This window comes from Sporosarcina sp. P7 (assembly GCF_002743425.1).
Classification (GTDB): domain Bacteria; phylum Bacillota; class Bacilli; order Bacillales_A; family Planococcaceae; genus Sporosarcina.
In genome coordinates, this window is the sequence record NZ_PDZF01000004.1 from 1 (window position 1) to 57,671 (window position 57,671).

Below are 57,671 nucleotides of genomic sequence, written 5' to 3' on the forward strand. Positions count from 1 at the left end.
ACGAAATGGTACCGAATCGACTATACTCGATTGCCTGCAAGTGCGTTCGTACATGAGCAAGTCACTTGCTCAGAACCGCCACGTGCACCTGTCGAAGTTGAGCAAGTCCACGTGGCGGAATTGGGCAAGCCAATAACTAAAGAACTTAAAGAATCTTTAAAAATAAAGAATAAAGACCAAGTCGAGATGAATCTCGACGTCGCATGTGTTGTCATTAATTATCTGAATGAGAAAACCGGAAAGCAATTCAAAGCCACCTCAACAGCTACTAAGAAGTTCATCGCTGGCAGAGTGAAAGAAGGCTATACACAACAGGATTTTATACAAGTCATTGATCTCAAAGTATCCCAGTGGAATCATCATCCTGAATACCGTGCTTACTTGCGTCCGTCGACGTTATTCAACCCGACGAACTTTGAAAACTATTTGAATGAACAACCAGCGAAACCTATACAAACTACGAAAAACTACGTGCTGCATTCTACTGAACTGGATTTTAGTCAGGGTGAAGATTTAGGTAATCTAGCGAGCGTAGTGGAAAAATAACTCTTTTTAAAAAAGATCATCATTTTGGATTCTGAATGTTTGACACACCGTCCATAAAAAAGCATGATAAGAGTAAAAGAACGGTAACTATGCTGCCGAATTCACGTGATCAACGAAAGAGGTTTTGAGATGGAAGAACAGAAATACGAATACTTGGCGGATAACCCAAATAGCAAAGTACTGCCGATTATGTTGGCTCTCATCATCGGTGCATTTTTCGCCATTTTGAATGAAACATTATTGAACATCGCACTCATTACACTGATGGATCAGTTTTCCATCACATTACCGACCGTGCAATGGATGGCTACAGGCTTCATGCTTGTCATGGCAGTCGTCATCCCCATCTCGGCCTTACTGATACAATGGTTCACGACGAGGCAATTATTTCTCGGTACGATGACCGTCTTCACGATAGGAACGATCGTGGCTGCGAGTGCTACGACATTTCCGATTCTATTAACAGGTCGACTGATTCAGGCTGTGGGAACAGGATTATTGATGCCAATCATTTTCAACGTTTTCCTACTCATTTATCCACCGCATAGACGTGGTAAGATTATGGGAATCATTGGACTCGTCATTATGTTCGCACCAGCGATTGGGCCCACGTTATCAGGAGTGATCGTGGAATATCTCGGATGGCGCTATTTATTCATCCTCGTCATTCCATTCGCCTTATTTTCTATTGGATTCGGTTATAAATACTTGATCAATATTACAGAAGTCACCAAACCAAAAATTGATTATATTTCATTGGTGTATTCATCGATTGGTTTCGGTTCTCTCGTATATGGATTTAGTTCGGTCGGTGAAAGCGCTGATGGATTTGCGAGTCCACGTGTATTGTTGTTGATCGGTGTCGGTGTGATCGGCATCGCGCTGTTTGCAATGAGGCAACTTAAGTTAAAAGAGCCTGTCATGGATATGCGCGTGTTTCGTTACCCGATGTTCACACACTCGGTCTTCCTGTTCTTGATTATTATTATGGCGATGTTCGCTTCTGAAATTATTTTACCTATTTATATGCAAGGACCACTCGCACTGAGCGCAGCGACAGCCGGTTTGATCTTGCTACCAGGCAGTATCTTGAACGGTATAATGTCACCGTTCATGGGGTCATTATTTGATAAATTCGGACCACGTGTGCTGATGATACCCGCTACGATTGTGCTCAGTGGCACGATGTTCATGATGAGCCGATTGACGCTCGATACACCCATTTGGGTTGTAGTTACGAGTTATATTTTGCTAATGCTCAGTGTATCTGCGATTATGATGCCAGCTGAGACGAATGGATTGAATCAATTACCGAAACGGTTATATCCACACGGCACGGCGGTTATGTCGACGTTACAACCGGTTGCTGGGGCTATTGGTGTTTCGGTATTTATAAGTATTATGAATGCGAGACAATTGCACTTTCTAAAGAAATCTACGACGCCTGACGACGCATTAACTGCTGATTTGGCTCTCGTATCCGGTGTGGAACTTGTGTACTTTATCGCATTCGCTATGTCGCTTGTTGCAGTTGTACTGTCGTTTATCGTGTACCGTGCTACACCGCGGGAAGATGTACAGGAAAGTAATTAATTGAAAATCCTCAATCCTTGTCATAGGGTTGAGGATTTTTATGTCTGCAAGCCTATAAAAGTATTGCAATAAGCTAAACTGGTTGACTTTCAAATCCGAGAATAATACTATGTGTTTATATACCAACTAAATTAATAGGAAAAGGGTGTTATGGAATGACTACTATAAAAGTACAGGCCGTCCACGACGTGAAAAGTCCTGTGGAACAAGATGAGCTTCTATTAAATCCACCGCAAAAACTACTGATTGCGGGTGCAGTACTTGTGGCGGTAGTATTATTCGCTTATTTGCTAGCCACCCAGCATATTTCCCAATCAATGCTTCTCGGCATTGGGTTATTGCTTGGTTTCACTCTCTTTCATGCACGCTTTGGCTTTACGTCTGCATTTCGACGCTTGGCGTCAGTTGGAAATGGCCAAGCGATGCGATCGCATATGCTGATGCTGGCACTAGCGGTAACATTATTTGCACCGATTTTAGCGTATGGCACGACATTTTTTGGCGGTCCGGTCGCCGGCTATGTTTCCCCTGTAGGCGTTAGCCTCATCGTAGGCGCCTTTGTCTTTGGAATTGGCATGCAGCTTGGCGGCGGGTGTGCTTCTGGTACGCTGTATGCGATAGGTGGCGGACGTACTGTGATGTTTGTAACGCTAGCGTTCTTCATCATCGGTACAACAATTGGTGCATACCATTTACCATTCTGGACGGAAGAAATGCCTGCATTCGCTCCGGTTTCATTGGCTACTTCCACTGGTTTAGGATATGGTGGCGCTTGGCTTGTGTCGATTGCGTTATTTGGATTCATTGCGTGGTTGACGTTGATTATCGAGAAAAAGAAAAAAGCGCCGAAAATGGCAGTTCTCCCTACTGAAAGAGGATGGAAACGGATTTTCCGTGGATCTTGGCCATTGTTTGCAGCCGCGATTGTATTAGCGGTGCTAAACGCGTTAACGTTACTGACGCGTGGAACGCCTTGGGGCATTACTTCTGCATTTGCGTTATGGGGCTCTAAAATTGCTTCTGTAATCGGCTTTGATGTAGCGAGCTGGGGGTATTGGCAAGGGGCCAACGCAGCCGCGTTAGAAGCATCCATTTTCACTGATTCTACTACTGTATTAAATCTTGGAGTGATTATTGGTGCATTCATCGCTTCAGCAGCTGGCGGTTTATTCAAATTCACACGCGTGACAGTAGGTAATTTTGCAGCTTCCGTCATAGGCGGTCTGATGATGGGCTATGGCGCACGTCTTGCATTCGGTTGTAATATCGGAGCCTACTTCGGTGGCATTGCCTCATTTAGCTTGCATGGCTATATTTGGGGTATTCTCGCATTAGCCGGAACGTTCTTGGCATTGTATCTGCGTCCTTTGTTTGGATTAACCGTACCGAAATCCAATGATTCTGTGTGCTAAAGAAATTGAAACAATAAAATTCGTAAAAAAGCACCGGGTCCACGAAAACGTGGTTCTGGTGCTTTTTAGTATGTACTCTTCACAACAACATCCGCAAATACTTCTCAAAATTCACTCCTGCCTCTAACGGCGTATCGTCTAACGCTGTATCTTCTATGGCAGCGAGCAAGAATTCTTTGGCAAGCGTGATAGCCTGTTCCATGCCCACGCCGCGAAGTCGGCTACCCATTAGGACCGATGCAAATAAATCGCCAGTGCCTGAATAGCTTTTATTATTGAACGGCACCGTAGTGAAAAGTGTGTCCGTGTCGTTAATATACATATTGCCAATAGTAAATTGCCGACTGGGTGGCTGTATGCCTGTAATGATAATTTCAGCGCCGGTTGCTTGGTGAAGTAGCTTACCTAAATCCTCTACGATCTTCAGGTAATCTTGTTCATCTATGCAGCGGTGCAATGTGTCATAACTATAATCGGTCAACAAACAGCATTCGGTTAGGTTCGGTGTAATAATATCCGCACGCGCGACCAGCACTTTCATTTGTTCAAGAAGTTCTTCGTCAAAATTATCATACGCTATTCCATTATCACCCAGTACCGGATCAACGAGTAGTAGCGTACGTTCCGTATAAAAACTCTCAAGAAATGTGAGGATCTGGCGGATTTGTTCTTTGCCCGTAATATATCCGGTATGAATACCGTCAAAGGAGACATGAAGCTTCTTCCACTCCTCCGTATAGAGCGGCATGGCGGTCGTTAGATCATGACAGTAATAGCTTGGATATCCCGTTTGTGCAGACAAAACCGCAGTAGGCAATGGGCATGCTTGCATGCCCATCACGGAAAGCACAGGAATCGCGGCAGTGAGTGAGCATTTACCGAATGAAGATAAATCTTGAATAATTGCAACTTTTTTCATGGGGATTCCTCCGTAAATCGCTATGTATTATACGTATCATAGCATAAAGAATGCAGTAGATTGTTGTATAAGAACTAGTATGGATTATTTAGTGAGCTATCATTATGTAGGAAAACGAGAGATTTTCAACAAGTGTTTCAAGTAGAATTTTTATCTATAATCATGGGTTATAATTTCTAGTTTGGGGGGTATACATATGACGTAGACCAACCCAACGTGTTGAGTTCCAGAGGTTGCGAGAGAATGAAAAGTTCATGCTATACAAAACTAGAATACAAAAGAAGGTAGTTAATATCTTGGTTCATCATAATGAAGACTATTCTAAGCATTTTTCCGAAAAAAAGTTTTGGGATAAAATTCTTAATTTCGGTAAACAAGCGGGTGTTAAGTTAACGTATGGGACGCTATTACTGTTCTATACTTTTAAAAAACCAACAGTTCCGAAGAAAGTAAAATCTACTATTTTAGGCGCTTTAGGCTATTTCATCCTACCGTTAGACGTTATACCAGATTTCACACCTGTCGTTGGGTATTCCGATGATTTGGCGATCGTCGTGGGGGCTTTGCTAGTGGTGGCTACATATATTGACGCAGAAACAAAACAGCTAGCAAAAATTAAGGTAATTGACTGGTTTGGTGAAAATGTTGTAAAAGATACTGAGTCGTTGGATGATGAAATGGAAAAGAAGTTACAAGATAGGAGAGAGAAGAAGGAGATGAAAAACGAGAATAAGAAAGTTAAGGAAAATATCAAGGCCCTGAAGAAAGGGAATAAAAATGATAGGATCAACACAAACGATTAAGTGCTTTTTGGGCGTTTATTCCCGTAGCTTTATTAGTGTACCGCCCACACATTGAATCCAGTTACATCATCTCAAATTAGTAAATATAGAAAGAATATTAAATTAATTATACGCTTTTCTATGGTATCATGGTTTAATAGTAAATAACTTGCTAGTTAGAAAGTGGTGAAAGCGTGTTAGGGATTGGAAATTCATTTCGGTTATACGGTAATTTCTATTGGAGTATAGAAGGTAATGGGTCGCGATGGAAAGGAGAGGGAAAATAAAAGAATTATTCTATCATACCAACCGACCTTCATTGTAAGCGGTTTCAAGTGTAAGAGTAGTGAAGTGTGAAAATTAGCGATATGGCTATCTAAAAAGGGAGTGTTGGAAAATGAGGAAATTTATCATGATGATTGTACTACTAGCTACATCGGTATTCGTACTGGCTGCTTGTGGTAAAGAAGACGAGAAGACGTCAGGAAGTACTGGCGATCAAGGCTATAAATTAGTTAATGAAGGAAAATTCACTTTCGCCGCAAGTGGAGTGTATAAACCGTTTAGTTTTGAAGAAGACGGTAAACTTACGGGCTTTGATATAGAGATCGGAAATGCGCTTGCGGAGAAAATGGGACTTGAAGCGAACCCCGTGACAAATCCATTCGAAACGATTTTACAAGGTCTAGTGGGAAATAAGTTTGACGCAATTATTGGTTCTATGGCTTATACAAAAGAACGGGCAAAGCAAGCGGACTTCACCGAGCCTTACTATTATTCAGGAGGAATGATTTTCGTTGCAAAGAATAACGACGAAATTACATCTCCGGAAGATTTGGACGGAAAGAAAATTGGCGTAGTGGCTCAGTCTACATATGAAGAGCCTGCAAAAGAATTATCGGATAATATTCAGTATTACAGCAGTGATGTAGTAGCATTAAAAGATTTAACGGTTAAAGGTCGCTTAGATGCAGTCATTACAGCGGATATCGTTGGGTATGAAGCGATCGATAATGGATTTGAAGTCAAAGAGGTCGACAAGCCGATGTGGGTAGAACAACCTTCCATCGCCGTAAATAAAGAAAATCCTGAATTAACAAAAGCGCTGGATGTGGCATTACAAGAAATGATTGACGATGGGACGTATGAGAAAATCTCAGATAAATGGTTCGGTCGCAATTTACTTGATATTGATTTAGAAGGCGTAGAATTATTGGAATAAAGATAACCTCTATCTATTTTTAGAAAGTTGGTGTGCCGGTGCCTGAGTTCTTACTAACATTTTATGACGTATTCAAAAATACGTACAAAGGATTTTTACAAGCAGGTCTATTAACAATCGAAATCACGGCCATTGCAATCGTAATCGGCACGGTGTTAGGTGTCATTTTCGCACTGATGAAGATTTCAAATTCAAAAGTATTGCAGACGATTGCTAATTTGTATATTACGCTAATTCGAGGGACACCGTTAATCGTTCAGATTATGTTTCTATACTTCGGTATCACATCGATCATCGTGTTAGATAACTTTTGGGCAGGTGCGATTGCTTTAGGAGTCCATAACGGTGCATATATTGCGGAAATTTTCCGTGGATCTATACAAGGAATTGACAAAGGTCAACGAGAGGCCAGTCTTGCACTGGGGATGAATAGTTCATTGACAATGAGAAGGATCGTATTCCCGCAAGCTTTACGACGTGCGATTCCACCACTCGGCAACCAATTCATCATTACGTTGAAAGATTCATCTTTAGTCTATGTGATTGGTGTATCTGAATTATTTGGTTTGGCCAATCGAGTAGCCGCATCCAATTTCAAACAATTTGAAACGTTTCTCGTAGTAGGTCTTTATTATCTCATTCTCGTTCTAATTTTCAGTGCTCTATTAAAATGGTATGAGAACAAATTGGATGTGGATAAATAATGGGGGCGGATACGATGATTAAAGCAGAAAATATTCATAAATCATTTGGAGATTTGAACGTGTTGAATGGTATTGATATGGAAGTGCGCCGTGGAGAAGTAGTCGTTCTCATAGGGGTCAGTGGATCGGGAAAAAGTACTTTTTTACGGTGTTTAAATTTTTTGGAATTGACGAACGAAGGCGTTATTACGATTGATGGAAAGCAAGTAAATCAAAAGAAAGACAACTTAGCCAAGATTCGTGCGGAAGTTGGAATGGTATTTCAACACTTTAATTTATTCCCACACAAAACGGTTTTAGAGAATGTAATGGAAGCGCCTTTGATGGTCAAAAAAATGGACAAAGTCCAAGTGAAGAAGATGGCACACGAGATATTGCAAAAGGTTGGATTATCCGAAAAAGCCGGAGTCTATCCGAATAAATTATCAGGTGGTCAAAAACAACGCGTGGCAATCGCTCGAGCACTTGCCATGCAACCAAAAGTATTGTTATTCGACGAACCGACCTCCGCTTTAGACCCCGAACTGGTTGGGGAAGTGTTGCAAGTCATGCAAAACTTAGCAGAGGAAGGAATGACGATGATTGTTGTGACACACGAAATGAAGTTTGCAAAAAACGTGGCAGACCGAGTGATTATGTTAGACGAAGGAGTCATCATTGAGGATTCTGATCCCGATACATTTTTCAATCGTTCAACAAATGAACGTACACTACAATTTCTGGAAATGGTAGACGTATAGGAACGGAAAAAGTTTCCATTCAAAGTGAACAAGAGGTACTAGGTCACCGAACATTTGTAAAGTGTTCTGTGCCCTGGTGCCTCTGTTTTTGGATCCACTATTTTTTCTGCTCCCATCCATTCCGTACATATGGAATTTCCCGGGAAACATTGAAATTCCAACATACAGAAGAAACTCGCTATACTTCACTCCTATCATAGCAATTGAACCGAATTCCCGTCGCACTATACGTGTTTATCTTTTCTTTGTTGTGGTCATACTGTCGATAGAAATGGAATGCACTTTGTCGAGGAGGATTATCGTGGAAAAGAAAAAACATAAACAGAACGAATCTCAAATGGAAGATCGGGAAATTCTAACGACGCGCCAAGGTCATCCTGTACAGGATAATCAAAATATCAGGACAATTGGCGACCGTGGCCCTGCTACGCTTGAGAATTATCATTTCATTGAAAAAATCTCTCATTTTGATCGCGAGGAAATACCTGAACGAGTGGTCCATGCAAGAGGATCGGGTGCGTTTGGCTATTTTGAAACATATGGGAAAGTGGGCAATGAACCCGTTGAAAAGTACACACGTGCCAAAGTGTTTTCGGGTGCTGGAAAAAGAACGCCTCTTGTCGCGCGTTTTTCCACTGTAGCTGGAGCTAAAGATTCGCCTGAGACTGCACGAGATCCACGAGGGTTTGCGGTTAAGATGTATACAGAAGATGGTAACTGGGATTTAGTAGGGAATAATTTGAAAATATTTTTCATTCGAGATGCTATGAAGTTTCCTGATATGATTCACGCATTCAAAGCGGATCCTGCTTCAAATATACCGCATCCACAACGCATGTTTGACTTTGTCTCTAGGTCGCCAGAATCCATTCATATGATCACGTTTTTGTTCTCGCCATGGGGAATTCCCGCAACGTATCGTCACATGCAAGGCTCTGGTGTGAATACATACAAATGGGTTAATGGCAAGGGAGAAGCGGTTCTAGTAAAGTATCATTGGGAGCCAAAGCAAGGCATCCGTAATTTAACGCAGGAAGATGCCGATGCCATTCAGGCAAAAAATGTTGCCCATGCGACGCAAGATTTATCTGAAGCCATTGAACGTAAAGAGTATCCTGAATGGGAGCTTTTCGTGCAAATTATGGAAGATGGATACCACCCAGAACTGGATTTTGATCCGCTTGATGATACAAAGCTTTGGCCCGAAGAACAGTTTCCTTGGTTGCCTGTAGGGAAAATGGTATTGGATCGGAACCCCGATGATTTCCATATGGATATAGAGCAAGCGGCTTTTGGAACTGGAGTGCTTGTAGATGGAATGGATTTTTCAGATGACAAAATGCTTCAAGGCCGTACATTTTCGTATTCCGATACACAACGTTATCGTATTGGTACGAATTATCTCCAGTTACCTGTAAATGCGCCAAAAAAAGAAGTTCGGACAAACCAGCAACGGGGTCAAATGGATAATCGTGACGCCTACGAGTCGGGAGAAAATCCGCATATCAATTATGAACCATCTATGCTCGGTGGATTTCAAGAAGCAAAAGGAGAAAGCCGGCCTCCGCATAGACCTACGTATAATGCAGCGGCGATGAGCGCACCGATTGATCGACCCGATAATTATGGTCAGGCAGGCGAGACGTTCCGACAGTTTGAGAAATGGGAACGAGAGGAATTAATCAAGAACCTTTCAGAAGCGCTAGCCGTGTGTGGTGTACGCATACAAAAAGCGATGATCGACCACTTCACGCAAGCGGATTTTGAATACGGGCGTCTTGTTGAAGAGGGTATTGAACGAAAAATGAAAGAGCTAGAAGGAGTGGCGGCAGAACCTAACGTCCCGGGTCGTGAAGCTGGTCAATCGAAATTTGGCCAAGGCACGCCTGATTCTAAACAGGCTGTGAAAGACGCAGCGGAAAAAGGCCATGAAGCAGAGCCTTATTGATGAACTGGCTAAACCCTTAATTCACTAGATACAGAAAAAATAGCACCTATATAGGCAGCAAACGCTATAGTGGATGTAAAAGCGTTTCTGCCGTATATAGGTGTTTTATAAATGGCCCATCTCCTATCCACTTGTTCGATCACTATGAACCTTTCAATTTTGCTGATTTCGGCTTCAGTTATACGCTGAGCCTCATATCTTAATAACAGAGTAGTTAGAAAGTTTGCTAGAAAAATGATATACTTTATATTACGAAGCATGAGAAAACAAAGCGAATGTAATTCTCAACATAACGGATTGAAATACGATGATCAGATAGAAGCATCACGTACAGCCCATTAAAAAGCTTGGGAGGTGACGATATGAATAATTCCTTTTGGATTCCGTTACTGGTTTCATTTGGAACGATGATATTCCTATATTTACTAGGCTTTGTAGCGAATATAGAAATTCTACTATTTAAACTTTCACTGTCACATACTGAAATTTCCCTGCTTCCTATTGTTGTGGGTATGGTAATGGGGTTTATAAGTGAACGTATAATTAAGTGGAGAGCACGTGCCAATTAACAAGGGGAAGATCTTCTATACAGAGGGGAGCGTACTGCATGAATATCTTTAAAGTAGATGAAGTCACTAGTCTTTATCGGAGGCTGATAGAAGCGTGGAACAAACGTGATGCAAAAGGAATGGCCGAATTATTCACGGGATCTGGAATTCAAATTGGTTTTGATGGAAGTAAGCTGATTGGACGGGAGGAGATCTTATCGCACCTCGCATCGATCTTTGAAAACCATCCCACTGCCCCTTTTGTAACTAAAGTTCAGGATGTTCGTGCAATAGGAACTGATACGGCAATCGTGCAAGCCATTGCAGGTATGATTCCTCCTGGAAAAACAGATATTGAGCCCACACTAAATGCCCAACAAATTCTAGTTGCAGTAAACAAAGATGGCAATTGGCTAATTGAGCTCTTCCAAAATACTCCCGCACAATTTCATGGGAGACCAGAGTTAGTTGAACAAATGACAGATGAGTTAAGGCAATTGATTAAATAGCTATAAAATAAAAGAACCGAGAGATGTACATTTCATACTCTCGGTTCCACTTATGGCGAATAGTAGGTTTCTTTCAATAGTTCTGGATTAAGCATATACCGGTTTTCACGTCCGACCTTCTAGCTTGCTTAGATGGATTCGCAACACTTACCCCTGTAGTACGGTAGGAAGTTTCTCTTTGACAATCCGTTCCCAACCACTGTCCATAAATCCGCGAATGACTGCGTGTGGTTGTTCAAATTCAGTTACTTTATTTGCATCCCAGCCAGCATGTATTAATGTAAGCTCCGTTTCCTCATCGCTCAACTTCTTTAATTCAATGAAAACATGCCAATCTTTACCCCAATCAAAGCCCAAACGGGTAGGTGGATCAAGTTCTGTTACTTTGCAAAGGGAGTCCCCGTATTGCCCTGTATGAAGTACAAATTCTTGACCTTCAATTGGTTGAAGGGAATTTGGCATCCACCACGCCGCCATACCTTCTGACGTAGAAACAGCTTGCCATACTTTTTCTAGCGGTGCAGTAAGTCTAACGGTTTTACGGATATCTTCTAATTTCTCCTGTGAATTCATCATGCATACCTCCCATTTAGTTAACACTTCTAGATGTCATATAGTATACCATCATAAGTGTGATGCCAACAGTTTTCATTTATCCCAAATAAGTCTTGATTTTACGTTGTACTGTGTGTAAACGCTTTACAGAAGATGTTAGGAACATCGCGATGATAAATATAAGGTGCCAGGTCCACCAAACGATGATCAATCGTTACAGGACCCAGTACCTCTTATTCATTGAAATACCTAAGCTACTTGCACATTGGTATGATGAAAAGCTGGATCCGTGGAATGATGTATTGGTTCGCTGGTTGCTTCTGTTAAGTATCGTAGACCAAAGAAAACAACATATATATGAAGATATCTACAAAGAACTGGAGGCGATTGCGATGACTGACAAACATTTGCAAGAGGCATTTACAAGTTGGAATGAAATGAGTTTGGATTCAGACGGACGATTTGCCTATGAAGTTCGCTTAAAACAAGTTCTAGATCAGGAAGCAGCGGTAAATGAAGCGAAGTAGCGAGTAGAGAAGAGAAGGCTAGGAAGGGATAGAAAAGGTAATAGAGAAGGGGAAAATAGGTGAAAAAGAACATATAGCACGTAATCTTCTACTGAAAAAACTAGATGATGAAATCGTGGCTGAAACAACGGAGTTATCGTCAGAGCGCGTACAAGAGTTGAAAGCGGAATTAGAAATGCAATAAAACGCGTTATGATGTGTTGTAAATTGAAAAGACGTCTACTCTTGATCTTTAAAAGGTTGGGTGTAGATCTCTTTTTAGTTTGTATAAATGATTTCAAGTAATTTGAAATTATTCGCGGTATTGGATTTATGTCAATATCCTGGACACAAAAATGGTAAGTCAATGTCAGAAGTACAGTTCATAGAGGTCGTTCCAGAAAAATGTGTAGGTAGGGTGAATCATCTTCCTCTGTCATCCCTGCAATAGGAAGATTTTCATCAAACGCTCCGCACGACAACGTTCTATCCAACGTGCATTCCCAATGACTGGACATGTCAATGAATCAAGGTATGTATGCATGTAGAAAGGGAATGCTGAAAACCTAGGAGCGTGAATAAGATGAATTCTAGTTGTTCAGAAAGTTGGCGGGAAGATCCGACACCAAAAAGTCAGCAAGCTTGCCAAGAGTGTGGGCTATATAACCAAGGTTCTCGTATGGTTTGGGGAGAAGGAAATCCGAAAGCGTCGATCATGATCATTCTTGATAATCCAGGCGCACTAGAAGATCGTGAAGGGAATCGAATGGTTTGCGGAACGCGCCAAACTTTAAGACAGACCTTATCAACTGTGGGTTTAGAGGAAGAGTTGCTGTACGTGACATATATTCTGAAACGACGGCCCCTTCGTAAATATGACAAAGAGAGAGTGCGATCAGTTTGCATTCATCATCTCGAAGCTCAATTAGAACAACAACAACCTTCCCTTGTCGTCTGTTTAGGCAATGTAGCAGTTCAATCATTTTTTCAAAATCCTGAAGTGGATGTCAAAGGCTTGCGTGGAGAATGGCATGAAGTGAGGGGATTTAAAACTGCAGTTGCGTATCATCCCCTTGCAGTAAGACGTCGTCCAAATCTCGCGCCGATGTTTGAGGAAGATTTATCGTTTGTAGCGAGGGCATTTCTTGAGTTGAACAGAGTATAGTGTTTATTTCTAATCGCCAAATACTCTGTCCGTCCCGTTGCCGGCTAATTTCTGTTTGTTCTACTAATTGTTTTACTACTTTACATTGTGTAACTTTTTGGAATTGACGAATGAAGGCGTGATGACAGTCGATAGGGAGAAAATCAATCAGAAAAAGATCACTTAGCAGATGTCTAGTGAAAAATACCTCCCAACATATAAATGGAAAAGATGTCTACTCATGACCCCAGCGCAGGATGGGGAGTAGGCGCCTTTTCAATGTATAGGTAAAAGCTGTATGACACAAATCCTGAAACTTCCGCGATATAAACTGTTTTCATTCACTAATAAATAAGACGGATAGGATGAGTATTGGAAATGACAATTAGGGATATCGCTAATAGTATTCTGAGTAAAAATCGTGTATATTGAATTTACAGTTAATTATGTTTAGGTTCGATCACTTATCCTTGTTGCTTTGTACTCAATAAAATGCATTTATTCACATTATGTTAATTGTATTTTTGTTAGATGTTAGTAATCAAAGTCTTTTGTACTATACTGTTAGACTGAAAGTTATTTCACTTATTATTATGAAGGATATATAAGAATTACAGATGTTTTTTTACATAATTTATCATTAGATAAGGCGGCGATTTATTTGAACGATTTTGGAAAACACTTGCACTTATTACGCAAACAAGCACAGATGTCTTTACGTTATTTAGCGGAGCGCGTGAACCTCAGCTACTCCTTCATTGATTCTTTGGAAAAAGGCATATATATGCCTACACGTGAAGTAGTTTGTACATTGGCAGAAGAACTAGAAACAGATGTAGAGGAACTGCTGGATTTAGCAGGTTATATGCCGAATGAAACCGTGAAAAAAATATATGCTTTTTCGAATGATAGAGATTAATCTAGAATCATTTTGCTTGAAAGTGATCAACTGAACATGCGCATATCGCTTGTGTATGTTGATCTATCGTCGATCACATCCTTTCAAACATTTGTGGAAAGTGCCTATATTTTAAAGTAATCATCATTATATTCAGATAAGCAGGGGTAGGGTATCGCTTTTTTAAAAAAACCCGTTCCCCGATAGTATTCGGTAAACGGGTTCTACTGGTCTTATGGTTTCAAGATGACCTTGATGCATTCATCCTCGTGTTGATAAAATGTATCATATGCCTTCGAAGCGTCTTCAAGCGGCAAGATATGGGTGATGATATCGGTTGGATCGATTTCTCCATTCGTGATTTTGTCGAACAGCATCGGCATATAATGCACTACCGGTGCTTGACCCATTCGCATATTGACATTGCGTTCAAATATGAAACCAAGCGGGAACATATTGTAAAGCGATCCATATACACCCGTCAGCTGAATCGTGCCGAATTTCCGGACAGACTGATAGGCAATTTCGATGGCGCTCAGTGTACCGCCCTGAACTTTCATTTTCTGTCCAACTTTCTCGAGAATGTTTTTCTTCCCATCCATTCCGACGCAGTCAATGACAACGTCTGCACCGCCTTTTGTCAACTCTTTCATTTGTTGCCCAATTCCATCTACTTCATCAAAATTAAATATTTCCACGTTATTCGTATTCTTCGCGTGCTGCAGTCGGTAGGGGACATGATCGATTGCGATGACCCGTTCCGCCCCTTTCATCCAGGCGAATTTCTGCGTCAATAATCCGACAGGCCCGGAGCCTAGGACAATAACGGTGTCTCCCTTTTTTACACCTGCATGCTCCACACTCCAGTAAGCTGTTGGAAGAATATCGGATAGAAACAACAAGGATTCATCCGGCAGTTCACAGCTTTCAGGAATGACAAACGGAATGAAGTTTCCGTATGGTACGCGTAAATACTCGGCTTGACCGCCTGGATAATTCCCGTAGCGCTCGGTAAAACCGAAATAACCGCCTGTGTCCACTTCGGGGTTCGGGTTCGAATTGTCACACTGGCTTTCTAATTCATGCTGACAAAAGAAACATTCGCCGCATGAGACATTAAAGGGGATGATGACACGGTCGCCTTTCTTTACTTTCGTCACTTCGGCTCCAGTTTCTACGACAATACCCATAGGCTCATGCCCAATTACGTAGTCTTTATGAGCCGGCAATGCCCCCGTATAAATATGCAAATCCGACCCGCAAATGGCTGTAGAAGTAATTTTGACGATGATATCATCCGGCTTTTCAATACGTGGGGCGTCTACCTTTTTCACTTTAATATCTTTCGCGCCTTGATACGTAACCGCTCTCATCATATGCAATCCTCTCCTTTTTTTAAACTTACCCATTTTTAAAATACTTAATCATCTTTGGTTACGATTACACTTCTGACTCATTCGTTGGTATTGTAGAATGACGTCTATACTTCCTAGTGTAGTTGTACGCCAAACGTCCCAAAAGCGGCGTGTCGGCTTTGGAGGTAGTTGAGTGTTGGTGAATAAGGTACCTGCGGAGAACCAATCGAGAATGTGTCAACACGGGTGACTTTTTTAAGTACTTGTAATTGTGGGTATATTTGGTATAATTCGATATTGAAAAGTTTGTTTATTACGAGATATAAAGGAAAGTCTAATGTTCCTTCAAGTCACCATAATTTGGCTGTTGTCAGAAGAGTAACTAGTAGTAGTGGGAAAATTGTTTTGATTTTTCCACGTACTTTTTTATTCGCTCTGTATTAGGTCTTTAGAATCGAGTCCTTACTCCCGTTAAATTAAACTTACATCACTTTTTCACAATATGAATACGCGGAGTGGAGGCATAGCAATTGTTAAAAAAATTTAGAGGCATACAAGCACAATTTATCATTACTTCAGCTATTGGAATTGTAATTACTTTATTGCTGGTCGGTGGGATCATCAGCTATCAAATTACGAGGCAAGCAAAAACAGATTTTCTGGATAATTCAAAAGAACAAATGAAAGTCGTCGAGAAGTCCATAGACATTTTTTATAGTCAAATAGATCGGGACATTCAAATGATGGTACAGAATCCATTAGTAAAGCAAATAGATGCTTCAATTACAACCTACAAGGACAATCCTCAAGAGGTACAAATGACGCCATCTAAAAATGGCGGAATAGAACAACAGATTTATGATGTGTTTAAGTTGTATGGAGAAACCCATCCAGAGACGCTGTATGTATATCTTGCAACTAAAGATGGAGCCTATTTGCAGTGGCCTGAAACAAAGGTAAACGAACAGTATGATCCAAGAAATAGAGGATGGTATCAAGCAGCTGAAGAAGGCAATGGAAAGATCGCCAGGACTGCTCCCTATTTAGACTCAATTGCAAATGCCATGGTGACTAGTAATGTGCGCACTTTAACGGATCAGAATGGCGCAGTATTGGGGACGTTGGGAATTGATGTTCAGCAGTCCGTTGTAAGTGACATGTTAAATGAAATGAAACAAGGTAATACAGGGTTTTCCATGATTGTACATGATACAGGAATTATTATGGCGGATGGAAATAATCCTGAAAATAACTTCAAAAGCATAGATGAAGTGGACATTGAAGGGTTAAAAGAGATTTCATCAAAAGAAATGGAACCTTTCTATGCAACTATTAAAGATAAGAAATACTTGGTTTCTCCGTATAAAGTGGCGAATACAGATTGGATTTTAGCTTCATTTATGTCAGAGGAAGAATTGACAGCCGGGGCAAAAGAGATGATTAAAACAATTATATTCATTTCCTTGATAGTACTCGTTTTGATCCTAGTATTGAATACACTTAGTGCAAGATACATTACTACACCGATTATTAAGTCGGCGCAAAGTTTACAAACGATTGCGCACGGCGACTTTACTGAAGAAATTGACGCGAAATACTTGGCTAGAAAAGATGAGATTGGGACGATTTCGACAAGTATTCATGATATGAAAAATTCACTTAGGCATTTGGTTGAAGAGGTCATCCTTGTATCAAATGATGTGACGGGCGAAAGTGAAGAACTTACACAATATGCGGATGAGGTAACAGCAGGCAGTCAGCAAATCGCGACCACAATGATCGAGTTGACCAACGGAGCAGAGGTTCAGGCGGATTCATCTTCAGCACTGAACGAACAGGTGAGTCAGTTTACTAAAGAAATTACAAAAGTCGCGGAGAAAGGGGAAGACGTAAAAAATCAATCGAACGTCATGCTCAAGATGACGGATAACGGAAATGAAAACATGGAAGAATCCATTCGAAAAATGAATCAGATCAATGAAAAGATGGAACGTTCACTCTTCACGGTAAAAGGATTAACTAACAAGACGAACGAAATTACTAAGCTGGTTAAAGTGATCGAAGAAATTGCGCAACAAACGAATTTACTGGCATTGAACGCAGCAATCGAGGCGGCACGTGCGGGGGAACAAGGAAAAGGATTTGCAGTTGTAGCCAATGAAGTTAGAAAACTTGCAGAACAGGTCGGTAATTCTATTTCCGAAATTACCACAATCGTCACGGACATTCAAACGGAATCCAATCATGTCGCCAGATCACTGGATGAAGGGTATGGCCTAGTGAATGAAGGATCGAGCCAAATCCAAACTACTGGGGATACATTTAAGGTTCTTCGAGAAACTATTCGATCGGTAGGTACTCAAATTGAAGGCATGTCCTCCACTCTATATCAAGTGTTAGACAACACGAGGTCTATTAATGATTCGATTGAAAATATAGCAGCTGCTTCAGAAGAATCAGTGGCAGGTGTTGAGCAGGTATCGGCAACTGCACAACAATCCAGTAGTTCTATGAATGAAGTATCCGGCAGTGCAAGGTCCCTGGAAGAAAGTGCGGCGAGTCTAAATGAACTGATTAAGCAGTTCAAAATAAGTTAAACTGAGTTAAGTAGAGAATAATTGCATGCCTGGCGCTCGTCCTAATTTTCATCAAAAGTAACCATTTCGCATTGAGGTTAAGGTGACCGCTCTTTTGAAAAAATTACTATAGCCCATACGCTCTTCCAACTGTTGACAGTTATAATGGACTGGATGTTCACGCATCCAGTCTTTTTAGTTTATCATTCGTTCGAATTAGCAAATTCCTTGACCTTCAAGTACACCTTAATGTTTATTTATGCTGATTAAATAATTTGCTGCGAAGTATAGGTTAACTAATGATATGATTTGGTTTTATGAAGGATGTATTGAAGCGTGTGAGACTGCTATAGAAACGTATTTTTGAGATTCTATTCAGCTGATCGTCTTCCATGCACATACTGATCTAGAATTTCATTCAGATGCATCTACGAATCCAGTGTCTGCAAAGCTGTCCTGTAAGTTTGTGCCTGCTCAGAAAGGCGAACAAGTCGGAACCTATTTCTTCGCCAAACGAATTGTCGATCAGAAACTGGCTGAGCGACTGCTAGAATTTCTTACCACGTCTGATCCTGGATGATACGCCGGAGCTGGAGAAGGTTGATAGTTATTCTGCCGATGGAAAATCGATCGTGCTCCTAACATGGAGGCTGTATCATAAAGAATCCATGAATTCACATATCGTAAAAGCGTTCGTCGAGTTTATGAAAAAGGAATTCAATACGTAAAACGGGCTGCCGCTCGGGACGGAAATCGTCTCAAGGGCAGCTCGTTTTTATGGTTCAGTCTTCACTTTGGCAGTCTTGGCGGGGAAGCATTGGACTGGCTGATCTTCAGGTCTTCTGCCACTGCCCTCGATGAGCTGAACTTCTCATACGATCTTCTCATCATGGTACGGGTTATATTATCCAGCGCACTGTCCAATGAATTCGAAAAGAGCAGTTCGAGAATTTCCTTCACTTTCCCCAAAATAATCTCCGCCAGATCGTCAAACCCGATGACTGCTTCACTCGTGATGACTAGGCGCTCCATCAGATTTTCCAGCTGGCGCACATTGCTAGGCCATGAATAATGGTACAGAACGGTTAACCATTCTTCAGAAATGATGGTTGTTGAATGATATTTTCCATTGAATTTGCTTAGGAAACTATAGATCAGTGGAATACGATCTTCTCTTCATTCGCGTTACAACGGTATCTGAATATCGATCACATTGAGCCTGTAGTATAAATTTTCCCGGAACATTTTATTTTTCACCATTTGTAGCAAGTCCCGATTGGTCACCGCTTTTCATGCTCTTTGTTTTCAGGCATTTTAATCACCTTTCTGCTGTTTGATCTGAGTCAATTTTGAAAATACCGCATATTTTTTGAGTCAATTCCGACTCGAATTTGAATGAATTGTAACAACATTATGAAGATAAAACGACAGAGACCTTATTCCTATTGATATTTTAATAGTTGGCATAATAATTGCATTAATAATTGGGGAGATTTTGTGATGAGGCATAAATGAGGTAATTCCCTAATTGCTTCGTACCAAATCGCTGTATATAAAGTAGTGATTAGGAGGTATGAACTGGGTAGAACAGCCGAGGCTAGTGATATTACAATTATTGGAGGCGGTCCGGTCGGTTTATTTACAGCGTTTTATGCAGGACTTCGGCAACTGTCCGTAAAAGTCATTGAGAGCCTGCCATAGCTTGCAGCACTGTATCCTGAAAAAATATGTATGATATTGCTGGTTTCCCTAAGGTGAGGGCTAAGGAGCTGGTGGATCATCTGGTTGAACAGATGAATCAATTTTAAACTACCATCTACTTGGGTGAAACGGTGATGCAAGTCAAGAAAGAAAATGAAGGCGTTTTCAAATTGACTACAAAAGTAAAGCTGATTGCATCAACTTTTGGAGAAGCACCCGTTTCTGTAAGCAGTGCCAAGGTGTATATCGATCCAACAGCGAAAATTCAACCTATGCATAGCACTAGCCTTATGGTAGATAAGGAAGAAACTCAAAATTAGTGATGTTCGGAGATAACTGATTATTTTGATTTCAGGAGCGAGAGCAGGAGAATGGCGCCATTTACCATGGTGGAGCGAAATATTTGCATCGCGTTTGGAGCATGTAACCTAGTCGCACCGGACGTATTAGATCATACAGCTAACAGCTTCGCATTTGCTTTGCTGGATGACAACGAAGGAGTCACTGAAGCATGAAGATTTGATTGAAGACTTGGAGGATGCTTTTAAATGATGTCCGAGCCACTCTATCAAATTGGCAGAAACACCATTCGCATGTCAGAGAATTAAAGCTAGCTAAAAATATAAGAAACCTAAAGGGGGAATGAGAAATGGCATATAACAAAGTGCAGAACGCTACAGAAAGAACATTCGAAAGAACGATGCCTTATAATTTATTTACAGACCCAAGCGTATTGGAGAAAGAAAAGGAAATGATTTTCGCAAAGAGCTGGCAATTGGTCGGTCATGTGAGCCAAGTAGAGAAGAAAGGTGCATTTTTCACTGCTGAAATTGGCGACGATCCGATTATCATTATTCGTGGAACTGATGATGTCCTTCGCGCATTCTATAATGTTTGTCCACACAGAGCAACAAAGCTTGAAAAAACTGAATCAGGCAAGAAGAAAATTTTACAATGTTCGTACCATGGCTGGACATTCAAAACAGACGGCAAATTAAATAAAGCACCTAACTTCCGAAGTGAAGAAGATGCGGCTTGTGTACAAGATGCTTGCCTGCGTTCTGTCAGAATGGAAGTAATCGAATCTTTAATTTTCGTTAACCTGGATGACAACACAAAACCATTGGCAGAATCATACGGAGACTTCTTTGACCGTTTAAGTAAGTTCGAGTTTCTGAGTGGTTTGCAATTCACACATCGTAAATCTCGTCATATCAAAGCGAATTGGAAAGCCTTTGTTGAAAACTACTTGGAATGTGATCATTGCCACGTGGCACACCCGAGCTTCATTGATACATTGGATATGGATAATTATCAGATCATTACATGTGAGAACTATTCCCTTCAAGGCACAATGGTAAAACCTGATAAGCAATACGGAGAAGTGAATCTGGATGAGGCGGAAATGCAAGGCGGCTCATTCTTCTGGTTATGGCCGAACTTGATGCTTACCATTTATCCGGGACCCGCTAATATGGCCACGATTCAATTGATACCAATCGATCATGAAAATACTGAAATCGTTTATACGTACTATTTTAAAGAAGACAGCCTAGACAAATTATCTCAAGAAGAGAAAGACTTGATGACATTCGCGGAGCAAGTTCGCTTTGAAGACATCGAATTAGTTGAATTGGAACAATTAGGATTCAAATCAAGTGCATTCGAAAAAGGCCGCTACTCTCAATCTGAACAAGCAATCGTTCAATTCCATGAAATGGTTCTCGAGGCGCTTAATGAATAAATTTCTTGATAGAACAATGTTCGAACCGGTCCACGGATCGGCGCCGGATATTGCAGGAAAAGAAATGGGGAATCCGTTGGCGACGATCTGGTCAGCCAGTCAACTGCTCGATCATTTCGGTTAGGAGCAATACGACAAAAAAGTTATAGATGCTATTAAACAACTTCTAGTATAGAATAAAGTTCTCACACCTGATATGCAGGAAGCTCCTCAACATCGGGTGTAGGTGATCGCTTGACTGCTTTATTTGAGAAATCTAGTACATCACGCGTTTAAGATTACTTATCGGTGTATTTTCTACACCGATAGTTTTCTTTAATAATGACTCTATATGAAGTAAAATAAGAATGATCATAGAAGACTAAGGGAGTGTATACATGAGATTTGAGACCATTGATAAAAAGATATTGGCGATTGCTTTATCCTTGATTGCGGCGTTGACTGTTCCTATTTTAATAAATCCCGTCAAAGGGACTACGTTTTTAAATACCGTCCTTCATTCCATCACAACAAACTTCGGTCCCATGTACTTATGGGTTTGTTTAGGGATATTTGGCTTCTTGCTTTGGTTGGCTTTTGGCAAGTTGGGCAAAATTAGATTAGGTAATACGAAGCCAGAGTTTTCAACATTTAGCTGGCTGGCATTAATTTTCACTGCTGGAATCGGTTCGGGTATCATGTATTGGGGAATTATTGAATGGGCTTACTACTATTCCAGTCCTCCATACGGCATGGCGGCAGAAACCGTGGAAGCAGCAAGTTTTGCCTCTACATATGGAATGTTTCACTGGGGATTCTCTGCGTGGGCTATCTATTGCGTTCCTTCCATCCCGATCGCATACGCAGTATATGTCAAAGGTCAAAAATCCTATCGATTGAGTACAGCGTGCCGTGGAATCATCGGGGACAAAGCGGATGGTTTACTTGGGAAAATAATTGACGTGTGCTTCATGTTCGGTCTGATCGGCGGTATTGGAACATCCTTAGCACTGGGTACCCCCTTGCTCGCTGAAGGAGTCCATTCACTCTTTGGTGTAGAGAAAACGCTTACACTTAATTTGGTGATTGTCGTTACATTGATGATCTTTTTCTGTATCTGTCTTTATTTCGGACTGAAAAAAGGATTGAAGCTTTTAAGCGACTGGAATCTTTACCTATATATCGCGATTGCGATTTTCATCTTCATCTTTGGTCCAACCATGTTTATTATTGCGAGCTTTACGGACAGTGTCGGTGTTCTATTCCAAAACTTCTTTAGAATGAGCCTGTACACAGATCCGGTGGGGAAATCAGGATTCAGTGACGCTTGGACAATTTTCTATTGGGGATGGTGGTTCTCGTATGCGCCATTCACAGGTATGTTCGCTGCTCGTATTTCGAAAGGTCGTACGATTAAAGGTTTAATACTAGGGCAGTTAGTAGGCGGAACATTGGGCTGTTGGTTGGCGTTTGCGATCTTCGGAAACACGGGTATGTACTTCCAACTTAATAATATTGTTCCTGTACTCGATATCTTACAAAATGAAGGTGCACCTGCCGCTATATTAGCGATCTTGAATGAGCTTCCGCTAGGCGGAGTCGTCATGGTGCTGTATTTACTGGTTGCCGCCATTTTCTTGGCGACAACTGTTAACTCGGCTGCTTATACGTTATCAGACGTAGCATCCATTAATTTGAAAGAAGGCGAGGAGCCAGCACGTTGGTATCGTGTATTCTGGGGAATCGTTCTAACAAGCATCTCAATCGTTCTCATGTATGGTGACGGCTTGGAGGCTTTACAGACACTTTCCATTATCACGGCATTACCGCTCGTTTTCATTATGTTATTAATGATTATGTCATTTATGAAATGGGTACGTCAGGGTGAATTAGATGGTGTCCATATTTATGATGGTGCACCATTTGACGAGCCAAAAGAGCAGACGGTTGAAATTACGATTGACCGTAGCAGGAAAGAGACCAGTAGAGTTGTTGAAAAGGAAAACTTGATTTAATTTCAGTAGATAGAACAGGCAGCAGAAAACAATAAATACACAATATCCGGGGACCCAATTCGCATATGGATTGGTGTCCCTTTTCTTGACGGGAAAGATAATTCAGTAGATCGTCTTGGTTTGGCACCCATTTAGTATTCCATTCGAATTCCATTATGGTGCAACACGTTATATAGTATCTGTATATACGTGTATCATTTTCGGAACTTGGTAAATATATTTCGCAACCAGTTTTCCACCTCCAACACCTTTCCAGTCGCACCCCCAATACAATCAATGCTATAATAAACACATTCTTTATAATTATTACCTGTGCGAAGATTGATGGAGGGAACCTTACATGAAAACTGAAGCGAAACTACAAAAAGAAGCAATGAAAGTCCTAAAAGAGACAAGCCGTACATTCTATATACCAATTAAATTACTTGAACCAAACGTTAGAGAAGCCGTCGCGTCTGCGTACTTGTGTATGCGCGCAATCGACGAAATTGAAGACCATGAACAACTGGACGTACATATCGTCATGGATTTACTGAACAAAGTAAGCGATATACTAGACCGCACGATTGCAACAGGTGAATCGATGGCGTCTGCACTGGACGAGTTATTCGCACCGTACCGGGATCAGTTGCCTGAAGTGACGTTGCGCTTAGCTGACTGGGTAGAGTTCTGTCCAGACACGGCACGTACTAAAGTACTCGAATCGACTGCGATCATGGGCCGTGGCATGGCGAAGTGGGCAGGCAAGGACTGGGTGATTGAGACGCGTGAGGATCTTGATGATTATACGTACTATGTTGCGGGACTCGTTGGTGTTATGCTTGCGGATATTTGGCGCTGGTATGATGGCACGGAGACGGATCGTGACTTAGCCATTGGCTTTGGCCGTGGCTTGCAGTCTGTTAATATTCTTCGCAACTACAAGGAAGACGCTGTGCGTGACGTGAACTTCTTCCCGAATGACTGGAAGTTGCCGGAAATGTTTGCGTATGCTGAAGAAAATTTGGCCCTCGCTGATGCGTATATTGAAGACATCCATACGAAGACGATTTTGAACTTCTGTAATATTCCGTTGGCACTAGCGCATAGTACACTCGATGCGCTTAAAGAAGGACGCGAGAAGATGTCACGTATGGAAGTCGTAGCGGTTGTGAACAAGGCGATTAAAAAGTAGTTTTTGTTAATCAAATGAATGGAGGATGGCGATGCTCGATTTACTGATCATTATGTTTGAACGGGTCGGAATGATTGTGGCGGTCGCTTTCCTTCTGACTCGTTTTCGTTTTTTCCAACATATGATCCATCAAGATGTATTGGACCGTCGGCAAGAGCTGACGGCGATACTCTTTTTTGGATTGTTTGGGATTTTCGGAACGTATTTCGGTGTAGCACTGGATATGCAGACGTTTCATTTTGAAAATATGTCATGGCAACTCACTACCGATGAGGCGATTGCGAATTCCCGTGTGATCGGGGTAGTCGTCGCAGGATTGCTTGGTGGATATCGACTTGGGATTGGCGCTGGACTCATCGCTGGGATACATCGGATGTCTTTAGGTGGATTCACGGCTTTTTCGTGTGGCGTATCCACTATAATTTCAGGTGTTCTTGCAGGCTACTTCTATAAAAAGGGCAAGCCTATTCGTCCGCTTTTGGCATTCGCGATTGGTGCAGCTGCGGAAGCGTTGCAAATGGTGCTCATAGTTGTATTAGCAGAGCCGTTTGAGAAAGCAGTCGCATTGGTTCAAACGATTGGTTTGCCGATGATTTTGGCAAATGGAATGGGTGCTGCATTATTTATGCTAATTGCGTATAACGTCATCAGTGATCAGGAAAAAGTGACCGCGTTGCAAGCGCAGAAAACATTGCGTATCGCGGATCAGACGCTCGGCTATTTACGGACAGGTATGCGAAAGGAAACAGCTCAGGCGGTGTGCGGTATTCTCTTAGATGAGTTGAAACCAGGTGCTGTCGCGATGACGGATAAAACGGATATTCTCGCATATGTCGGATCCGGAGGTACGATGATGCAAGGCCCGATCCAGACAGATATTACGCGTCAAGTGATCCGGGAAGGTCGGCTCATTGTCACGGATTCTGTCACCCATGACCATCCGAGTGTATCTGCATCAGGTGCCATCGTCATTGCACCACTTAAAACGCGCGGTGAAACGATTGGAACATTGAAGCTATTTTATCCTTCACGTACAGCGATTACCGATGTCACGATTGAATTAATTGCGGGACTTGCTGAACTACTCAGCAATCAACTTGAAATTGCCGAAGCGGATCATGCCTATCAACTAGCTAAAGAAGCAGAAATCCAAGCGTTGCAGGCGCAAATTAGTCCACATTTCTTGTTTAACTCGATGAATATTATCCTTTCATTGATACGAACAAATCCGGATGAAGCGCGTAAACTGCTGTCGTCGCTGTCATTCTTCTTGCGTCAGAATCTTGAAGGTACGACGGTGAAGATGGTAACGTTACAGCAAGAACTTGCGCACGTCAAAGCGTATTTGATGATAGAAGAAGCACGTTTCATTGATAAATTGAAGATTTGTATCGACGTGGATCCGAACGTTCTGCAGGAGAAGATTCCGCCATTGACGTTGCAACCGATCGTTGAAAACGCGATGACGCACGGTATTAAGGATTTGGACGCAAATGCAATGGTCCACATTTCAATACATGAAATAGGCGATGCCATTCATATTATGGTAGAAGACAACGGTGAGGGAATTGTTCCAGAGCGGCTCGCTATACTTGGACGAGAGAAAATCCAATCTGAAAAAGGTACCGGGCTCGGTCTCTATAACGTTAACCGACGCCTACAGATGACGTTCGATAAAAATTCAGGACTCACAATAGAAAGTACACCGAATGAAGGGACGAAGATTTCATTCCACATTCCGAAATCGGAGGTGAACGGATATGACGGAAACGATTCGCGTATTAGTCGTAGATGATGAAAGGTACGCGCGCGAAGAAATGCTGTATTTGCTTGGACGATTTGATGGAGTAAAGGTTGTCGGAGAAGCGGATTCAGGGGAGTCGGCGATTATCAAGGCGATGCAGCTACAGCCTGACGTCGTGTTCCTTGATATCGAGATGCCAAAAGTGGATGGAATGGAAGTCGCCAAGACGCTAGGCGCATTGAAAAAAGTACCGCTGATCGTCTTCGCGACGGCTTATCCGCAATTCGCGGCAGAAGCGTTTCGTGTCCATGCGATGGATTATTTACTGAAGCCGTATGATGAAGAGCAATTGCGGCAGACGATTGCGCGTGTAAAAGAGTTGCTGCAGCGGACACAACTCGACACATCACCGAAACGAATGGGTCGATTGCCCGTCGAAACGGAAGGCGAAATCCACTATATCCCGGTCAGCGATATTCTTTATGTCCACCGAGAAGAAAACTGGACGAAGATCGTTACGCCTACGCGTGATTATGAAACGCGCATGACATTGAAAGATCTCGAGAACAAATTGACCTATTCATCGTTCTTCCGCATCCATAAAAGTATTCTCGTGAACCTCGTACATGTCAGTAGCTTGACGCCTTGGTTCAATGGAGCGTATCAGTTAGAAGTAGATCAGCGCCCGGAGAAATTGTCAGTTAGCCGAAATTATGTCAAAGAATTACGGCAACGCCTCGAAGGATAAAAAAATCTCGTAACATGTTAATCTCTCGGAGTGCATCTTACCTCGCGATTTTGACATGTTACGAGATTTTGTCATAGTTCGGACATCTTTCTATTATAGTTGATGTAAGCGTTATCAATACTAGGGAGGGAAAAAGGCAATGATTACATTTTTATTTTCTATCGTATTATTAATAGTTGGTTACTTTACGTATGGTAAGTATATCGTCAAAATGTTTGGCGTTAAAGAAGAACGTCCTACGCCGGCGTATACGAGCGCGGACGGAGTCGATTACGTGCCGATGAGCACAAACAAGAACTCATTGATTCAATTACTAAATATCGCAGGAGTTGGCCCGATTTTCGGACCGATTATGGGTGCGTTATACGGCCCGGTCGCATTTGTTTGGATTGTCGTCGGTGCGATTTTTGCAGGCGCTGTACATGATTATCTGACAGGTATGATTTCAATCCGAAACCGCGGTGCACACTTGCCTGAACTGGCAGGAAAATTCCTCGGCAAAGCGATGAAACATATTGTCAATGCGTTTGCGTTATTATTACTCGTCTTGGTCGGTACGGTATTCGTTTCCGCACCAGCAGGATTGCTATACAACCTCATGAATGGTTGGATGGCAATGGGAATCATCGTGGCTCTTATTTTCCTTTATTATATTTTGGCGACACTATTACCGATCGATAAAATCATCGGTCGTTTCTATCCAATCTTCGGTGCGCTACTTGTGATCAGTGCAGTCGGTATCGGCGGCATGATGGTCATCAAAGGTGTTCCGATTCCTGAATTGACATTTGCGAACTTACATCCTGATAATATTCCGATCTTCCCGTTATTATTCTTAACGATATCATGTGGAGCGCTTTCTGGTTTCCATGCGACACAGTCTCCAATTATTTCCCGGACAACGAAGAATGAAAACCAAGGTCGCAAAATTTTCTACGGCATGATGATTGCAGAAGCAATTATCGCGATGATTTGGGCAGCGGCTGGTATGGCGTTGTTTAACGGTGTGACATTGAGTGAATTGCTTGCGGCTGGTGGACCGGCAGTTATTGTTAGTGAAGTATCTGTCACGATGCTAGGTGCTATCGGTGGAACACTTGCAGTGATTGGTGTCATCATCTTACCGATCACATCAGGCGACACGGCATTCCGTAGTGCACGCATGATTGTTGCGGACTATATCAAGTATCCGCAAGCGAAAATCATGAGCCGTCTATGGATCGCCATCCCGATGTTCGCTATTTCGATTGCACTGACTCAAGTAGACTTCAACATTCTATGGCGCTACTTCTCCTGGGCGAATCAGTCCACGGCGGTCATTGCTTTATTTGTAGGTGCAATGTATCTCTTCATTGCCGGTAAGAACTACTGGGTCGCACTCATACCCGGAACATTCATGCTGATGGCTACGACGACGTATATACTGAATGCCGCCATTGGATTCGGCTTACCGATGAATGTGTCCATAATCGGAGCGACTGTCATCTCGATCTTCCTAGTGGCCTTGTTCTTCAACGCTGCGGTAAAAGCTCGAGCTGCACAAATTCCGCTAGAAGAAGATATTACGAATTGGGATTCTACCAGAACTATTTAATACGCTATACACAACCTGTTGAACTTCGGTTCTGCAGGTTTTTTCTATGGGGATTTATCTAGTGATACTAGTTGTGATACACTGCTTATAGAGATAAAAGCCGTTTTACACGAATGAAGACAAAACACACAAAAGATAGTTGCATTGCACGTAAAGTAACTAAAGTGATTAAATGTGTAAATATACACTTTAAATGTAAAGGTGGAATAAAACATTGAATAAGCAGACGGTCATTGACTTAGTGTCACCCCGCTTGAAGTTAATCCGAACAGAAATGGAGTATACGCAAGATCAAATGGCGGAGATTATAGGCATTTCAAAGAAGACTTTAGTACAGCTAGAGAAAGGCCGCCAAGAAATTGGTTGGGCAACAGCGGTAGTAGTTTGTGCGCTATTTCGCGAGAGTGCTTTGTTGCGCTCAGTCATGGGAGAAGATCCGATTGAGTTAGCTGAAATGGCAGTACATGAAGAGATTCATTCACGACAAACAGCCGCGAGTGCGTCGATTAATTGGTGGACGGAGATCGGACAATGGCAACAATATCAATTGCAACAGCATACCGCAGGTGGACATTATCGTATTATCGGTGCTGATCAAAGACGTTTATTCAGTACGGGAGACCGCGAAAAAGCTTTGGCCGAATTCAAAAAATATATGGACATGTTATAATAATTATATGAAAATAATGCATGAAAAACAGAATAAAACCGGCTGTACTCTTTTAGGAGTGAGCCGGTTTTTCGATGCGAAAAGAGAATTTTTGAGTAGCGGTAAAGACGCCTTTTTTGTATGTGCGCTCTTCGAATTCTACACGATCTTCTCTGTCTATGGTCAGTACAGTCGTGCAACGTGTGCCGTAGTCTTTTGATGCGATAAATATCGAAGACAGCAAGCGCTCGAGATCTTCACCTACGCCGGTATCCGGTAGTTGTTCAATCGGAAATGGTTCCGCTCGTTGCATCATGCCAAATAATATATTCGGATCTATCGTCTCCGTTTGTTGCAAGTAATCTGCCAGCAAAGCTTTCGTTTTATCCACTTTCGGCCACGGTGTATTGAGCAAGGCATTACTCAGTCCATGTGTGCCGTTCGGTAGATGTTGGATGGATTGCTCGATGTTTGAGTAATAAAACATTTCCTTGGCGGATCCAGCCAGTACATTACAGCCTGCATAATCTTCTCGATTTGTATGCAGTTGCTCCATGTAATCTTGTGCAGACAGACTGGATTGTAGATAGGAAGATACAATGTGACCGCGTGAGAGTTTGCCGGTTTGCGGTAGCGTGAAGTCACGATAATTGGTTAGTGCAGCGACTTTCCCTTGTGTATTGATGCCGAGCCACGTGCCCATTTGTTCGAGATCACGTCCTGCTAAAATATCTGGATGATCGCTCCAAAAGTTTGCTCGTGCTGTCGGACGTGCGTAAGCTTCATCTCGGTTCGCCATCATGACGAGCTGATACTTCGGATGGCTTTGCAATTGAAATGCCAGTAAACACATTATGTCACCCCGTTTGTATAGGTATGAAATGAGTGTATCATGTGCGATTTTGTTTGGCGACTGTATGAAACGTATTGCAAATGAATAGGCAAACAAACAAAGCGGTATATTGTTTGCCGCGCTATTGAAGTCAGATAATACGTGAGGTATCATAGAAGATAGCTGACAAACAAAAGATTGGTTTGTTTGTCTTGATTAAAAATGTAACGGGAGTGTGGGATATATGGAGTTTACGAAAGCGTTCTGGGATGCTTCACTAACGGAATTAAAGCAAGGGTATATAGAAGATTCCACATCGTATGATTGTTTACTATGCGGTAAACAAATCGAAAAAGGTGTGATTTATCCGTACGAAAATGCGTTGTATGAAGCGGAGCGATTTATGCATGTGCATATCGAACATTCGCATCAGTCGGTGTTTGCGTATTTGCTTGAACTCGATAAGAAATGGTCAGGGATTACGGATCATCAAGGTGATCTGTTGCGTTTATTCTATCAAGGGAAAAGTGATAAAGATGTACAGGAAGAACTGGAGATTGGCAGTGCGACGACCGTCCGGCATCATCGCTTTGCGTTAAAAGAAAAAGAACGTCAGGCGAAAGTGTTTCTTGCGATGATGGAGTTATTGAAAGAACGTGAGTCGTACGCGCAGGCGTTTATCCCGCCGCATAAAGCATCTCAATTATTTCACGATGAGTATTCAGTGGCGGAGGAAGAACAGCAAGCAATACTGCAAACATTTTTCCCTGACGGAACCGATGGCCAGTTAAAAGAGATGCCGGCGACGGAAAAACAGCGACGAATTATTGTCCAGGAAATTAGTAAGCGCTTTGACGGAGATATTTCGTACAGTAAACATGAGTTGAATGATCGGCTTTCGGAAATTCATGAAGATTTCATTACACTTCGAAATTATTTAATTGAATACGGTTATTTCGGTCAGACCCGTAACGGTAGTCAGTATTGGCTGAAATGAGTGGCTTGCTCAAATCGTTTTAGGTTTAGAAATGGTGGCGGTGGGAAGACTAGGAGTAATCTCGAAAGGAGCGGAAGTACATGACTGCAAAAGACACAGTACAGAAAATTCTGGATGAAAGTATGGTAGGAACGATGGCAACGGTGGATAACAACAAACCGTATAGCCGGTATATGACATTTATGAGTGATGGATTGACTTTGTATACACCTACTAATAGAAAAACGGAAAAGGTAGATGAACTTGAAGATAATCCGTACACGCATATTCTTCTTGGGTATGACGGGGAAGGATTCGGTGACGCATACGTTGAGTATTCCGGCCGTGTAGCGATTTCTGATGACGAAAGCTTGAAAAAGAAAATTTGGAATGATCATATGAAAGCGTGGTTTGATGGTCCTGAAGATCCGAATTTGGTTATTTTGAAAATTGAACCTGAAGCGATTCGCTTGATGAATAAATCGGGCCAACCACCTGAAGATATTTCCCTGTAAATAATTACTATATTATAATGATATACCGAAATAGTATATCCCGAAAGTGAGAGGTCACACTCTGATTTTCGGGATATTTTCGTCTAGTCGATATATTCACCACAACTATCCATGGTACCCGCGAATTTCCATTGCTTGAACACAATAAATGGGGGTATACTACTCATAGGAACACTTGTTCTTTTGAGAGGTGAATGCCATATGAAACCATTACCGAATAGAAAAATTGCGTGTCTTGATATGCGCAGCTTCTACGCGAGCTGTGCTGCAGCCATGGAAGGACTCGACGTAATGGAAGTGCCGATTGCGATTGTCGGCAATATTGAGAGAAAAGGCGGTGTCGTACTGGCTGCCTCACCGCCACTGAAAAAACGCTTTGGAGTTACGACAGGCATGCGTCTGTATGAGGTGCCGGACGACCCAAGCATTCGTTTAATTGAACCGAAAATGCAATTTTATATCGATGTGTCGATGGAATTGACGAAGTTGTTGAACCGCTATGTACCAAAAGAAGCGATCCATGTATACAGTATTGATGAAAGTTTTGTCGACTTTACGGGCACGGAAAGACTATGGGGTCCTCTTGAGACGTTGATTTTCCGCATTCAGGATGAGTTGTACCGGCAATTCGAGTTGCGTTCAGCGTGCGGAGTCGGGCCGAATATGTTGTTGTCGAAGCTCGCGCTAGATCTCGAGGCGAAAAAAACAGGGATTGCGCACTGGACGTATGAAGATGTGCCGAAGAAATTATGGCCTGTTGCCCCGCTTCATAAAATGTGGGGAATTGGCAAGCGAGTGGAGCGAACGCTTGAAGACATGGGCGTTTATTCAGTTGGTGATCTCGCGCACACCCCGCTTGAGAGTTTGGAGAAGAAGTTCGGTGTGATGGGCAATCAACTCTATTATCATGCGCATGGCATCGATTATTCCGACCTTGGCTCCGTGTTGATCGAAGGGCAAGTGAGTTATGGCAAAGGCCAAACGCTGTTGCGCGATTATACGAAGACTGACGAAGTATTGGCCGTCATGCTTGAGATGTGTGAAGATACCGCAATGCGTGCGCGGCTTGCGAAAAAGAAAGGACGCACCATCACATTGTCGTTTGGTTATTCAAAGCACGTACTCGGTGGCGGGTTCAATCGTCAAAAAACATTGCCGGAAGCGACGAATGAAACGATGGCGATTTATCGCGTCTGTTTAGAGTTGTTTGAAACGTTCCATGACGGACGTCCGTTACGCCATATTTCCGTCAACTTGTCGAATCTCGAAGAAGATAGTAGCTTCCAGCTCAGTTTATTTGAACCAATGAATTGGAAGCAACAAAAAATCGGTCACGTGATGGATGAAATTCGCATGAAGTATGGATCGGCTGCTATTCTTCGCGCAGTGTCCGTTACGCCAGGTGGTACGGCGTATAGACGAAATCAATTAATCGGTGGACATTATAAATGAAAACAAGTCGAATCCAGTCGTACGATCCCGCTAGTATAAAGAGGATGTATTTCAAATACTGAAATATTCCAGTTCCGTAACTTTCGATAACTTAGAAGTTTTGCTAGAATCAAATAGCCAGCACTATAAAAAATACTGCAAGAGAAGTGGTGCAGAACAAAGGAGGAAAGCCAGTGAAAGTATTACTGGATTTACGCTGGTTTTTTTCTGAGAGAAAAAAACAATACAGCATAGGGATCACGGCCCTGATGATTGTCGCGTTACTGCAACTGGCACCGCCGAAAATTATCGGCTATATTGTCGATGCGGTCGCGAAAGATGAATTGACCGCGGAGATGCTGATGCGCTGGATGATTATTCTCGTGGTGACGGGCGTATTGATGTATGTCTTGCGCTATATTTGGCGCGTGATGATTTTTGGCTCATCGGTATACCTTGCACGCGTCATGAGAGAGCGTCTGTTTACGCATTTCACGCGCATGTCGCCTTCATTTTATCAGCGACGACGTGTCGGAGATTTAATGGCGCATGCAACGAATGACATCAATGCAGTGCAACAAACGGCGGGATCAGGAATTCTGACACTCTTCGATTCGATTTCAACAGGTGGTTTCGTCATCTTGATGATGGCGTTTTCGATTAGTTGGAAGTTAACGCTGATCGCCCTTGTGCCGATTCCGGTGATGATTTTCCTGACGAGTTATTACGGACGATTATTACGTAATCGATTCCGTGTAGCGCAGGAAGCATTCTCCGATTTGAACGACAAAGCACAGGAGAGTATTTCAGGAATTAAAGTGCTGAAGACGTTTGGTCAGCAAAAAGAAGATGTCGAGTCGTTCACGAAACGTTCAGAACAAGTCGTCAAGGAGAATATGCGTGTTGCGAAAGTGGATGCGTTGTTTGATCCGACGATTGCGGGAGTTTTTGCGATTTCCTATATTCTATCCTTTTACTTCGGTACACGCTTTATTTTATCAGGGGAGTTGTCGATCGGGGATTTGGTGGCGTTCACTTCCTATTTAGGACTGTTAACATGGCCGATGCTAGCTATTGGTTTCCTATTCAACATTGTCGAACGGGGAAATGCATCCTACAGCCGAATTCAGGATTTACTTTCGGTTGAGCCTGGAATTCAAGATCGTCCGAATGCAGTGAGTCAATTGCCGCACGGAGATATCGTCTTTGATATCGACACGTTCAAGTTCCCAGACGATAAACGAGCATCGCTGCGTAATTTACACTTTACGATCAAGCAAGGTGAAACACTTGGCGTGATCGGCAAGACCGGTGCAGGGAAAACAGCGATTCTCAAGCTATTAATGCGAGAATTCGAAGGGTATACGGGAACGATTACGTATGGTGGCATTCCGATTACGCGCTATAAGAAGGAATGTTTGCGCCAGGCAATCGGTTATGTGCCGCAAGACCATTTCTTGTTCTCGACGACACTCGGTGAAAATATTGCCTTTACGAACCCAAAAATTGATCCCGCGAAAATTGTGGCGGCTGCGAAATCTGCGCATATTCACGAAGATATTCTGACGTTTGAAAAAGGGTATGAAACGCTCGTTGGAGAACGTGGCGTATCGTTATCCGGTGGACAGCGTCAGCGTGTGTCCATTGCACGTGCGTTGCTAATGGATCCGGAGCTATTGTTGCTGGATGATTCATTGTCCGCAGTAGATGCCCGGACGGAAGAAGCGATTCTTCGTTCATTGAAAGAAGAAAGAACGGGTAAGACGACCATTATTACGTCGCACCGCTTAAGTGCCATTCAGCACGCGCATCAAATTATTGTTCTTGATGAAGGCGAAGTCGTTGAAATTGGCGATCACGATAGCTTAATGGCGCAAAACGGTATGTATAAAGAAATGTACGATTTGCAACAGCTAGAGTCGATCGTAGAGCAAGGAGGCGGCGCAGATGAATAACAAACAGAAGATGTCCGCCAGAGATCAGTTCAAAACGTTCATGCGGCTAGCGAAATACGTCTTACCAATGAAAAAAAGTGCATTGATTGCAATTTTATTATTGCTGTTGACGGTGACATCGACGATTCTTGGGCCACTAGTAATCCAGCGATTCCTCGATGACTATGTCGTACCACTAAACTTCCCGGCGAAAGAAGTATGGACCATTGCACTAATTTACATCGGACTACAACTCGTCAACATTATCGGGTCGTATTTCCAAACATTGCGGTTCCAGGAATTTGCACTCGCAATCATCCAGCAAATTCGGATCGATGCGTTCTCGAAAGTCCAGAAGCTTGGACTACGGTATTTCGATCAGACACCTGCTGGCGGAATCGTTTCACGTGTAACGAATGATACGGAATCCATCAAAGAAATGTTCGTCAGTGTGGCGGTTACGTTCATGCAGGCGATCTTCGGAATTGTCGGCGTCTATATTGCGCTCTTTACGCTTGACGGCAAACTCGCGCTTTATACATTGATCTTATTGCCGCTATTCCTAATTCTCGTATCGGTCTATCGCTATTACAGTGCAGACTTCTATCAAGATATTCGGGAACGGCTCAGTCAGCTGAACGCGAAAATCTCCGAGTCATTATCTGGTATGGACATGATTCAAGCGTTCCGCCAAGAGAAGCGCTTGTCTGACGAGTTTATTGAAGTCAATGAAGGACATTACCGCGTCGGACTGCGAAATATTCGTTTTGATAGCTTGATGCTTGGACCATTTATCGACTTGCTGTATGCCGGATCCATCGTTGCAGTACTTAGCTATTTCGGAACGGCATCGTTTACGTCGGTCGTGGATGTCGGGATTATTTATGCGTTCACTACGTTGCTAAGACGTCTATTCCAACCGATCAACCAAGTGATGCAACGTTTATCGATGTTCCAGCAAGCGATCGTATCTGCGTCGCGAGTATTCGCGTTAATCGATAATCCGGAAATTGAACCAAAGCAAACAGCAGTATCTACTCAGCATATTACAGAAGGTACGATCGAATTCCGTAATGTGACGTTCAGTTATGACGGTAAACAGGATGTGCTCAAAAATATTTCCTTTACCGCCAATGCAGGTGAAACGGTCGCACTGGTCGGTCATACAGGAAGCGGAAAGAGTTCGATTATCAATCTATTCATGCGTTTTTATGAATACGAGCGCGGCGACATTTTCATTGATGGGGTATCGCTAAAAGAGTATCCAATAGAAGAATTGCGGAAAAAAGTAGGACTCGTCTTGCAAGATCCGTTCATGTTTTACGGTGATATCGCAAGCAACATCCGTCTCCATAATGAAGAGTTGACGGATGAAGATGTGCGGGAAGCTGCAGAGTTCGTTCAAGCCGATCAATTTATTGAAGAGTTGCCAAACGGTTATGAACAGAAAGTGACAGAACGCGGTTCGACGTTATCCAGTGGACAGCGTCAATTGATCGCTTTCGCACGGACCATTGCGATGAATCCGAAAGTGCTCGTGCTCGACGAAGCAACTGCAAATATTGACACGGAAACGGAAGTGGCGATTCAGAAGAGTTTAGAGAAGATGCGCGAAGGCCGTACAACGATTGCGATTGCTCACCGTCTAAGTACGATCGCGGATGCCGAATTAATTCTCGTACTCCACCACGGCGAAATCGTCGAACGTGGGACACACGCAGAGTTGCTTGCGCAAAAGGGCTTGTACTACACGATGTATGAATTGCAAAACGGAACACAAGAGTAAGATTGCGTGATTGTCAAAAAGATTTCACAATCAAATGAAGCGTAATCGAGTCTCTTGTTTGGTACGATAGAGTGGGAATGTTGGCGCTTGCCGGCATTCTACTTGTTCTACTGTTAAAGGAGGAATTTTGTTGGGGACGGATGTTAATATTTTCTTTGCGTTTGGAGCAGGTTTCCTGAGTTTTATTTCTCCATGCGTATTACCACTATACCCGGCCTTTATCTCGTATATTACCGGCATGTCACTGGATGAACTCGGAGATAAGAAAAAAGGAATGAACCGTGCTGGCATGTTGCACACGCTGTTCTTCTTGCTCGGATTCTCGATCGTATTCATTATTTTAGGATTCAGTACGTCCTTAATTGGATCGATCTTCTTGCAATATCAAGATTTGATTCGTCAGCTAGGTGCGATTTTCATCATCATCTTCGGACTGATGACGATTGGATTATTTAAACCAGAATTTCTAATGAAAGAGAAGAAGCTGCAATTTAAAAATCGTCCCGCAGGTTACTTCGGTACGGCGCTGATCGGTCTAGCGTTTTCCGCTGGATGGCAGCCATGTATGGGACCGATCATCGGTGCCATCATCTATCTTGCTGCGACGAATCCGGCATCTAGTATGTTGTACATGATGCTCTATGTACTTGGTTTCGCGATTCCATTCTTCTTCTTATCTTTCTTCATCACTCGAATTGGTTGGATTCGCAAGCACAGTATGAAGATTACGAAAGTAGGCGGCTACTTGATGATTGCATTCGGTATCATACTGTTCTTTAACGGAATGGTTTATTTCACAAGTTGGCTTAGCCCAATCTTTGGCGACTTCCAAGGCTTTTAATGTAAGTGGGTAAGCGGAAAAGAGGTGTAGGATGAAAGAAATTACTTCTTTTGACGAGTGGCAGCATGTATTGAATGAGACACCGCAGTTCTTGTTGTTCGTGAAAACGAATAATTGCTCCGTCTGCGAAGGATTGTATCCGCAGGTGGCGGCACTCGAAAGCGATTATCCATTCGACTTCTACCGTGTGAACGCAGCGGAAGTTCCAGAAATAGCCGGACAGTTGTCACTCTTTACTGCACCAGTCGTCTTATTATTTAATGAACAGAAAGAGTTGACGCGTTTTGCACGAATCGTTCCAATGAATGATCTGAAAAAACGCCTCGATGAGCTCGTGCAGTGGGGGAACATAGATGCATAAGATACAAGAACTGATAGATTACGTCTTCACAAGTATTCCTTCCATTTACTTGATCATCGCTTCGACGGTAGTTTTCGTCGTGATGACGACATTTGTCTATACGATGCGGGCGAAGGCGTCGAATAGGCCGATTCAGGCGAAGAAGATTATCTTGCCGCCATTGTTCATGTCGTCTGGGATGTTGATGTTCTTGTTCGACGAGTTCCAAGTGCCATGGACGCAAGTGGTAGAAGCCGGTTTGGTCGGCTTGATATTTTCCACGTTTTTGATTTATACGACGAAGTTTGAGATTAAAGATGACGGGATTTATTTGAAGAAGTCGAAGGTGTTTTTACTGATCCTGTTCGGGTTATTGGTGATTCGCCTGGTCGGAAAGATCGTGCTCAGTAACACAATCGACGTCGGTGAGCTTGGCGGCATGTTTTTCATCCTCGCGTTTTCGATGATCTTGCCGTGGCGGGTCGGAATGTTAGTGAAGTATAAGATGCTTGAGAAGAGTAGGGTAGGGAAGGAGTCGTCCTTGTGACGGTTTCTTTTTTTATGTCTGGAAATGAAAGTAGAAGGCTGGCATTAGTTTAGGGTAGGGATTTGCGCTCTAGGCGGACGCGTTCTGGAGGGGTCGCGGTGAGCCCCCTAGTCACTGCGTTCCTTTAGTGGTCTCACCTGTCGACCTGATCCTCCCAGAGTCGCCGCCTGCCGCTCCAATCCCTGCAATGTAAGTGGAAGATACTTTTTATTGCGCATTAAAGTACGTGTTGAAATCCATTTTAAACTTCAGTACTTGAATGTAAATAAGTTAAGACACAACAATAATTCACACACTAACTTCAGTGAGTGATCTAAGTGCTAACACTATTAACGTAGGATGGAAGCGGAAGCTGGCGGCGACTCCTGATGGATCAGCTCGATCAGGTGAGACAACCAAAAGGGAGCCACGCGACCTGGTTGGCTCACCGTGAGCCCATAGGAAAGCGTGCGCCAGCTGGAGCTTCCATCCCATGACGTATCCCCCTAACTCACTAAACTTATGAACTTGAAGTACATACTCAAAACCACACAAAAACAGGATGCCCCATCAATAGGGACATCCTGTTTCTATATTCACGTAAACAAATGCTCATATGGCTGAACATCAATTTCCATCTGCTTGAGTTTCTTGCGCAAGAAGTTATGGTCGCGCTTTGGCGTAGCAAGAATATACCCCTTGATAATATGATCAAATTCAATAGTTTTGGCACGGTCTTCTAACGCAATCTCACCGATCTTGGCACCGATCTTCTGCTTCGCCACGTCGCGGAACAACTCCGGCACAGGCGTAACGAGTTCGTTGAGCATGCTTTTCGCCTCGTCATTCCATAAATGCAACGACTCATTGACGTAATGCTCTTCCCAATCCAGCGTCGATTTTCCGTCTTCTTTCGGCAATACTTTCAGGAACTTCCGGAACATGAAGAATCCACCGATAGCGAATAAGCCGATCATCACAATACCCCAAAATATAATAAACCACATAAATAGGTCTGGCACGGTTTTTTCACCTCTTCCATTCTACCCTTCATTATAAAAGCAATTGAGAAATATTTCACTAACAAAGTATCCTTTTCACTTTTTTCGTCTATATAGCGGATGAAAGGAGGTGATACACATGGCAGCAACACTAGAATTCAATCAGGCTACGGCGAAGATCCACTTTAATGCAGGTGTTAACGAGAAAGGCCACTTCATCCGCAAGATTAAAACGTACAAATTCATCAATGACGACGCAACACCAGCAAATATGTACACCGCTTTGACACAACTTGCTTCATTATCAAGCTACCCACTCATTCAGCTCGAGAAAGTAGTAACAGAAGATCTTCATAATTAAAATCGTACAGGAGGAGAGCGCACATGGCAAAAGTATTGGAATTAACATTTTTAACCGCGGCGAATAAGCCGGTCACATTAACGGTGGATGAACCCGATGAAGACATTACGCAAGGTCAAGTCGAAGCTGTTATGCAGCAAGTGATCCAAAGCAATATTTTCCTCATCGAAGAATCTCCACTCGCCACGATTAAAGGTGCACGAATCGTTGCACGTGATACACGAAACATCGTCAGTCGATAAGTTACAGCCGGTTTTCAGTCACGTACTGGAAGCCGGCTTTTTCATCGAATGACAGAGAGGAGGAGTGAACAATGGAGCACTGGCTACAGCTCATACAAGATGTCGGATTTCCGATTTTCGTATCGTTTTATCTACTGCATCGTTTAGAAGTGAAGCTAGAGGCGATTCATGGCGTTCTCTCAGACATCAAAAACAGATGACTTCATAGGAACTTCATGATTCCGACAAGATTTAGCCAAAATGGAGGCTGCCTTCACCTTGTATGACTGGTGAACTTTCGTTATGATAAAGTGACTATTAAAAGGTGGAGGAATCGAAAATGTATAAAAAGCTTTTGGTACCGTTAACACTTATTTTTGTGCTGATATTGAGTGCGTGTGGTGGCAGTTTTAAGCCCGATCATAAATATAAAGTGGATTCATTTAAAGCTACCAACCAACACAATGAAACCGTAACCGATGAAGACTTGAAAGGCTCTGTATGGCTAGCGCAGTTTGTATTCACGAACTGTACAACCGTTTGTCCGCCGATGATGAGCAATATGGTCACGTTGCAGGAAAAATTGATTGACAATAACATCGAGGATTACCATATCGTGTCATTCAGTGTAGACCCGGATGTGGATACACCAGAAGAACTCGGGAAGTATCTCGACTTGTTTAGCGCGCCCGATGAAAGTAAATGGCAGATGCTGACAGGTTACGATATGAAGACCATTGAAAAATTAGCTGCTTCATCGTTTAAACAGTTAGTGAAGCAAATCCCGAATGATGATCAAGTCATCCATGGCGTTTCATTCGGCTTGGTGAATCAGAACAATGAAGTCGTAAAATTATATGGTGGGAACGAAGACGTGCAATATGATACAATCGTAAAAGACATGAAAGCACTCATCAAAGAAGGCAAGTAATCAACTGAAGGGATGAGGCAATGAAGAAATTAAAGAAAAAGAGACTCAGTCGATCGGGACGAGTTATGGTCGCTTTTTTGGTTTTATTAGTACCTGTTGCTGTCACGCTCTTTACGATTTCCGCCATTCTTTGGGTGAATTTCGGAAAACACGACACGATTAAAGAAACGGCTACGGCGTTATTTCATATTCAAGACCGAAAAACTGGAGAAGCCGTCCCACAGGAATTTATTCCAATCTATATCGAGGCAGCAAAAGAATACAATATTCCGTGGACATTGCTTGCAGCGCATCACCGCATTGAGACCAGGTTCTCTACAATGAAAGCCGACGTCTCACCAGTTGGTGCAGAAGGACCGATGCAGTTCATGCCATGTACGTTCGTCGGCTGGGATTATCCTGGTTGCAAGGAATTGGGCAAAGGAGATATTCCTGAACGTGATAAGATTGATCCAGCGGTGATTAAGCAATATGGTGGTTACGGTGTCGATGCAAACGGTGACGGAATAGCGGACCCATTTGATATAGAAGATGCCATCTTCAGTGCCGCCCACTATCTATCGGATAGCGGTGCCGCAGACGGGGATATACCGAAAGCTGTTTTCACTTATAATCACAGCGATCAATATGTAGAAGATGTATTGTGGTATTACAATGAGTTCGAGGAGCAACGCAAGGCAACAGAGAAGCAAGTGAAGAAATGAAACGTGGAGTCCACCGAATCTGGTGGCTCCGCGTTTTTTTGATTGATGTAAAGTGGAAGGGAACGTTCAAGAGGCGGGCGTATAGAGCGGTTGTCACCTATCATAGAGCACTTCGCACTGACTATAGAGCGGTTACGGAACATGATAGAGCTTTGGTTTCGTATTATAGAGCGCTTTACGGTGACTATAGAGCGGTTACGCATGGACTATGAGCGTGTAGACGAATGAATAAGCAAAACTTAGTCTACAAAAAAACGTGAAGCGCCTCGAATGGGCCACTTCACGTTTTGATGTTTAGTATTATGAAGCTCTGCGCATACTCTTCATAATCAAGCTAACAATGAATACAAGTACAATCGCACCGATTAACGCGGGTAAGAAATAGAAACTAGAGATCTGTGGACCCCATTCGCCTAATAGTGCACCACCAATCCATGCACCTACAATACCTGCAATGATGTTACCAATGATACCGCCGGGAATATCTCTACCTACAATAAGTCCAGCTAGCCAACCAATGATACCTCCGATAATTAAGAACCATAAAAAGCTCATGTTGCTCATCTCCTTTTCATTATGTTATGTAGCTCTTGCTTAGTATTGGTATTACCATCTTTTTAATACCTCAAACATTTTTCGATAAAAAAGTTCAGACAGGTCAAATGCCTGCTGAACTTTTGTCTGACTTTATTTCGCTATCACGGTTCCGCCCAATGTGTTTTGGAAGTGAGAGAGAGCCCAGTCGTGGCCTGCAGCGTTGAAACTTGCGACGCCGCCTTCATGAACAACAATCGTGTAGCCAAGGTTGTACGCATCGACTGCAGTATGTAAGATGCAAATATCCGTGCATACACCCATAAGATGGATTTCCGTAATACTGCGTGCGCGCAATTGGATATCGAGATCTGTTCCGGCAAATGCACTGTAGCGTGTTTTATCCATCCAACTAATTTCTTGTTTATGATCGGTATAGAGATCCTGCAGTTTCCCATAAAGATTTCTGCCTACTGTGCCTCGAATGTTGTGAGGAGGGAATAGTTTGCTTTCCGGATGGTACGGATCATTTTTTTCATGCACGTCATTAATGATGAATACTGGCAATTGGTGTTGTATATACTCCGTTGTTTGCTCCACAATATACTGCTCAAGCGCGATACCTGGATCACCGCAAGTCAATGCACCGTCCCTTGCTACAAAATCTACTGTATAATCGATAACGAGTAATGCTTTCTTCATACAAAACCTCTCCTTTTCTTTATTTTCTCATAGTGGCGGCTCCGTGTCTAAACATATGTAAAGACACTAAAGACTTCATTACCATACATAATTTCGTAATAAAACATAAAATAGTTATTTATTATTTTCTGGAAATAGATATACAGTAAATGGCATAAACGGCATTTTTACGAGAGAATGTGACGCTATTTGAGAATAGAAACGACTAATTGAGAATTCTTAATGATATTACATTTAGTCATAAGCTTTTCTTATGTATACCTATAAATTATATGTATTTTACTATTGTTCTTTGCTATACTAAGATGGAGTAGAGGAAAGATGGGAACTTTTCGTCTTTCAGTACATAAAGGGAGGAAACATAAAATGGCAAAAAGCAACTTGCATAATAGCCGTCAGTCTTTCAAAGTAAACGACAAGACGTATAACTACTACCGTTTGAAAGCTTTAGAAGAAGCAGGACTAACAAAAGTATCGAAACTTCCTTATTCCGTAAGAGTATTACTAGAATCCGTACTTCGTCAACACGACGGATACGTGATCAAGGACGACCATGTAGAAGATTTGGCTAAATGGGGCACTGTACAAAACGCAGACGCTGAAGTTCCATTCAAACCTTCACGTGTAATTCTACAAGACTTCACAGGAGTTCCTGTTGTAGTAGACTTGGCTTCATTGCGTTCTGCAATGAACGAACTAGGTGGAGATCCAAACGAGATCAATCCTGAAATTCCAGTGGATCTAGTAATTGACCACTCTGTACAAGTAGATAGCTATGGTACGCCAGAAGCTCTACAACTAAATATGGAACTTGAATTCGAACGTAATGCTGAGCGTTACCAGTTCTTGAGCTGGGCACAAAAAGCATACGATAACTACCGTGCAGTACCACCTGCAACGGGTATCGTTCACCAAGTAAACCTTGAATATCTAGCAAACGTTGTTCACGCTGTTGAAAACGAAGATGGATCATTCGAAACATACCCAGATACATTGGTTGGAACGGACTCCCATACAACAATGATCAACGGTATCGGTGTACTTGGATGGGGCGTTGGTGGTATCGAAGCAGAAGCAGGAATGCTTGGACAACCTTCGTATTTCCCAATTCCAGAAGTTATCGGTGTAAAATTGGTTGGCGATCTTCCAGACGGTACAACTGCAACGGACTTGGCGCTTAAAGTAACTCAAATCCTTCGTGCGCAAGGCGTTGTAGGTAAATTTGTTGAGTTCTTCGGCCCTGGCGTTTCTAAATTGCCACTTGCTGACCGTGCGACAATCGCAAACATGGCGCCTGAATATGGTGCTACTTGTGGATTCTTCCCAGTTGACGAAGAATCACTTAACTATATGCGCTTAACAGGCCGCGACGAAGAGCATATTGCAGTAGTTAAGCAATACTTGATCGAAAACGATATGTTCTTCACTCCTGAAAAGGAAGAGCCGACATTCACTAAAGTTGTAGAAATCAACCTTAGCGACATCGCTGCAAACCTTTCAGGTCCTAAACGTCCACAAGACTTGATTCCATTGACTGAAATGCAACAGTCGTTCAAAGACGCAGTTGTAGCTCCAGAAGGAACACAAGGCTTTGGTTTAACACCAAAAGAGCTTAAGAAAAAAGGCACAATTAAGTTCGAAGACGGACGTAAAGTTGAGCTGAAAACGGGTGACGTTGCAATCGCAGCTATCACTTCTTGTACAAACACATCTAACCCTTACGTTATGTTAGCGGCTGGATTGGTTGCGAAGAAGGCTGTTGAAAAAGGACTTACACCTCCTGCATACGTTAAAACTTCATTGGCACCGGGTTCAAAAGTCGTAACAGGCTACTTGAACGAATCAGGTCTAACTGATTACTTGGATCAAATCGGATTCAACACTGTAGGTTACGGATGTACTACATGTATCGGTAACTCCGGTCCATTGCTTCCGGAAATCGAAAAAACAATTGGTGACGAAGATCTTCTCGTTACATCTGTCCTATCAGGTAACCGTAACTTTGAAGGCCGCGTACACCCATTTGTGAAAGCGAACTACTTGGCTTCACCTCCACTAGTTGTAGCATATGCACTAGCTGGAACAGTGAACATTGACTTTGCGAAAGACCCAATCGGAACAGATAAAGACGGCAACGACGTATTCTTCAAAGACATCTGGCCTTCTACACAAGAAGTTAACGATGTATTGAACGCTACAGTTACACCTGAATTGTTCCGTAAAGAATATGCTCGCGTATTCACTGAAAACGAAGCATGGAATGCAATTGAAACGACTGACGATTCACTATACGATTTCGATGAGTCTTCAACGTATATCCAAAACCCACCGTTCTTCGAAAACCTTTCGAAAGAACCAGGTGATATCGAACCGCTTAACGGCTTGCGTGTAATCGGTAAGTTCGGTGATTCTATCACGACTGACCACATTTCACCTGCAGGAGCTATCGGTTTGAATACACCTGCTGGTCTCTACTTGCGTGAAAATGGCGTAGAGCCACGTAACTTCAACTCTTACGGTTCACGTCGTGGTAACCACGAAGTCATGATGCGCGGAACGTTTGCGAACATTCGTATTCGTAACCAAATCGCAGCTGGCACTGAAGGTGGATTCACTACGTACTGGCCAAACAAAGAAGTTATGCCGATCTATGATGCAGCTATGAAGTATCAAGAAGACGGTACGGGTCTAGCTATCCTTGGTGGTAAAGACTACGGAATGGGTTCTTCACGTGACTGGGCAGCAAAAGGTACCAACTTGCTTGGCATCAAAACAGTTATCGTAGAAAGCTTCGAGCGTATTCACCGTTCTAACCTAGTGATGATGGGTGTACTTCCACTTCAATTCATCAATGGTGAAAACGTTGAATCTCTAGGCTTAACTGGTGAAGAAGAAATCTGTGTGAATATCGCTGAAGGCGTAAAACCACGTTCAATCCTTAAAGTTACAGCGAAAGCTCCAGACGGCAAGGAAACTGAATTTGAAGTACTAGCTCGTTTCGACTCTGAAGTTGAAGTGGACTACTACCGTCACGGCGGAATCCTTCAAATGGTTCTACGTAATAAATTAGCAGCAAAGTAATATAGAAATAAGGAAGGATGCTCGGCTAAGCCGGGCATCTTTTTTCGCGTTTTACAGTTTGACTAGCGGGGATATAGTGAAAACCATCGCGTCGGCGCTCATTCATTCGAATAAGCGCTCATAGCTCATGTGTGTCCGCTCTATGGATACCGCCAAGCGCTCTATGATACGAGACCACCGCTCTAGCACGGTCCGTATCGGCTCATACGTAAGCTATATCCGCTCATGTCTCCACGTCTCCACCTACAATTTCCACTCCCATAATGTCTATCACAAGCAATTCACTTTTCCGTTCGCTATACTAGAACATGAGGTGATCACATGTTTACGAGTGAAAAAGAAATCGAAGTGCGTTACGCAGAAACCGATCAGATGGGCGTCGTTTACCATGCCAACTACTTAATTTGGATGGAAATTGGCCGGACTACACTGATCAAAGATCTCGGATACGAATATGCACAGCTTGAGCGCGACGGCTACTTGGCGCCTGTAACCGAGCTGTCAGTGAAGTATAAGTCGTCGATTACATACGGTGAGACCATTACTGTCAAAACGTGGGTCGAGTCGCACGGCAAGCTACGTACGGTCTATGGCTATGAAATCCTGCATGCAGACGGATCGATTGCCGCCACCGGTGTTTCTGAGCACGTAGTAGTGAAAAAAGAAAACTTCCGACCAGTATCCTTGCGCAAAATTCATCCGGAATGGGATGCAACATACACGAAAATTCAGCGAGGCGAAGGCTGATGGCATTTGGAATCGATCGACAGCAATTAAATGAGTGGAAAAATGCGGTACAGCGTGAGGAAATTGCGTTTTTGACACATTATTGGTTAGATGACCGGTTTCCGACAGTCAATACTGTCACAAAAGCGGGATGCAGTGATGTCGAAAAGCTCATAAAGTGGGGAAATACATACGGTTTACAGCCAGAATGGATCCACGCACGCGAAAAATATCCGCATTTCGATTTACTTGGGGAACGTCAAGTAGAAATTTTGAGGCAAGAAGGGCAATTACATCAATTACACCGATTAAAAAATGGTAAGCATCACTCTTTATAGCAGTGATGCTTACCATTTTTCTTGTAATTTACGCTACTTCATAGTCAAAAGATAATTCTTCCGTTGCCGAATCGGCATCAATATGCAAGTCATGTCCATCGAAGAACCAAAGATCTCGTTCTTCTATGTAATAATGCACGCCGTTCACGACGTTTTCGACTGCCAGCTCGTCTGGTTCTTCTTTTGTAATACCTATGGAAAAACCTTCATGTAATGGACTGGATCCGCCATAACGCGCAAAAAACTTTACATAATCGCCTGTAGCGACTTCCATTTCTTCTTCAAACCAATGAATGGCTTGTTTGGATAGGTGAATATTCATGCTCCATACATCCTTTCCCGTGAAAAGTCTATAGCCATTTCACTTTCGGTTCAGATCCATTCTTAATCCGACTAATATTGTCACGATGGCGATAAAAAATGAAAAGGCCCATCAGTGCGACGACTAAAAATAAATACAGATCGCCACCCATAAAGTAATAAATGAGACAGTATAGTGGTCCCATGACAGACACGATGATGGATGTTAACGATACCATCTTTGTCAATTTTAACGCAATTAAAAACGTAATGACGACTAATAAGAAAATGGGCCAATTATAACCGAGTAATACTCCACCAGAAGTCGCAACGGCTTTTCCGCCTCTTAGTCCTGCAAAAATAGGGAAGATGTGTCCAAGTACTGCGACGACTCCAAGAATCAATGGATGAATCGCTGTATCGTGGAATACTGGCCATAACGGCAATAAGACAGCCGCCGTTCCTTTGAAGATGTCTAGCAGTGTGACGACGATGCCAGCTTTTTTTCCGAGTACCCGAAATGTATTCGTCGCACCCATGTTTCCACTGCCATGTTGTCTAACATCCGTTCCATAAAAAAGTTTGCCGATCCACAGAGCGGAAGGGATGGAGCCAAGCAAATAAGCTGCCAGAATGATAACGTAATTTTCCATAGTGAACCCCTTTATGCATGATAAACTATTTTATTATTAGTGTAGCAGATGCATAAGTTCTGGACAATAATAGAATTCTGGAGGAAGATGAAGAACAGCCGGAAAAAGGAATTTCCGCATAAATCGTTCGGTGTGTTGTCATGGTTTGCTCGTTGCATTCCGTACATTTCTTCTATACAATAGGTTGAGCTGAAACAAAACGTTGATTTGACAAGGTTTATCAGAAGATGTATGATTAAAATAATAGAACATTTGTTTGACGGGGGTTTCATTTTGACGAAACAGAAAATACAAAATACGTATGATGATAGTTCCATTCAAATTTTAGAGGGCTTGGAAGCGGTACGAAAAAGGCCGGGAATGTACATCGGTTCGACCGACACAAGAGGTCTGCATCACTTAGTCTACGAAATAGTGGATAACTCGGTGGATGAAGCACTAGCTGGCTTCGGTCATGAAATTGACGTCACAATTCATAAAGACGGCAGTGTCAGCGTACGAGACTACGGACGTGGTATGCCGACCGGGAAGCATGAGTCAGGGAAACCAACTGCTGAAGTAATTATGACAGTCTTGCACGCGGGCGGAAAGTTTGGGCAAGGCGGCTACAAAACGAGTGGTGGCTTACACGGTGTAGGAGCATCCGTTGTCAATGCATTGTCCGAGTGGCTAGAAGTGACGATCCATCGAGAAGGCAAGAAATTTCACCAACGCTTTGAGCATGGCGGTAAACCGACTACAACACTTGAAGAAATCGGTAAAACTCGAGAGACAGGAACCATGATCCATTTTAAACCGGATACGACGATCTTCTCGACAATTAAATATCAATATGACACACTGGCAGAAAGATTGCGTGAGTCCGCTTTTCTATTGAAAGGTTTAAAGATTACGCTAAAAGAAGAAACTACAGATAAGCAAGATATCTTTCATTACGAATCAGGTATTGAAGCGTTTGTCGCCTATTTGAATGAAGAAAAAGAAGTTCTACATAACGTAGCATACCTCGAAGGTGAAGTCGACGGCATTGAAGTCGAATTTGCGTTCCAGTTCAGCGACGGTTATGCTGAAACGATTCTTTCCTTCGTTAACAACGTCCGAACTAAAGACGGAGGGACGCACGAAACCGGTGCCAAAGCTGCTATGACACGTGTGGTGAATGAATATGCACGTAAAGCGGGTTTATTGAAAGAAAAAGATAAAAATCTCGATGGCTCGGATATCCGTGAAGGGATTGCGGCGATCGTTTCCGTACGAATCCCGGAAGAAATCTTGCAGTTTGAAGGTCAAACGAAAGGTAAACTCGGCACGAGTGAAGCACGAACGGTGACAGATGCCGTCATTTCGCAAAAAATGCTGTATTTCCTTGAAGAAAATGCGGAACTGAGCGCAAATCTTGTCCGTAAGGCAATCCGTGCACATCAAGCACGTGAAGCCGCACGAAAAGCGCGTGAAGATGCGCGTTCAGGCAAGAAACGCAAAAAATCCGATACATTGTTATCCGGTAAATTATCCCCGGCACAATCACGTAATGCTGCGAAGAATGAGTTGTATCTAGTTGAAGGTGATTCCGCTGGCGGTTCAGCAAAGCAGGGACGTGATCGTACGTTCCAAGCAATTTTGCCGCTTCGTGGTAAAGTCATCAATACCGAAAAAGCGAAACTCGAAGACATTATGAAAAATGAAGAAATCAACACGATCATCCATGCAGTCGGTGGTGGAGTAGGTGCTGATTTCCAAATCGAAGATGCTGCGTACGACAAAGTGATTATTATGACCGATGCCGATACCGATGGTGCGCACATTCAAGTGCTACTGTTGACGTTCTTCTATCGCTATATGAAGCCGTTAATTGAAGCAGGTAAAGTGTATATCGCATTGCCGCCTTTATTCAAAGTATTTAAAGGTGCCGGTAAAAATGAGAAGCTGGCTTATGCGTGGACGGATGATGATCTAGAGGAAGCTATCGAAAAAGTTGGAAAAGGCTATATGCTTCAACGTTACAAAGGTCTTGGGGAGATGAACGCGGATCAATTATGGGAAACGACGATGGATCCATCGACACGAACGTTGATCCGTGTGACGATTGAAGATGGAGCGAAATCTGAGCGTCGCGTGACCACGTTGATGGGTGATAAAGTCGAACCACGTCGTAAATGGATTGAAGAGAATGTCGATTTCGGCTTGATTGAAGAACATAATATTTTGGATAATGCATATATACATGTTGAGGGGGATACGGAATGACACAGTCAGAAACGTTTCAAGATCTGCCCTTGGAAGAAGTAATTGGTGACCGTTTTGGGCGTTATAGTAAATATATTATCCAAGACCGTGCAATTCCAGATGCACGGGACGGATTAAAGCCGGTACAACGTCGTATTTTGTATGCGATGTTCCATGAAGGCAATACACATGAAAAAGCGTTCCGTAAATCCGCAAAAACTGTCGGTAACGTAATCGGTAACTATCACCCGCACGGTGATACGTCCGTTTACGATGCGATGGTCCGGATGAGTCAATCATGGAAACTGCGTCATGAAATGATAGATATGCAAGGAAATAATGGTTCGGTCGATGGAGACTCCGCGGCCGCAATGCGTTACACCGAAGCACGACTGTCTGCTATCGCGAGTGAGATGTTGCGCGATATCCGCAAAGAAACAGTCGATTTTGCATTCAACTTTGACGATACAGAACTTGAACCAACCGTTTTACCTGGACGTTTCCCGAATTTGCTAGTGAATGGTTCTACAGGTATCTCTGCAGGGTACGCGACCGATATTCCGCCTCACGCCCTGCATGAAGTGATCGATGCCGTGTTGATGCGCTTGAAAAAGCCGAATGTCAGCGTGGATGAGCTAATGACAGTCATTCCTGGGCCCGATTTCCCGACAGGTGCGATTATTCAAGGGACAGATGGAATCCGTACTGCCTATAAGACAGGTAAAGGGCGTTTCATTATCCGCGCGTTGTGGGAAATTGAGCAGTTAAAAGCAGGTAAATCTCAAATTGTCATTACGGAAATCCCCTATGACGTCAATAAAGCCAATTTAGTGAAGAAGATGGATGAACTGCGCCATGACCGTCGTTTAGACGGTATTGCGGAAATTCGTGATGAATCCGACCGTACAGGAATGCGCATCGTCGTGGAGTTAAAGAAAGAAATCGACGGCACAGCCATCATGCAGTTTTTATTGAAGCATACAGATTTACAGATCACGTACAACTTCAATATGATTGCGATTGCGGGTAGGCGTCCGATGTTAATGTCTCTTCCGATGCTTCTGGACGCGTATATTGATCATCAAAAAGAGGTCATTACACGACGTTCTACCTTCGATATTCGTAAAGCGAAAGAACGATTACATATCGTAGACGGCTTAATAAAAGCCCTATCGATCCTCGATGAAGTCATTAAGACCATTCGCGCGTCAAAAGATAAGAAAGATGCGAAGTTGAATTTGGTCAATGCCTATGAATTCACTGAAGTTCAAGCAGAAGCCATCGTTTCATTGCAATTATACCGATTGACGAATACAGACATAACAGAATTAAAACGTGAGGAACAAGAACTACGTGATTTAATTCAAGAGTTAGAAGCGGTTCTTGCAAGCGAAGCTAAATTGAAATCTGTTTTGGTGAAAGAAATCAAAGCCATCCGCAAGCAATTTTCCGAACCATGCCGTTCCGTGATTGAAGAAAAAATTGAGGAACTGAAAGTGGATCTCGATATTCTGATCCCTAGCGAAGAAGTCATGGTATCCGTCACAAAAGGCGGTTATGTCAAACGCACCAGCATGCGTTCGTACTCCGCTTCGGGTGGAAAAGGTCAAGAAATGAGAGAACACGATTATAATCTAATCGAATCTGCACTGAATACACAGCATCACTTGCTGTTGTTCACATCATTCGGTAATTACATCTACCAACCAGTCCACGAGCTGCCAGAGATCCGCTGGCGTGACTTAGGGCAGCATCTATCCAGTATTTGCGGACTTGAACCAGGTGAAGAGCTGGTAGACGTGATCGCCCTTGAAAAATTTGATGAAAATAGCAGTGTTTTAACTGCTTCATCCAATGGGAATGTGAAAATATCGAAACTGACTGACTTCCAAGTGCAACGTTTTAACCGTACATTCAAAGCAATGAACGTCAAAAAAGACGATCGATTGGTGGGTGCACGGGTTATAACGGGTAAAGAAGACGTATTATTGGTAAGTAAACAAGCTTATTCACTACGATTTTCCTTGTCAGAGCTCGCCATTACTGGTATACGTACAGGCGGCGTCAAGGGCATTAATCTTAAAGCCGGGGACGAGTTGGTGGCCTTTGAAGTGATTACAGAGCAAGCACGTAATGTATTTGTAGCGACACAGCGTGGAACTGTAAAAAGAATGAACATTTCAGAATTCGAGACAAGCTCTAGAGCACTACGAGGTGTCACAATCATTAAAGAACTCAAATCCAATCCATATCGAGTGGTAGATATGAAGCTTGTGAAAGACGATGAAGAGTTCGTGATTCACACGTCTAAAGGTCTAAAGATAGAGGTGGAGCCAATGTCGATAAAAAATTCTAATCGCCAGTCTACAGGAAGTTCTGTAGTGGACGAAGCGAAAGACGGACAAATCGTGCAAGTAGTGACGGTGAAGAAGGATAGTCAATAACGAATTAGAAAGCGTCCCATGAAGTCAGAACACTTCATGGGACGCTTTTTTGCGTTGTTTTACGTCACAGATTACAAAAAACCTTTCACAAACGATGCACCATCACCCCGAACTTCCATAGAAAAAGCGCTCATCTCTCTTTAAAGTCGTGCCCATCTTGCACAAAAGTCGGGTCTATCTTCACTAGTCAGAAAATAAGAAATAAAAAAGTGCTTACACATCAGGCGATGGGCGTCTGTTCATTTAATAATTCCACTCCTAATAACATTAATTATTTAACGCAAAAAAGAAAAGATAATGGAAAACCCCCTTTGCTATGATTCTACTCAAGCCAGTAAATAGATGATAAGAAAGCATAGAGGTGAAGAGATGATGAAAATGATGAATGAAGTACTACCATCGAATATGGATCTAGATCCCTTATTCAACCCAAAAAGAGTAGCCGTACTAGGTGCTTCGGAAAACACGAATAAAATAGGTTACTTGCAATTGAAAGCGCTACTAGACGCAGGCTTTGAAGGCGAGATCTACCCCATCCATCCTACAGCGAAAGAGATTGGGGAATTACCTTGTTACGCAAGCGTAGGCGATACACCCGAACCAGTCGATTTGGCTATTCTCTGTGTCGGCATTCATCAGGTGGAGAAATGTTTGATCGATTGTGGTGAAAGCGGTGTCAAGGCGGCGATTGTTTTTGCATCCGGCTACTCGGAGATCGGCGAAGAAGGAATGATTGCACAAAACCGCCTGAAAGAAATCGCTGAACAATACGATATGCGATTGATCGGCCCAAACTGTGTAGGCCTTCTCAATACAACAAATGGCTTGATGGGGACATTCTCTCCAGGACTTACGAATGTGCCGCTTGGCAAGAAACGTGAAGTGGGATTTGTTACGCAAAGTGGCGCGTTTGGCGTGTTGACGTATATTGCGGCAGCTCAACATGGATTGACATTTAATTACTTCGTCAGTGTCGGCAATGAAGTCGATGTAAGCTTCTCTGACGTCATTGAATACATGTTGCATGATCCGAAAACAAAAGTAGCAAGCGGCTATTTGGAAGGCGAGAAAAACGCAGCGAAGTTACGGAAACTAGCGAAATTCGCGCTTCAAATCAATAAACCGATCGTCATCATGAAGTCTGGACGAAGCAGCGCAGGCAGTCGTGCAGCGGCATCACATACTGGCTCATTGGCGGGTGCTGATCAAGTGTATGACGGATTCTTCAAGCAAGCGGGCATTGTGCGTGCAGACGATTACGATGACATTCTTTCATTCTCTAAATTATTCTTGGCCAATAAACTCCCGACAGGCAAAAATACCGTGATCGTCACGAGTTCAGGCGGCAGAGGAATCAACGAAGCGGATCGTTGTGAGTCGTACGGATTAAACATCCGTGCGCTAAGCGATAAAGTGCGAAAAGATATCGAGAAAAACATTCCCGATTTTGCAAGCGCTTCCAACCCGGTTGATTTAACCGCAGCCGCATCGATCACCAATCCGGAATTGTATCTCGCACCATTAAAAGTACTCGTCAAGGATCCCGATACGGACATCATCTTATTTCCTGAGTTCCCTATTCACTGGGATGAAAACACGCCGCTTCTTCAGGAATTCGTTGAGATCTGCAAGAACTCGGATAAGTTCGTGATGATATCGAACTTCCCGCTAAAAGGCATGTCGATTCCAAAAGGTGTTCAGTATCTCGAGGATAACGGCATTCCGTTTATTCTCGGTGATATGAATCCTATCCGCTCGTTGGCAAAATTAGTGGAGTATGCAGAGGCATACAGAAAGGCGCATAAAATCAGCGACGAGCCTACAAAAACAGAACTAGACGTATCGAACATCCGGCACTTGTTACCCGCCAGTCAAACGTTGAGCGAATCACAGTCGAGCGAAATCCTCTCCGCATACGGTATTCGCACAGCGAAGCGAATCACTGCCAAGTCGGCGGATGACGCGGTACAAGTTGCGAATCACATGGGGTATCCGGTCGTCATGAAAATCGATTCGCCTGATATTCCGCATAAGACGGAAGTCAACGGCATTCGGCTGAATGTCCAGAACGGGGTGGAAGTACGCCAGGCTTTCAAGGAAATCTACGGCAGTGCAAAAGAACATTGCCCGACAGCGGACCTTCACGGCATATCCATCCAGGAAATGTTGCCGGAAGGCGTGGAAGTCATCGTTGGTGTAACGAGTGATCCGACATTCGGTCCTGTCATTATGTTTGGTCTCGGCGGTGTCTTTGTAGAAGTCTTCAAAGATGTATCATTCCGTGTCGCACCGATTACAAGACAAGATGCTATCGATATGATGGAAAGCTTGAAGGGCTATCAAATCCTACAAGGCGTACGCAATAAAAAGCCCGTCGATCAAGAAGCAATCATCGACGTGTTACTGAAAGTTTCCAGATTAATTGAAGACTACTCGGATATCATTCAGGAAATAGACATTAACCCGTTTATCGTTTACGAAGACGGAATTGTAGCGGCAGATGCATTGATCATCACGAAATGAGAGGAGGATGGAAAATGGACTTGGATAAAAGCGTTGTAGGCTTAACGAGCGATGAATACGTGTTTGAAGTAGAAAGTCGGCATGTTGGCCAGTTCGTCACTGCCATTGGAGACGACAATCCACTCTATACGGACGACCAGTATGCGAAGGAGTCGGCGTACGTCGGGCTAATTGTCCCACCGACATTCCCGATTGCGATGAACGACGGCAAAGTCAAAATGCCCTTACAACTGGACCACCGCCGGATGCTACACGGTGAGCAGGAATTCCTTTACTACAAACCAATCCGCATAGGCGATCAACTACGTTGCCAGATCAAAGTACGTGATCTGTATGACAAAGAAGGAAAGAGCGGCAAGATGCAGTTCCTGAAGCTCGATACGGAAATGAAAGACAAGGCAGGCGAACTCGTCTGTATTAGCCGAATGAATATCGTCTATCGCGCAGCGAAAAACTAATGGGAGGGACTTCAGATGATCAAAGACTGGGTGTTGGAAGAATGGATCGCGGATCAGAAACTGGAACCGATGGTGAAGCCACCGATTACGAAAGTGCAACTCGCACAATATGCAGGTGCTTCCGGGGATTTTAATCCGTTGCATCTGGACGATGGGTTTGCGCAGAAAATCGGAATGGATGGAGTCATAGCGCACGGCATGCTCGTCATGGGTTTCCTTGGGGAGTATGTGATGAAAATTGCTGGCAAGAAAGCACGCGTGGTAAATTTCAAGATGCGTTTCGGCAAAATGACGGTACCGGGCGATGAAATACGCTGCTCGGGTGTAGTCAATCGAACATATGAAGAAGAGGGCAAGCGGAGGATCGCACTAGATTTGACGGCCGAGAAAGTATCGGGCGAAGTGGTCGGATCAGGCAGCGCGATCTTACAACTGACATAAACAGACGTGAAATAGGGGGAATATAGCTATGGGAACTATTAAGGACCGCTATGCCATTGTAGGCGTAGGAGAGAGCGAACGCTCAAGAAAATCGGGAACCACGCCTCTGCACTTGGCGCTCGATGCGGCCAACGCAGCAATCAAAGATGCGGGCTTGAAGGCGATGGACATCGACGGATTCATGAACTATAACGAAGGGGATTCCTGTACATCCCATCAATTGGCCACCTATCTAGGTGTTCGACCGAAATATGTGAAGGATATCCAGGGGGGCGGAGCGAGTACGGAAATGCTCATTGCGGATGCAGTGGCGCTCATTGAAGCAGGCCAGCTGAACACGGTATTAATCTATCGTTCGATGAACGGAAGCTCCGGGACTCGTGTAGGTCGCGGATATGATCCCGATATGCTACAAGGAGCACTCGCAGGCGGAAGCTTCGTGATTCCGTACGGATCGGCCAGCCCATCGCAATGGTTCGGCATGTATGCGACACGTCATATGCATGAGACGGGCATTACGAAAGAACATCTCGGGCATGTGTGCTTGAGCTTCTATGAACATGCGCAACGAAATCCAAAAGCATTCCTGCATGGGAAGCCGTTAACGATGGAAAACTATCTCGCTACACCGGATATTAGTTCTCCATTCAATATTCATGATTCATGCCTAGAACTCGATGAAGGAAATGCGATCATCGTAACGTCTGCTGAAAAAGCGAAAGACTGTGCGTCGAAACCGGTCTATATCATGGGAATGGCGGCAAGACAATGTCATCCGCACGCGCACTACTGGAATGATATCGACCAAGTCGCTTCTGATTACGTAGCGGTAGAGCTCTATGAAAATGCGGGTGTGACACCGGACGATATTGATGTTGCCTCCATCTATGATTGTTTCAGCTGGGTTGTTATGCGACAGCTTGAAGCATACGGATTTGCGAAACGCGGAGAAGTGGGAGATTTCGTTGCAGAAGGTAACTTGAAGATCGGCGGTAAACTGCCAACCAATACAGCGGGCGGCATGTTATCTGAAGGATACACACACGGAATGAACAATGCGATTGAAATCGTCAGACAGTTGCGCCATGACTACGAAGGAACCGACCGCCAAGTAGAAGATTGCAAGATCGGTATTTGTACCGGCTGGGCCGGACCGGATATCGCAGGCGCCATGATCTTACGAAACTAGGAGGAATCACTATGACACAAGCAAGGACTGCTTACCAAAAACCTATTCCATTGAAAGATATAGATAATGCTCCGTACTGGGATGCAGCGGACCAACACCAACTGGCTCTGCAAAAATGTGATGATTGTCATGCATACTCACAACCGCCAGGCCCTACGTGCGCAAAATGCGGAAGTGAAAACGTCAGCTGGGAACAGTTCGGCGACGATATTAAAGCTACAGTCTATTCGTACGTGGTTTCCTACCGCCCATTCTTACCAGGCTTCCAGGATGAGTTACCGACGATTATCGCCCTTGCACAGCTCGACAAAGTGCCGGAAGTGAAAATCATGGGCAATCTCTTGAATTGCCA

56 protein-coding genes and 2 pseudogenes (1 of these 58 running past the window's edge) are annotated in these 57,671 nt (G+C 43.1%); 47 read left to right on the forward strand and 11 right to left on the reverse strand.

Annotation, left to right across the window (positions count from 1 at the left end):
- From CSV60_RS05390 to CSV60_RS05400, 3 genes are all read left to right on the forward strand, one after another.
- A partial coding sequence (locus CSV60_RS05390) for a conserved phage C-terminal domain-containing protein (RefSeq protein ID WP_199175240.1) occupies positions 1-546 on the forward strand: 546 nt, incomplete at its 5' end.
- A gap of 129 nt (positions 547-675) precedes the next feature.
- Positions 676-2,139, forward strand: coding sequence for an MDR family MFS transporter (locus CSV60_RS05395; protein WP_099632584.1), 1,464 nt, complete (start codon positions 676-678; stop codon positions 2,137-2,139).
- Between the two features lie 155 nt (positions 2,140-2,294).
- Positions 2,295-3,551 (forward strand): YeeE/YedE family protein, encoded by a 1,257-nt coding sequence (locus tag CSV60_RS05400; RefSeq protein WP_099636239.1) that lies wholly within the window; start codon positions 2,295-2,297, stop codon positions 3,549-3,551.
- A 79-nt stretch (positions 3,552-3,630) separates the two neighbouring features.
- Here the strand turns inward: CSV60_RS05400 and CSV60_RS05405 are convergent, their stop codons facing one another.
- Positions 3,631-4,470 carry a pyridoxamine kinase gene (locus tag CSV60_RS05405; protein ID WP_099636240.1) on the reverse strand — a complete coding sequence of 280 codons (840 nt, stop codon included), beginning with the start codon at positions 4,468-4,470 and terminating at the stop codon, positions 3,631-3,633.
- Positions 4,471-4,766: 296 nt separating this feature from the next.
- On the opposite strand from CSV60_RS05405, the gene CSV60_RS05410 reads away from it, so the two are divergent.
- The 7 genes from CSV60_RS05410 (at position 4,767) to CSV60_RS05440 (ending at position 10,923) form a co-directional block, all read left to right on the forward strand.
- Positions 4,767-5,273, forward strand: a complete 507-nt coding sequence (locus CSV60_RS05410; protein ID WP_233189542.1) for a YkvA family protein — start codon at positions 4,767-4,769, stop codon at positions 5,271-5,273.
- Between the two features lie 376 nt (positions 5,274-5,649).
- A complete protein-coding gene (locus tag CSV60_RS05415; protein WP_099636242.1) occupies positions 5,650-6,474 on the forward strand; it encodes a transporter substrate-binding domain-containing protein in 825 nt (274 codons plus the stop codon).
- A 38-nt stretch (positions 6,475-6,512) separates the two neighbouring features.
- Positions 6,513-7,178 carry an amino acid ABC transporter permease gene (locus CSV60_RS05420; RefSeq protein WP_099632580.1) on the forward strand — a complete coding sequence of 222 codons (666 nt, stop codon included), beginning with the start codon at positions 6,513-6,515 and terminating at the stop codon, positions 7,176-7,178.
- Positions 7,179-7,192: 14 nt separating this feature from the next.
- The gene (locus CSV60_RS05425) at positions 7,193-7,918 is read left to right on the forward strand and encodes an amino acid ABC transporter ATP-binding protein (protein WP_099636392.1); all 726 of its coding nucleotides are present in this window, start codon (positions 7,193-7,195) and stop codon (positions 7,916-7,918) included.
- 337 nt (positions 7,919-8,255) lie between these two features.
- A complete protein-coding gene (locus CSV60_RS05430) occupies positions 8,256-9,866 on the forward strand; it encodes a catalase (protein WP_099636393.1) in 1,611 nt (536 codons plus the stop codon).
- 362 nt (positions 9,867-10,228) lie between these two features.
- Positions 10,229-10,435: an ATPase gene (locus tag CSV60_RS05435; RefSeq protein WP_099632266.1), complete on the forward strand. Its 207-nt coding sequence runs from the start codon at positions 10,229-10,231 to the stop codon at positions 10,433-10,435.
- A 38-nt stretch (positions 10,436-10,473) separates the two neighbouring features.
- Positions 10,474-10,923 (forward strand): SgcJ/EcaC family oxidoreductase, encoded by a 450-nt coding sequence (locus tag CSV60_RS05440; protein ID WP_099636243.1) that lies wholly within the window; start codon positions 10,474-10,476, stop codon positions 10,921-10,923.
- A gap of 147 nt (positions 10,924-11,070) precedes the next feature.
- Here the strand turns inward: CSV60_RS05440 and CSV60_RS05445 are convergent, their stop codons facing one another.
- Entirely contained in the window at positions 11,071-11,496 is a 426-nt protein-coding gene (locus CSV60_RS05445) for an SRPBCC family protein (RefSeq protein WP_099632268.1), read from the reverse strand.
- A 185-nt stretch (positions 11,497-11,681) separates the two neighbouring features.
- Between CSV60_RS05445 and CSV60_RS05450 the strand changes: the two genes are divergently transcribed.
- The 3 genes from CSV60_RS05450 to CSV60_RS05460 all read left to right on the forward strand — a co-directional run bounded on the left by CSV60_RS05450 (position 11,682) and on the right by CSV60_RS05460 (position 14,047).
- Positions 11,682-12,005, forward strand: coding sequence for a PD-(D/E)XK nuclease family transposase (locus CSV60_RS05450; RefSeq protein ID WP_099636244.1), 324 nt, complete (start codon positions 11,682-11,684; stop codon positions 12,003-12,005).
- Positions 12,006-12,567: 562 nt separating this feature from the next.
- Positions 12,568-13,149, forward strand: coding sequence for a uracil-DNA glycosylase (locus CSV60_RS05455; protein ID WP_099636245.1), 582 nt, complete (start codon positions 12,568-12,570; stop codon positions 13,147-13,149).
- A gap of 640 nt (positions 13,150-13,789) precedes the next feature.
- Positions 13,790-14,047, forward strand: coding sequence for a helix-turn-helix domain-containing protein (locus CSV60_RS05460; RefSeq protein WP_099636246.1), 258 nt, complete (start codon positions 13,790-13,792; stop codon positions 14,045-14,047).
- A 212-nt stretch (positions 14,048-14,259) separates the two neighbouring features.
- Here CSV60_RS05460 and CSV60_RS05465 read toward each other — a convergent pair whose 3' ends face one another.
- A complete protein-coding gene (locus tag CSV60_RS05465; RefSeq protein WP_099632341.1) occupies positions 14,260-15,399 on the reverse strand; it encodes a zinc-dependent alcohol dehydrogenase in 1,140 nt (379 codons plus the stop codon).
- A 512-nt stretch (positions 15,400-15,911) separates the two neighbouring features.
- On the opposite strand from CSV60_RS05465, the gene CSV60_RS16025 reads away from it, so the two are divergent.
- The gene (locus CSV60_RS16025) at positions 15,912-17,978 is read left to right on the forward strand and encodes a methyl-accepting chemotaxis protein (RefSeq protein WP_099636247.1); all 2,067 of its coding nucleotides are present in this window, start codon (positions 15,912-15,914) and stop codon (positions 17,976-17,978) included.
- Between the two features lie 768 nt (positions 17,979-18,746).
- On the opposite strand, the gene CSV60_RS16280 is transcribed toward CSV60_RS16025, so the two are convergent.
- Both CSV60_RS16280 and CSV60_RS16200 read right to left on the reverse strand, forming a co-directional pair.
- The gene (locus CSV60_RS16280; protein ID WP_483315701.1) at positions 18,747-19,121 is read right to left on the reverse strand and encodes an AAA-type ATPase lid domain-containing protein; all 375 of its coding nucleotides are present in this window, start codon (positions 19,119-19,121) and stop codon (positions 18,747-18,749) included.
- 21 nt (positions 19,122-19,142) lie between these two features.
- A complete protein-coding gene (locus CSV60_RS16200; RefSeq protein WP_099632274.1) occupies positions 19,143-19,241 on the reverse strand; it encodes a sigma 54-interacting transcriptional regulator in 99 nt (32 codons plus the stop codon).
- A gap of 294 nt (positions 19,242-19,535) precedes the next feature.
- Between CSV60_RS16200 and CSV60_RS16030 the strand changes: the two are divergent.
- The 10 genes and pseudogenes from CSV60_RS16030 to CSV60_RS05535 form a co-directional block, all read left to right on the forward strand.
- Positions 19,536-19,837 (forward strand): annotated as a pseudogene (locus tag CSV60_RS16030) (NAD(P)/FAD-dependent oxidoreductase); the annotation flags it as partial.
- Positions 19,838-20,029: 192 nt separating this feature from the next.
- Positions 20,030-20,173 carry a hypothetical protein gene (locus CSV60_RS05495; RefSeq protein ID WP_233189543.1) on the forward strand — a complete coding sequence of 48 codons (144 nt, stop codon included), beginning with the start codon at positions 20,030-20,032 and terminating at the stop codon, positions 20,171-20,173.
- Positions 20,174-20,307: 134 nt separating this feature from the next.
- A complete protein-coding gene (locus tag CSV60_RS05500) occupies positions 20,308-21,402 on the forward strand; it encodes an aromatic ring-hydroxylating oxygenase subunit alpha (protein WP_099636250.1) in 1,095 nt (364 codons plus the stop codon).
- A 13-nt stretch (positions 21,403-21,415) separates the two neighbouring features.
- Positions 21,416-21,678: pseudogene (locus CSV60_RS16205) on the forward strand (isocitrate/isopropylmalate family dehydrogenase); the annotation flags it as partial.
- Positions 21,679-21,779: 101 nt separating this feature from the next.
- Positions 21,780-23,396 carry a BCCT family transporter gene (locus CSV60_RS05510; protein ID WP_099636251.1) on the forward strand — a complete coding sequence of 539 codons (1,617 nt, stop codon included), beginning with the start codon at positions 21,780-21,782 and terminating at the stop codon, positions 23,394-23,396.
- A 340-nt stretch (positions 23,397-23,736) separates the two neighbouring features.
- Positions 23,737-24,570 (forward strand): squalene/phytoene synthase family protein, encoded by an 834-nt coding sequence (locus CSV60_RS05515; protein WP_099636252.1) that lies wholly within the window; start codon positions 23,737-23,739, stop codon positions 24,568-24,570.
- A gap of 31 nt (positions 24,571-24,601) precedes the next feature.
- Positions 24,602-26,365: a sensor histidine kinase gene (locus CSV60_RS05520; protein WP_099636253.1), complete on the forward strand. Its 1,764-nt coding sequence runs from the start codon at positions 24,602-24,604 to the stop codon at positions 26,363-26,365.
- The gene (locus CSV60_RS05525; protein ID WP_099632280.1) at positions 26,331-27,062 is read left to right on the forward strand and encodes a LytR/AlgR family response regulator transcription factor; all 732 of its coding nucleotides are present in this window, start codon (positions 26,331-26,333) and stop codon (positions 27,060-27,062) included. The genes CSV60_RS05520 and CSV60_RS05525 overlap by 35 nt, the downstream gene beginning before the upstream one ends.
- 139 nt (positions 27,063-27,201) lie before the next feature.
- On the forward strand, positions 27,202-28,656 hold the full coding sequence (locus CSV60_RS05530; protein WP_099636254.1) for a carbon starvation CstA family protein: 1,455 nt from the start codon (positions 27,202-27,204) through the stop codon (positions 28,654-28,656).
- A 214-nt stretch (positions 28,657-28,870) separates the two neighbouring features.
- A complete protein-coding gene (locus tag CSV60_RS05535) occupies positions 28,871-29,326 on the forward strand; it encodes a helix-turn-helix transcriptional regulator (protein ID WP_099636255.1) in 456 nt (151 codons plus the stop codon).
- Positions 29,327-29,378: 52 nt separating this feature from the next.
- Here CSV60_RS05535 and CSV60_RS05540 read toward each other — a convergent pair whose 3' ends face one another.
- Positions 29,379-30,158, reverse strand: a complete 780-nt coding sequence (locus tag CSV60_RS05540; RefSeq protein ID WP_099636256.1) for an NRDE family protein — start codon at positions 30,156-30,158, stop codon at positions 29,379-29,381.
- 223 nt (positions 30,159-30,381) lie between these two features.
- On the opposite strand from CSV60_RS05540, the gene CSV60_RS05545 reads away from it, so the two are divergent.
- The 8 genes from CSV60_RS05545 (at position 30,382) to CSV60_RS05580 (ending at position 38,507) form a co-directional block, all read left to right on the forward strand.
- A complete protein-coding gene (locus CSV60_RS05545; protein ID WP_099632284.1) occupies positions 30,382-31,134 on the forward strand; it encodes a DUF2087 domain-containing protein in 753 nt (250 codons plus the stop codon).
- Between the two features lie 80 nt (positions 31,135-31,214).
- Positions 31,215-31,628 (forward strand): pyridoxamine 5'-phosphate oxidase family protein, encoded by a 414-nt coding sequence (locus CSV60_RS05550; RefSeq protein ID WP_099632285.1) that lies wholly within the window; start codon positions 31,215-31,217, stop codon positions 31,626-31,628.
- A gap of 201 nt (positions 31,629-31,829) precedes the next feature.
- Positions 31,830-33,080, forward strand: coding sequence for a Y-family DNA polymerase (locus CSV60_RS05555; protein ID WP_099636257.1), 1,251 nt, complete (start codon positions 31,830-31,832; stop codon positions 33,078-33,080).
- Positions 33,081-33,253: 173 nt separating this feature from the next.
- Positions 33,254-35,014: an ABC transporter ATP-binding protein gene (locus CSV60_RS05560; protein WP_099632287.1), complete on the forward strand. Its 1,761-nt coding sequence runs from the start codon at positions 33,254-33,256 to the stop codon at positions 35,012-35,014.
- Complete coding sequence (locus tag CSV60_RS05565; RefSeq protein ID WP_099632288.1) at positions 35,007-36,779, forward strand: ABC transporter ATP-binding protein; 1,773 nt, start codon at positions 35,007-35,009, stop codon at positions 36,777-36,779. Before CSV60_RS05560 ends, CSV60_RS05565 begins: the two co-directional genes overlap by 8 nt.
- 130 nt (positions 36,780-36,909) lie before the next feature.
- Complete coding sequence (locus tag CSV60_RS05570) at positions 36,910-37,620, forward strand: cytochrome c biogenesis CcdA family protein (RefSeq protein ID WP_099632289.1); 711 nt, start codon at positions 36,910-36,912, stop codon at positions 37,618-37,620.
- A 31-nt stretch (positions 37,621-37,651) separates the two neighbouring features.
- The gene (locus tag CSV60_RS05575; RefSeq protein WP_099632290.1) at positions 37,652-37,981 is read left to right on the forward strand and encodes a thioredoxin family protein; all 330 of its coding nucleotides are present in this window, start codon (positions 37,652-37,654) and stop codon (positions 37,979-37,981) included.
- Positions 37,974-38,507 carry a CcdC family protein gene (locus CSV60_RS05580; RefSeq protein WP_099632291.1) on the forward strand — a complete coding sequence of 178 codons (534 nt, stop codon included), beginning with the start codon at positions 37,974-37,976 and terminating at the stop codon, positions 38,505-38,507. The genes CSV60_RS05575 and CSV60_RS05580 overlap by 8 nt, the downstream gene beginning before the upstream one ends.
- Positions 38,508-39,082: 575 nt before the next feature.
- On the opposite strand, the gene CSV60_RS05590 is transcribed toward CSV60_RS05580, so the two are convergent.
- Positions 39,083-39,493, reverse strand: coding sequence for a DUF2621 domain-containing protein (locus CSV60_RS05590; protein WP_099632342.1), 411 nt, complete (start codon positions 39,491-39,493; stop codon positions 39,083-39,085).
- Positions 39,494-39,626: 133 nt separating this feature from the next.
- Between CSV60_RS05590 and CSV60_RS05595 the strand changes: the two genes are divergently transcribed.
- The 5 genes from CSV60_RS05595 to CSV60_RS05615 all read left to right on the forward strand — a co-directional run bounded on the left by CSV60_RS05595 (position 39,627) and on the right by CSV60_RS05615 (position 41,704).
- A complete protein-coding gene (locus tag CSV60_RS05595) occupies positions 39,627-39,848 on the forward strand; it encodes a DUF1659 domain-containing protein (protein WP_099632292.1) in 222 nt (73 codons plus the stop codon).
- 23 nt (positions 39,849-39,871) lie between these two features.
- On the forward strand, positions 39,872-40,090 hold the full coding sequence (locus CSV60_RS05600; RefSeq protein WP_099632293.1) for a DUF2922 domain-containing protein: 219 nt from the start codon (positions 39,872-39,874) through the stop codon (positions 40,088-40,090).
- Between the two features lie 71 nt (positions 40,091-40,161).
- On the forward strand, positions 40,162-40,290 hold the full coding sequence (locus CSV60_RS05605) for a YvrJ family protein (RefSeq protein ID WP_081241957.1): 129 nt from the start codon (positions 40,162-40,164) through the stop codon (positions 40,288-40,290).
- A gap of 119 nt (positions 40,291-40,409) precedes the next feature.
- Entirely contained in the window at positions 40,410-41,000 is a 591-nt protein-coding gene (locus tag CSV60_RS05610; protein WP_099636259.1) for an SCO family protein, read from the forward strand.
- A gap of 20 nt (positions 41,001-41,020) precedes the next feature.
- Positions 41,021-41,704: a lytic transglycosylase domain-containing protein gene (locus CSV60_RS05615; protein WP_099632295.1), complete on the forward strand. Its 684-nt coding sequence runs from the start codon at positions 41,021-41,023 to the stop codon at positions 41,702-41,704.
- Between the two features lie 300 nt (positions 41,705-42,004).
- On the opposite strand, the gene CSV60_RS05625 is transcribed toward CSV60_RS05615, so the two are convergent.
- Together CSV60_RS05625 and CSV60_RS05630 are read right to left on the reverse strand one after the other, a co-directional pair.
- Positions 42,005-42,259, reverse strand: coding sequence for a GlsB/YeaQ/YmgE family stress response membrane protein (locus CSV60_RS05625; protein WP_099632297.1), 255 nt, complete (start codon positions 42,257-42,259; stop codon positions 42,005-42,007).
- Between the two features lie 132 nt (positions 42,260-42,391).
- Positions 42,392-42,940 (reverse strand): cysteine hydrolase family protein, encoded by a 549-nt coding sequence (locus CSV60_RS05630; protein ID WP_099636261.1) that lies wholly within the window; start codon positions 42,938-42,940, stop codon positions 42,392-42,394.
- A 366-nt stretch (positions 42,941-43,306) separates the two neighbouring features.
- Here CSV60_RS05630 and acnA point away from each other — a divergent pair, with 366 nt between their 5' ends.
- The 3 genes from acnA (at position 43,307) to CSV60_RS05645 (ending at position 47,085) form a co-directional block, all read left to right on the forward strand.
- Positions 43,307-46,021, forward strand: a complete 2,715-nt coding sequence (acnA, locus tag CSV60_RS05635) for an aconitate hydratase AcnA (protein ID WP_099632299.1) — start codon at positions 43,307-43,309, stop codon at positions 46,019-46,021.
- A gap of 321 nt (positions 46,022-46,342) precedes the next feature.
- Positions 46,343-46,768 (forward strand): acyl-CoA thioesterase, encoded by a 426-nt coding sequence (locus tag CSV60_RS05640; protein ID WP_099632300.1) that lies wholly within the window; start codon positions 46,343-46,345, stop codon positions 46,766-46,768.
- Positions 46,768-47,085: a hypothetical protein gene (locus tag CSV60_RS05645; RefSeq protein ID WP_099636262.1), complete on the forward strand. Its 318-nt coding sequence runs from the start codon at positions 46,768-46,770 to the stop codon at positions 47,083-47,085. Before CSV60_RS05640 ends, CSV60_RS05645 begins: the two co-directional genes overlap by 1 nt.
- A 28-nt stretch (positions 47,086-47,113) precedes the next feature.
- On the opposite strand, the gene CSV60_RS05650 is transcribed toward CSV60_RS05645, so the two are convergent.
- On the reverse strand, positions 47,114-47,407 hold the full coding sequence (locus CSV60_RS05650; RefSeq protein WP_099636263.1) for a HesB/YadR/YfhF family protein: 294 nt from the start codon (positions 47,405-47,407) through the stop codon (positions 47,114-47,116).
- Between the two features lie 28 nt (positions 47,408-47,435).
- Complete coding sequence (gene plsY, locus CSV60_RS05655) at positions 47,436-48,038, reverse strand: glycerol-3-phosphate 1-O-acyltransferase PlsY (protein ID WP_099632303.1); 603 nt, start codon at positions 48,036-48,038, stop codon at positions 47,436-47,438.
- A 231-nt stretch (positions 48,039-48,269) separates the two neighbouring features.
- Between plsY and parE the strand changes: the two genes are divergently transcribed.
- The 7 genes from parE to CSV60_RS05690 all read left to right on the forward strand — a co-directional run.
- Positions 48,270-50,285 (forward strand): DNA topoisomerase IV subunit B, encoded by a 2,016-nt coding sequence (parE, locus tag CSV60_RS05660; RefSeq protein ID WP_233189545.1) that lies wholly within the window; start codon positions 48,270-48,272, stop codon positions 50,283-50,285.
- The gene (gene parC, locus CSV60_RS05665) at positions 50,282-52,708 is read left to right on the forward strand and encodes a DNA topoisomerase IV subunit A (protein ID WP_099636265.1); all 2,427 of its coding nucleotides are present in this window, start codon (positions 50,282-50,284) and stop codon (positions 52,706-52,708) included. Before parE ends, parC begins: the two co-directional genes overlap by 4 nt.
- Positions 52,709-53,077: 369 nt before the next feature.
- A complete protein-coding gene (locus CSV60_RS05670) occupies positions 53,078-55,231 on the forward strand; it encodes an acetate--CoA ligase family protein (protein WP_233189546.1) in 2,154 nt (717 codons plus the stop codon).
- Positions 55,232-55,245: 14 nt separating this feature from the next.
- Positions 55,246-55,689, forward strand: coding sequence for an FAS1-like dehydratase domain-containing protein (locus CSV60_RS05675; RefSeq protein ID WP_099636266.1), 444 nt, complete (start codon positions 55,246-55,248; stop codon positions 55,687-55,689).
- 15 nt (positions 55,690-55,704) lie between these two features.
- On the forward strand, positions 55,705-56,130 hold the full coding sequence (locus tag CSV60_RS05680) for a MaoC/PaaZ C-terminal domain-containing protein (RefSeq protein ID WP_099636267.1): 426 nt from the start codon (positions 55,705-55,707) through the stop codon (positions 56,128-56,130).
- A 28-nt stretch (positions 56,131-56,158) separates the two neighbouring features.
- Positions 56,159-57,319: a thiolase C-terminal domain-containing protein gene (locus CSV60_RS05685; RefSeq protein ID WP_099636268.1), complete on the forward strand. Its 1,161-nt coding sequence runs from the start codon at positions 56,159-56,161 to the stop codon at positions 57,317-57,319.
- 11 nt (positions 57,320-57,330) lie between these two features.
- Positions 57,331-57,671 carry the 5' portion of a Zn-ribbon domain-containing OB-fold protein gene (locus CSV60_RS05690; RefSeq protein WP_099636269.1) on the forward strand. It continues 97 nt past the right edge of the window, so the window shows 341 of its 438 coding nt (coding positions 1-341); it begins with the start codon at positions 57,331-57,333; its stop codon lies off the right edge, out of view.

Coding starts and splice junctions, on each gene's coding strand:
- plsY (WP_099632303.1), bottom strand. CDS start 48,038: ATGGAAAATTACGTTATCATTCTGGCAGCTTATTTGCTTGGCTCCATC.
- CSV60_RS05630 (WP_099636261.1), bottom strand. CDS start 42,940: ATGAAGAAAGCATTACTCGTTATCGATTATACAGTAGATTTTGTAGCA.
- CSV60_RS05530 (WP_099636254.1), top strand. CDS start 27,202: ATGATTACATTTTTATTTTCTATCGTATTATTAATAGTTGGTTACTTT.
- CSV60_RS05650 (WP_099636263.1), bottom strand. CDS start 47,407: ATGAATATTCACCTATCCAAACAAGCCATTCATTGGTTTGAAGAAGAA.
- acnA (WP_099632299.1), top strand. CDS start 43,307: ATGGCAAAAAGCAACTTGCATAATAGCCGTCAGTCTTTCAAAGTAAAC.
- CSV60_RS05395 (WP_099632584.1), top strand. CDS start 676: ATGGAAGAACAGAAATACGAATACTTGGCGGATAACCCAAATAGCAAA.
- CSV60_RS05615 (WP_099632295.1), top strand. CDS start 41,021: ATGAAGAAATTAAAGAAAAAGAGACTCAGTCGATCGGGACGAGTTATG.
- CSV60_RS05515 (WP_099636252.1), top strand. CDS start 23,737: ATGAAAACTGAAGCGAAACTACAAAAAGAAGCAATGAAAGTCCTAAAA.
- CSV60_RS05465 (WP_099632341.1), bottom strand. CDS start 15,399: ATGAGAGCGGTTACGTATCAAGGCGCGAAAGATATTAAAGTGAAAAAG.
- CSV60_RS05500 (WP_099636250.1), top strand. CDS start 20,308: ATGGCATATAACAAAGTGCAGAACGCTACAGAAAGAACATTCGAAAGA.
- CSV60_RS05645 (WP_099636262.1), top strand. CDS start 46,768: ATGGCATTTGGAATCGATCGACAGCAATTAAATGAGTGGAAAAATGCG.
- CSV60_RS05565 (WP_099632288.1), top strand. CDS start 35,007: ATGAATAACAAACAGAAGATGTCCGCCAGAGATCAGTTCAAAACGTTC.
- CSV60_RS05550 (WP_099632285.1), top strand. CDS start 31,215: ATGACTGCAAAAGACACAGTACAGAAAATTCTGGATGAAAGTATGGTA.
- CSV60_RS05540 (WP_099636256.1), bottom strand. CDS start 30,158: ATGTGTTTACTGGCATTTCAATTGCAAAGCCATCCGAAGTATCAGCTC.
- CSV60_RS05430 (WP_099636393.1), top strand. CDS start 8,256: ATGGAAGATCGGGAAATTCTAACGACGCGCCAAGGTCATCCTGTACAG.
- CSV60_RS05400 (WP_099636239.1), top strand. CDS start 2,295: ATGACTACTATAAAAGTACAGGCCGTCCACGACGTGAAAAGTCCTGTG.
- parC (WP_099636265.1), top strand. CDS start 50,282: ATGACACAGTCAGAAACGTTTCAAGATCTGCCCTTGGAAGAAGTAATT.
- CSV60_RS05685 (WP_099636268.1), top strand. CDS start 56,159: ATGGGAACTATTAAGGACCGCTATGCCATTGTAGGCGTAGGAGAGAGC.
- CSV60_RS05595 (WP_099632292.1), top strand. CDS start 39,627: ATGGCAGCAACACTAGAATTCAATCAGGCTACGGCGAAGATCCACTTT.
- CSV60_RS05575 (WP_099632290.1), top strand. CDS start 37,652: ATGAAAGAAATTACTTCTTTTGACGAGTGGCAGCATGTATTGAATGAG.
- CSV60_RS05675 (WP_099636266.1), top strand. CDS start 55,246: ATGGACTTGGATAAAAGCGTTGTAGGCTTAACGAGCGATGAATACGTG.
- CSV60_RS05670 (WP_233189546.1), top strand. CDS start 53,078: ATGATGAAAATGATGAATGAAGTACTACCATCGAATATGGATCTAGAT.
- CSV60_RS05445 (WP_099632268.1), bottom strand. CDS start 11,496: ATGAATTCACAGGAGAAATTAGAAGATATCCGTAAAACCGTTAGACTT.
- CSV60_RS05440 (WP_099636243.1), top strand. CDS start 10,474: ATGAATATCTTTAAAGTAGATGAAGTCACTAGTCTTTATCGGAGGCTG.
- CSV60_RS05580 (WP_099632291.1), top strand. CDS start 37,974: ATGCATAAGATACAAGAACTGATAGATTACGTCTTCACAAGTATTCCT.
- CSV60_RS05525 (WP_099632280.1), top strand. CDS start 26,331: ATGACGGAAACGATTCGCGTATTAGTCGTAGATGATGAAAGGTACGCG.
- CSV60_RS05425 (WP_099636392.1), top strand. CDS start 7,193: ATGATTAAAGCAGAAAATATTCATAAATCATTTGGAGATTTGAACGTG.
- CSV60_RS05495 (WP_233189543.1), top strand. CDS start 20,030: ATGGCGCCATTTACCATGGTGGAGCGAAATATTTGCATCGCGTTTGGA.
- CSV60_RS05510 (WP_099636251.1), top strand. CDS start 21,780: ATGAGATTTGAGACCATTGATAAAAAGATATTGGCGATTGCTTTATCC.
- CSV60_RS05405 (WP_099636240.1), bottom strand. CDS start 4,470: ATGAAAAAAGTTGCAATTATTCAAGATTTATCTTCATTCGGTAAATGC.
- CSV60_RS05680 (WP_099636267.1), top strand. CDS start 55,705: ATGATCAAAGACTGGGTGTTGGAAGAATGGATCGCGGATCAGAAACTG.
- CSV60_RS05610 (WP_099636259.1), top strand. CDS start 40,410: ATGTATAAAAAGCTTTTGGTACCGTTAACACTTATTTTTGTGCTGATA.
- CSV60_RS05415 (WP_099636242.1), top strand. CDS start 5,650: ATGAGGAAATTTATCATGATGATTGTACTACTAGCTACATCGGTATTC.
- CSV60_RS05640 (WP_099632300.1), top strand. CDS start 46,343: ATGTTTACGAGTGAAAAAGAAATCGAAGTGCGTTACGCAGAAACCGAT.
- CSV60_RS05600 (WP_099632293.1), top strand. CDS start 39,872: ATGGCAAAAGTATTGGAATTAACATTTTTAACCGCGGCGAATAAGCCG.
- CSV60_RS05605 (WP_081241957.1), top strand. CDS start 40,162: ATGGAGCACTGGCTACAGCTCATACAAGATGTCGGATTTCCGATTTTC.
- CSV60_RS05455 (WP_099636245.1), top strand. CDS start 12,568: ATGAATTCTAGTTGTTCAGAAAGTTGGCGGGAAGATCCGACACCAAAA.
- CSV60_RS05435 (WP_099632266.1), top strand. CDS start 10,229: ATGAATAATTCCTTTTGGATTCCGTTACTGGTTTCATTTGGAACGATG.
- CSV60_RS05590 (WP_099632342.1), bottom strand. CDS start 39,493: ATGTGGTTTATTATATTTTGGGGTATTGTGATGATCGGCTTATTCGCT.
- CSV60_RS05555 (WP_099636257.1), top strand. CDS start 31,830: ATGAAACCATTACCGAATAGAAAAATTGCGTGTCTTGATATGCGCAGC.
- parE (WP_233189545.1), top strand. CDS start 48,270: ATGATTAAAATAATAGAACATTTGTTTGACGGGGGTTTCATTTTGACG.
- CSV60_RS05450 (WP_099636244.1), top strand. CDS start 11,682: ATGATCAATCGTTACAGGACCCAGTACCTCTTATTCATTGAAATACCT.
- CSV60_RS05520 (WP_099636253.1), top strand. CDS start 24,602: ATGCTCGATTTACTGATCATTATGTTTGAACGGGTCGGAATGATTGTG.
- CSV60_RS05545 (WP_099632284.1), top strand. CDS start 30,382: ATGGAGTTTACGAAAGCGTTCTGGGATGCTTCACTAACGGAATTAAAG.
- CSV60_RS05625 (WP_099632297.1), bottom strand. CDS start 42,259: ATGAGCTTTTTATGGTTCTTAATTATCGGAGGTATCATTGGTTGGCTA.